Genomic DNA, 56,898 nt, shown 5'->3' on the forward strand with positions numbered 1-56,898 from the left:
GCGGTGGCGCGGGGGTGATGCTGTGAGGGCCGGCGTCCTCGCTCTCGCCGTCGTCGTGGTGCGGCTGGGCGGTGCGCAGGAGGTCGAGCACGTCGCGGGTCGCGGTCGCGGGCAGGGTGAAGGCGCGGGTGCCGCGCAGCGGTTCGCCGAGCCCCGGGTCGGTCGCGGAGATGACCCCGGAGGCGGTGACGTAGACGGTCACTCCGGGGCGCCATTGACCCAGCAGCAGCGCGGCGAGCCCGTGCTGGCCGTGATTGTCGAGCATCTGCTGCAGTCGAGCCTGCTGCCCCGTTTCGCGCGGCGGGGCCGTGATCAGGACGGCAGGCCGGTGCGCTGGGGTGTCGAGGTCGGCTAGGGCGCTGTCCAGATCGGCCACGACGGTGATCGCCTCCGGCGTGGCGGTGGCCGGGTAGGGCACGCCGAGTAGGCGCCCCAGGTCCGCGGCGGGAATGAGCACTCTCGGCGCCGGCGTGTCCGCCGCGGTGGTGAGGAGGGTGAGCAGCAGGGCGCGGGCTGCGGCGTAGCCACCGGGCCCGACCAGGCCGAGGCCGTGCACGCGGGCCAGGTCGAGGGCGATCTGGCTGCTCGGGCCTGCCACAGACGCGGCGGTCTCACCGCCGTCAGTGGCGGGAGTAGTCGCGTCGAGCGCGATGTCGACTACGGACGGGGGCGTCTCCGGCCCGGCGGGGCGGCCGGTGGACGTGGCGGCGCCGATCACGCGGCGGGTGCGGGGTGTGAGAACCCGCAGCCGGGTGTCGCTCGCGGTGTCCGCGCGCTCCGGCGTGCCGGTGCGTGATCGTGGTGGCGAGGCGGAACCGGCGGGCGCACGAGGATGCGCCTCGCAGGTGGCCGCATCGGCGGTCTCGGTGTCCAGTTCGAGGTCGTCGTCGTGGCGCTGAGTGCGCAGGTGGGCCAGGCGCAGCTGGTAGACCACCGGCGCGACGGGCAGGTCATCGCCGCGCCGGCCGCTGCCGGGCCGGTAGCGCGCGTAGCGGCGCCGTCGCGCGAGCACGAGCAGGGCACTGACCGCCGCTGCCAGACCGAGGCTGACGAACACCTCGCCGCTGCCCCAGGTCACCGCGCCCGCGGGCGGTTCGCCTGCCGCGTGGTGAGCGGGTCGCGCGGTCGGTGCGGTGGCCGGGGCAGGCGCTGAGGGCGGCGACATGGACGTGCTCGGCGGAGCTGGGGATGGTGGTTCGGTGGCGGGAGGCGATGGCAGCGGTGTTAATCCTTCGGGGCCTGGTGGCGCAGGCGGCGAGGAAAGAGCGTCGGTCGCGGGGAGGCGGAGGGTGTCGCCGGGGTGGATTCGATGTGGGTTGGTCAGCACCCGTCCGCCGGGCTGGGTGCTGCCCTCGTTGAGGGCCCAGATCTGTGGCCAGCGATCCCCGTCGCCGAGGCAGCGCTGCGCGATCCGCCACAGGGAGTCGTGCACCCCGTTCTCCGGTGGCCTGGCGCGTTCGGTCCCGGGTTCGGTCGTGCGTAGGGACGGCGTAGGGCGCTCGCTGGTGGCCGGTGTGGCCGCGGCGGGGGCGGTCGCGACCGCCGGGGCGTGGCCAGCCGGACGGGCCGCGTCAGCGGGGGTGATGGGTGCGGCGGTGGCGGTGCGGCCCAGCACCGTGATCAGCAGGGCGCCGACGAGCCCGGCCGCCACGCGCCGCACCGGGCCCGTGTGCCGTCGCAGTTCCGGCCACCGGGCGCCCCGGGCCACCTCGGCCGCGCAGGCGGCGACGTCGATCACGAAGACCAGCCACAACCCCCATGCCAGGCAGGCGAGCGTGTCGAGCAGGAACCGGCTCGACATCGGCGCCATCAGCACAGAGCCGACCTCATCCAGGCTCGGCAGCCGGTCCGGCAACGGCCAGCCCACACCAAGAATCAACGCCGCCGGAAGCCCTGCCACGAGCGCGGCGAGCAGGATGCCCGCGAGCAGTCCACGCCCCGCCCGGCCCAGCAACCGCGCGGTACGCGCGCTCGCCGTACGGCTGACCATCAGGGGCTCGCGGCGCCGACCGCGACCCCGCCCGCGCGAGTGGACTCAGGTTCGGGCGGCGCCGGGGCCACAGGGCGCCCCGCACGCGGCTCGGGGCCCGTCCGGGCGCCGAGGCTGGCGTTCTTCTTCGGGCTCGGGCGTGTGCGCTTGCCGCGGGAGGGTTTGGCGGCCTGGTCACGCCAGCGGGTGAGGTCTGCGGCAGGGACGTCGGTGACCTGGGCCAGCTCGGGCACGTCAATCACGTCGCCGGCCGCGGTCAGAACCTCGCCGAGCTCGCGTTCTAGGTCGGCGAGCTGGGCGGCGAGCTCGGTGTGCCGGCGGGCCAGCTCGCCGACGGTGGTGGCCGCCTGCGCACGGCGCGCGCTGCGGGCGGAGTCGCGTTCCTTCAGGCGGCGGGTGATCTCGTCTTGCGTGGTGACCATGCCCGTGTTTCTCCTTCCGCGAATCGGTGCAGCGCGCGTGGTCAGGGCTCGATGCCGGTGACCCCGCGCTGTGGGTGGGCGGCGCCCCGCCCGTGGGTCTGGATGTCCTCGATCCCGACTAGCGACAGCAGTTGGGTCCGGTAGATGGCGGTGACCTCGACCGTCACGGTGTCCCCGGCGACCTGCACTGTGCCGGTGGCGCCGACGCCGGCCAGGTACCACTGCGCCAGCTCGCGTGCCCGCCCTGGATCGAGCCGAACAGTGCCGTTGGCGCGATAGGTGGCGAGGTCGAGGGCCTGGGCGCCGGCGCGGGCGGCGGATTCGGCCTGCCCGCCGGCGCGGACCTTGCTCGCCAGCGCGAGGCCGCCGTCCAGGCTCAGCCCGGTCAGGGCGAGCAGCCCGATCAGCAGGGCGAGCACGAAGGCGGTCACCCGGCCTTCCTCAGCTCGCCACCACCCCCGCAGCTGGCGCCTCGCCGTCGCGCTGGCGACGCCAGTGCGTGAGGAGCTGCCGCGGTGAGCAGAATGGTCGCCGTGACCGCGCCGCAGACGCAGGAATCGCCGGTGGTGGGCGAGGAGTACCTGACCGCGTGGCACGAGGCCGGGCACGCGGTCGTCTACCTGCTGCAGGGCCGGTCGCTGCGCTACGTCACGCTGCGGCCCCGCACCGCCGGGCGGGTCGGGTTCACCGCGGTCCGGCCCCGCCGGGTCGAGCTGTCGACGCTGGCGGTCGTCGCGCACGCCGGCCCGCTCGCCCAGGCCCGCTATGTTCTCGACACGACCAGCGCGGCCGAACGACTCCGCGAGGGCATCACGGCCGGCGACGTCCGCGTCGGCGCCTACCTGCATGGCGGCCACGACGACCTGGCCGTGATCGCGCAGGCCCGCCGCGCCTACGGCCTCGCCGCGGGCCAGTCCGACCTGTGGGCGGGCATCGCGCAGGACTTGATCGACCGGTACTGGACCGAGATCGGCCGTGTCGCCGCGGAGTTGCTCGAGCATCGGACGTTGACCGGTGCGCAGCTCCGTGCCTGCGTCCCGGGGCACCGATTCGCGCGCTGAGCCGGCCATCAGGCACCCGTGCCCTGAGGCGAGGACCGGTAGGTGTCGACGACTTCGCTGGCGGTCGACTCCAGGGCTTTCCCGCCGGGGACACCGAGCAGCAGCGCCTGGCCGAAGTCGACGGTGCAGCGCACCCGCACGGTGACGGTCCCAGAGGGAACGAGCGAGCCGGACATCGTGGTGGCCACGCCCTGGCAGACCAGTCCGGCACGGGCGAGTGCGGCGCCGGCGGTGTCGCGGGCGGCGGCGGTGGCGGCCGGGGTGCTGCGGTGCAGGGTGGCGGCGCGGGCGGCCTGGTGCGCGGCGTCGTCGAGCCGCAGCCGGGCATCGACGCCCCGGTGCACCACGACCGCGAGGAACACCAGCAGCAGGACCAGGATCGGTGTCACGAGAACGACCTCGGCGGTCACCGAGCCGCGCTCGGCGACCCACCACCGCCACCACGCCGCACTCGCCCTCGGCCCGCGCCCGGTCACGACAGCCCCTCCCCTGACCAGGCGCGCCGCACCAGTGCCCTCCCGGATAAGGCGCCGCGGCTGAGCCCGCGGAGCAGGACGCGGCGAAGCCGTGACCACGACGAGGGCGGCTGTTCCCACGGGAATACCCCCGCGCCGGTGATGTCGCGGGCAGCGGTGATGTAGGCGAACACGCTCTGCGGCAACGCTTGCGCGGCCTCGGACAGCCACCGAACCTCGCTGGGGCTGGGCAGGTCGGCGAGGGTGCTCTCGGTGCGGGTGGCGAGTTCGCCGTGGCGCAGTTTCGCCTCCCAAGCCCGGGTCAGCACCAGGCAGCCGTGCACGTGCCGCACGACCTCGTCCACAGCGTCGTCGATCACCTTCACCGCCTCGCGTGCCGCGGCGGCCAGCTCACCGACCTCAGTGTCGGGGTCGGCGGCGAGGTCGCCGGCCAGGCTCCGGGCGGCACGGGTGCGGTCCAGGCAGCACAACACCTGCCACACCACCTGATGCACCTCACGCGGCACACCCGAATCGATCCACGCCCGGGCCGGGCTGCGATGCAACTCGTCCACGCCCGCGATCAGGGCCCGGACCGCATGGCCGGCGGTACCGAGGTCGGTGAAATCACGGCTACGGAAGAAGAACGCGCCCCGCGCGCGATCCAGACGGCAAGAACTGCCCGGGCCGTGGCGGTGGTCGGTAAGCACCCGAGCGGCGTGATAGCAGCCGGCGAACACACTCGCGCTCACCGCGAGGATCCCCACGCCGAGCGCGCCGACCGCGGCGCCGGCCACCACCGCGAGCACGACCAAGGCAACACCGGCGAGTCCGGTGAGGACAATCCGCGGACGCAGCCCCGCGCGGACTCGCTCACCACGCCACTGCGACTCGGTGATGCCTGGATTGAGCAGCATCGAATCCGGCCCGTCCGGAAACGTCGCCGCCCGCACCGGCATCATGACATCCGCCGAGCTGTGTTGTGTCATCAGGGTTTCCTTTCGACTGGTCGCCTTGATCGCCGCTGTGGCAAGGAATTACGACGCTGTGTCCGGCACGAAACGTTCAACCTCACCGGAGGCTTCGGCGTGCACGTGCAGGTGCACGCCGGGCAGCACCGCGGTGGCCTCGCCACGGATACTCACCGACACCGCGGTCGCGCCGCGGGACACGGTGAGGTGGGGATCGCACAGGGGCCCGGTGGCGAGGTCGGCGAGCAGGCGCTGCCCGGCGGTGTGCCCGGCGCTGGCGGTGCCGTCGTGGGTGCGGGCGGCGGCCAAGGCCTGGGACGCGGCGGCCTGGGCGACGTGGGTGGCGTGCGACCACACGGCGAACTGGATGATCGCCAGCAACGCCAGCAGCAACAACGGGGTCGCGATCACCAACTCCACGGTGACCTCGCCCCGGTCTCCGTGCAGCGCGCGCCGGACACGCTCGGCCAGCGCGCCGGCACGATCGCGGGCGGCTCGGGTGGGCATCCTCAGCCGCCCAGGCCGAGGTCGATCGAGTTCGCCTTGGCGGTCAGTTTCGCCACGATGATCGCGATGATGGCGATCGCGGCGATGGCCATCAGGGCGGTGACGATGACGGTGGTGGTGATCTCCCCGCGCTCCGGCTCGAGACGCAGCAAGGTGACGCGAGCGCGGCTGAGTTCCCAGAGCGTGTGGACGTACGGGACCGCAGCGGAACCTTCTGTTTCCTGGCCTGCGAACCATTCTTTATTGCGGGCGGAGCATGGTGCCGAACGGGCGTGCCGCTGGTACCGTGGCTGGGAAAACTGAACTTTGCGCATCGCAGCGATGCCTCCTCTTGGATCGACGAACACAGATGCCGAAATCGTGAACCCGTAAACCTCCTAGAGTCCATTGAGGACTTGGATTACCGCGGGGTAGGCGATGAATCCGAGGAAGCCGAGGAACAGCAACGTGACCGGCAGAGCCATGCGTTCGGTGGCGGCCTGGGCGTCGGCTTCGGCGTCGGTGACCTGGTGGGTCCGCAGGGCTTGCGCTTTCGCGGCCAGCGAGGCACGCACCCGGGCGCCTTCGGTGCCTGCCAGCGAGATCGAGGCGGCGAGTTCGGACAGTTCGGCGATGTCGAGTTCCTCGCCGAGTTGGCGCAGCGTGTTCCACGGGGTGGTGCGGGTCAGTTGCGCGGTGTGCAGGGCGCGGCGGATCTTGGCGACGGCCGGACCGCTTCCGACGGCCGCGGCGTCGACGAGGGCGGCCTCGACCCCGGCACCCCCGGCCAGGGTGATCCACACCAGATCGAGGAACGCGGAGAGAACGTCGCGGAACTCGCGCCGCAGTCGAGTGGCCTTGGCCCGGACGTCGAGATCCGGGGTCAGGAAGCCGACGGCGGCGAGCATAAGCCCGGCCAGCAGAGACACTTCGCCCCCGAGCGAGAACCCGCCCACGGCGAGCAGGGCGTGCAGCAGCCACGGCGCCAGCAACCCGGCCACGGCGAGCAGCGCTTTCGACGCCAGGTGGGTATCCACGCCGCGGCCGGTGACCCGCAGATCGGCCTCGATCGTCGCGCCGGGCAGACCGAGCATGCGGAGACCGGGGACGAATATCCGGCCCCAGCGGCGGACCCAGGCGGCGTCCGCCGCGAGGACGATCGGTGTGGCCGGTGGCCGCGAGCTGAGCTGGGCGAGCCGGTCGCTGAGTGCTGGTGCCGGTGGCAGGGCCCAGGTCAGCAGCAACCACAGACCAGCTCCGACCCCGGCGCCGAACAGCAGGGCGGGGATCATGACCGTTCACCTCCGCCAGCCGTCACGGCGTCGCCGTCAGGCGTCCTTGTCAGGTCCGGGGCGTCGAGCGCGAGCACCCGCGGCTGTCCGCCGCTGGTGGCAATCCGGGCGAGCCAAGCGAACCCGCCGGCGAACAGGCCGCCGATGCCCAGCAGGACGAGCTGGCCGGTGGCGGTGTTGTAGACGTCGAGGTAGGCGCGGTTGAACAGCACGACCCCGGCGGCGAAGGCGAGGGTGGTGGCGACGATGACCCGCACCGACGTGCGGGTCCGGGCGCGGCCGGTTTCCACCCGCATGCGCATCGCGGCCTGTCCGCGGGCGGTGGTGGCCAGGGAGCCGAGCAGGTCGCCGAGCTGGCGGGCCTGGTGCTCGGCGGCGAGGACGAGGGCGGCGAGGACGAGGTCCGCGGTTGGGTCGTCCAGCTCGCGCGCCAGCGTTCGCAGCGCCGGCGGCAGGCGCTGCCCGCTTTCCAGCCTCGCGGCCAGCGTGGCGACCTCGCCGCGGATCGCCGCCGGCGCGAGTGGAGCGGTGGCGAGAATGGCTTGCTCGAGCCCGGCCGCGGCGGACAGGACGTCGCGCAGCATCTCCGTCCACGACGCGATCGCCTCGATCCGCGCGACCCGCCGCCGGTGGGCGCGGTCCGGGCCGACCATCCGGGGCAGGAACCACACCGCCGCTGCGGCCAGCACCGCGCCGACGATCCACCCGGTCACGGCCCCGGTCAGCACGCCCGCGCCGACCGCCACGACCAGGCGCAGCAGAGCACGCCGGTCGCCGGCCTGGCCGCGCGCGGCGCGAGCCCACGTGCGAGGACGCGAGGGCGACGACACCGCCGCGGGCCGGCGCCAGGCGGCCACGACCAGCAGTACGCCGGCGGCGGCACCGAGACCGAGCGCGGCGGCAAAAATGGTGGTGGTGTCGAGGCTCATGGCGTCCACCACCCCTCCGGCCGACTGAGCAGATCCGGGTCGAATCCGGCGGCGACGAGGTCGTCGAGGGTGTCCGCACGCAACGCCCCGGCCACCGGGACGGCGCGGCGGTCCGGACCTTGGCGGTAGACCTCGTTGGAGATCACCGACCCGGCCTCGGCATCGACCACCTCGCGAATAGAGGCGATCACGCGCGTGGTGCGATCGGCGGCACGGTCGAGGTGCACCACGAAATGCACCGCGCTCCCGACCAGCAAGGCGGTGGCTTCCAGCGGCAACCGTTCCGGACCCTGCGCGGCGTAGGAGGCGAGCCGGGTGAACGCGATCTTCGAACTGCTCGCGTGCAAGGTGGCCATGGAGCCGTCGTTGCCCTGGGACATGGCGTTGCACATCGGGATGACTTCGGCGCCGCGGATCTCGCCGACGATCACGCGGTCCGGGGACATGCGCAGCCCCCAGCGCACGAGTTCGGCTTGGTCGATCGCGCCCTCGCCCTCGACGTTGGGTTCGCGGGCCTGCAGGGCGGTGACATCGGCGTGCAGCTGCGGGTCCAGCCCGAGGCCGAGTTCGAAGGCGTCCTCGACGGTGACGACGCGTTCGAGGGGATCCATCTCCGCGGCCAGGCCCCGCAGGAGCGTGGTTTTCCCGGCGCCGGTGCCGCCGGTGATGAGCACGTTCTTGCGGGCTCGTACCAGCGCGCGCAGGAAGCGCTCCAGGCCGACGTCGAGGGTTCCGCGGCGGCGCAGCTGGGCGAGGGTGGCGGTGAGGTAGCCGTGCCGGCGGATCGTGCACGCCGTCACCCCACCCGCAGTCAGGCCGAGCACCGCGAAGAGCCGTTCGCCGCCGGGCAGTTGCAGGTTCAGCGCCGGGGAGCCGCGGTCGAACCGGCGCTCCTCGGATGAGGCGCGCGCCGCGAGCGTGCGAATCAGGTCGGTGAGTTCCTCGTTCGAGGCCGCCACCGGCGCAGCCTGGGTGCGGCTTCCGTCGTTGTACTGGACGAACACCCGGTCGTAGCGATTGACCGCGATCGTCTCCACCGACTGATCGGCCAGCAACGGCTGCAGACCTCCGAGGCCGAACATCTCGTCCAGCAGCTGCTCGACCACTCTCCGCTCGGTCTCGGAATCGAGCAGCGCGTGCCCGGCGAACAATTCGTCCTCGGTGTGCGCGGCACTCGCCTCGTCGAGGAGTTCACGACCGATCTCCCTGCGCTGCGACAAGCTCAATGGGCCACCACCGACGCCGGTGACTGCAGCAACTCGAGCCGGCAGGTCGGTATGCAGCGCCATCTGGAGTCGCGCGCGTAGCCGCTGTTCCGCGCCGGACATCCCTGCCTCGGATTGAGGTGCATGGCGCAGTTGCTTTATCGAGTTCATGGGCGCCATTCCTTTCCAGCGGCGGCGGACGGCAGTGGCGGCGCTCGCAACGGCTGCGGACCGGGCGCGACCGTGCCGTCGGGTTGGCGCACCAGTTGGGGCGGCACGCCTGGCACAGCTACCTCTGTGTTGGGCACCAGCGGTCCGGCTGGAGTGGGTGCTGCGAGGGCACGGGCGAGGGCGGCCGTCTGCCGTGCGAGACCTCTCGCGCCGCGACGGCGTTCCCGCGGCGGGTGTCCGGTCAGAGCGGCGGCAGCGGCCGGATCATGCGGGATGCGGCCGATCGTCGGCACGCCGAGTTCACGCTCGACTTCGGCGGTCGCATAGCCGTCGCCAACGAGCAGCAGACCGGGACGCGGCGTCCAACGAGCCAGGTCACCCAGCCGGGCCGCGGTGTGGGCGAGGTCGTCGGCTCGGGAACCGGTCACCACGACCAGCGCGTCGGCACGGCGCGCAATCGGTTCCGCCGGTGAACCGGGATCGATGCGCCCGCAATCGGCCAGCACCACCACCCCCGGTTCCTGCGACACGGCCTGCACCAACGCCCCGCCCTGCGCGGCGACCAACGTGCACAACACGGCACGCGCATGTGTCCCGCCGGGCGGGGCCACCAACGCCCGCGCACCGCCAGGCAAGAACTGGGTGTGTTCCCAGACCACCGCCGGTTTCTGCGGGCGACGCGAGGCAGCAGCGAGGCTGACCAGGCCCGGTGTGATCGGCAACCCGAACCGCATCGCCAGATCACCCCCGGCCGGATCGACCTCGGCGACCAGCCGAGCGACGACGTCTGCCTTCGGCCACTGCCAGACGAGCGCCACGGCCAGGGCCGTCACGCCGGGCGAGCCGTGCAGCGAGCACAACGCGATCAGCATCAGCGCCCACCGCCCGCCGGCTGCATCACCAGCGCCACCTGCTCCGCTGGCACCAGGGCGAGTTGCGAGGCGCTTGTCGAGTCCAGTTCCAGGGAAACCACCCTGGTCTGGTCAGTACCGGGAGGTGTGACGCCGACGACGGTCGCACGCCAGGAGGTGCCAGGACCGTACTTCTGCTCCACGGTCGATGCGCCACCCGCGGCGACCACGGCACTCACCACCGTTCCGGCAGCTACCTCGGGCGGAGCTTGTCCGGGCCCGATAGCCACCGCCAGCACCGCACGTCCAGCCGCGGGAACCGCGGGTTTGCCCACCGCGTCCTGGCTCAGCAGTGCTCCGGGACCGAGGCTGGTCGCCATCGGGCGCCCCACCACACTCGCCGCCTGGTCGACGTGAACCAGTGCCGCGCCGGACCCCGCGGAGACCTCGATGGTGCGCAGATCGGATGAGGTCAGGATGTGCCCGACCGTGACCGGGCGCGCCAGCGCCAGCATCGGCACCCGTTCTTGCATGCTGGTCGTCCACCAAAGCGCGCCGCCGACGCACAACACGACCAACAGCGATCCAGTGACCAGATGCGGTACCTGCCGCCTTCGGCCTCGGTGCAGCCCCGAACCAGCCGGGTGCAGCCAGGATGAGGCGCGCGATTCGTGGTGAGGACCAGGGCGGTGTACAGGGGTTTCGGTGCTGGCCACGGCCAACCTCCAGGCGTGGATCGAAGGGGAAGAGCCGGTCCTATTCGGTTCCGAGCGCGTGCGATTCGGCGACTCTGAACGTCGTGGCCGCACTCGTGGTCAAGTCAGGCAAGGCGCCGGACTCGCCGGCACCGGACCAGGTGATCCGCCAGCGAACCGTCGCGCTTACGGGGAATCGCTCGTCCGGAACTCCAGCCGATGAGCGGTGGTAGGTGTGCCCGCAGTCCGGTGACGCGGCGTGCGGGTTCCCTCCCCCGAGATAGGGCGTTCCCGCGCCGGTGCAGGTCACCGTGGCGCCGTCGCCCATCGACCAGGCGACATCGACCGGGGCGGCGGTCACGGTGACCGATACCCCTGGTACTGAGGCGGTTGACGAGTACGGGCGCCAGGAGCTCCGGTCGAGCCACAGCCAGGTCGGCACCTCCACCAGCTGAGTCCCAGCCGGATTCGAGCCGACTCGCGGCCTCGGCAGCCGCAGCTGAGCGCGCGCGAGACGCGCTACCTCGCCCGGCGTGAGCTGAGGAATCTGCACCGGCAGGCGGGCGCGCCCGTCGACCTGACCTCCCATCGTGCACTCGTGCACGTACCAAGGGCCAGGTGCCGAACCGGCTGGTGCGGTATACCCGCTGGCGACGTAAGTGCAGTTCGACGGCGACCCGCCAGTTGCCGGCGTGCCCGCGTCCCCTGGCGCCTTCCCTTTGGCAGGCGGTCCGGAAACCCGGTTCCCGGTCGAACCGGGAGTTCCGACCGTCACGTCACAGCTCGGCTGTCCGCTCTGGGTGCAGTCGATGTCGCTCCACGGGCCATCGGCGGCAGCGATTCCCGCCCCGGCGATGGACACACCGAGTGCGCACACGGTGACGCGCATCGCCGCGGTCAACATGACCCTGGCTCGCGAATGCCGAACTCCGTGACGCGCCAGACGCCGTCGACTTGCTTCTCCACCACGGCGTTGATGTGCCGTCGGCCGTCTGGTTCCTCGTCCGCGAGTGCACCGGTGTCCGCGCGGTACAGCAGCCAGTTGGTGCTGTCGCCACAGTCTTCGATCATGATCTTTCCCAGCTTGGCCGTGCGCGCTCGGGGAGAATTCTTGGGTCGTCCCTTGCTGACGAGGCCGTTGGCGTGGTGCGAGTACATGCCGCGAGTGATGGTGGTGAGAGCGATTCCGGTCGCGTGACGCGCCAAGACTGGGTTCCGCCAGTCCGCTGTTTCTCCCGCGACGGCCATGTCGTTCCACATACCTACGTAGGCATCGATGGCCAACTGCTCGGCTGTGGCCGCACTCGGGTTCGCTGGCGAAGCCGGTGGGCTGGGCGACGGCGCGGCAGCTGGAACAGCTGTCGGCGCTGGCTCATCAGCAGCTGAACAGGCAGGTGCACTGATAACCGCGCTCGCCAACGTCAAGGCCAGAGCAACGATCCGAACAGGCCACCGACGAGAAACGGCCCAAAGGCCACGGACGAAACAGACGGGCTCCGGCAGATCGCCGCGCGGAGGCCAAGCAGGACCGCTGCGCTGGCGGTAGCGGCGAACATCGTCAGCGCGACCGACGGCCAACTGAACCACCCTGACAGCAGACCGATCACGCCGCCGAGCTTTACGTCGCCCGCGCCGACCCCGCCGGTAGCCACCGCCAGCAACAGCAACAGCAACGTCACCACCACCGCGGCCATCATCGCGCGCAGCGCGCTCGTACCATCCGCACGTTCCCAGGCGGCGATCGCCAAGAGCGCGGCCGTCAGGCAGGCCAGCGGCCGGATCAAGGCCGATGGTAACCGGTGCTCGAGCAAATCGAGCACTACCAACGGCACCGAGAACAGTGCTGCCACAAGGAAGACGACAAGTTCGTAATCCCATCCCAGGTTCAGCGCCGGCGCGGTGATGAGCCCAGCGGTCCCCGCGGCGCCCGTCCCGGGCGAACTCCACCATCCGGTGGACGGATCGGTCAGCAGCCTGCGTGTCACAGCGGACATACCCGCGCCCACTACCGCCGCAAGGCCGAGAAGCAAAACCATCGGACAGATTTGCATGTTCGTCGCCCTGCTCCGCACGAACGCTCATGACATTCTCCCATCGAATAGAGGGTCTTGTTCCTCTGGTTTGCCGGGGGTGCGGGTGGCGGGCGCCGGGGAGGGTTCGAGCGCCCGCCACCCTCGCGCGACACCAGGTGGGGGCCTGGCGTCGTGGTCACGGTGTTGATGAGCTTCGGGGTCAATGACGGCCGGGCGTACAGCCCACGCCGCCGTTCCACCAGGCTCCCGAGATCCGATAGGTGACGTAGGGCTGCAGGTCGGTGATGCCGGGGCGCACGCAGACGTGGGTGATGCCGCCCCACAGGTCTTCGACGTCGAGCATCACGGTGGATCTCGTGCCACCATCGCAGTGGTTGTAGCGGCCACCACCGAGATAACCGCATCTCTCGCTCACGGAGACTGGTGACGCTGAGGTCGGCGAAGCCGCTCCTACCGCCACGAGGATCCCTGCCATCAAGGCCATGACGAACGCCAGCCCGCGGCGCACGAAGAGACCTCGTGCAGCGCCGTCGCAACGGTCGATAAAAGGTCGCATGGTGCTCTCTCCAAAAGGTCCGCATCAATCCATGATTTGGTCAGAAATCTGTTTCGGCACATATGAGACGCATTTGCCGTTTCAGTGCATGACCTAATTTTGGACGATGTGACACCTTCTGCGTAGAGAGCGATGAGCACAAGCTTGTCCTCATCCTGTGCCCACTTTGTACTCATGGCACCGGACCAGAATCGACCCCACCAGGGGTCGCGCACGGTGCGTTGATATGTAGCTGGTACCAGCTACTGGACAGGCCGGAGGCGCGCAGCAAGCGTGGTCGCGTGGACCCGCGCTTCGGCTGCTCGAGGGTCACCCAGTCCAGCCAGAATACGAGCCGCTTGCTCGTAGGATTCAACCGCCGCGGTGTCCTCGCGAAGAGCGGCCAGGCTGTCGGCGCGGGCAGCCAGCGTTTCGGCTTGCGCGAGGCGTTCGTTTTCGTTCCCGCGTAGAGCGAGCGCCGCGTCGAACGCGCCGAGCGCGGCGCGGTGTCGTTGCTGGAACTGCAGCACGAGGCCGCGTCGATGTTGAACGAACGCGGTGACCGACGAGGAGCCGAACCGCTGCGCACGAGCGAGGGCGTCTTCGGCTGTCGCGCCAGCCACTTCGCTGACGCCAAGCTGTTGGAGCACAACGGAAAGCAGACTGCGAACCACGATCACGCCAAGCTCGAACTGGTGCTCGACGAACAACTCGTCTGCGCGCTGAAATGCACGTCGGGCATCCGCGAAGCGGCCGTCGGTCTCGTAACAGGCGGCCTGACGCAAGGTCGTCCAGGCCAGACCCCGGTAATCGCTGAGCGCGCTCTGGTGCTCAGCCGCTGTGGAGAGATGACGCAGGGCGTCCTCGGTGCGACCGAGTTCGTGCAGGACCCAGCCGAAGCTGTGAGAACAAGCGGCAATCCCGCGCCGGCTGCCTGCATCACGAGCGGCGGCCAGTCCCTCACTGGCGACGATCAGCCACGACTCCCGGGCCCCTGCCAGGTAGAAGTAGGGCGACAACGCGGCGATGAGGTCGAAGACCGCCTCGTCGGCGTTGCCGTACTGTCGAATGATGTGAACGACCGTAGGCACCTCTGCGCCACACCACGCGAGAGCCCGGTCGTAGTCGAAGTCGATCGCCACCCCGGCTGTTGGCGAACGTGGCGTGCTTGTCCAGCCAGGCGCCAGCGCGTTGCTCGCGGCCCGCGCCGTTTCGGCGTACCAGCGCAGCAGGCGGCCATGCGCCACCTCGACATCGCCCGGGGAATCCTCGACAGCGCTTCTATGCCGCCCGTAGGCTCGGATGACCGCGTTCAGCCGCAAACGATCCGCCTCGGCCTCTTCGATCAGGTGCGTTTGCCGAAGCGCGGTGAGGGCGCTCTGCGTCTCGACGAGGTCTAAGCCAGCCAGGGCGGCAGTCGCCCGGACATCGGCATGTAGAGCCGGACTGACAGCCAGGAGCCGAAACACTCGCTGGGCGACCGGGGTGAGGCCCTGGTAAGCGCCTCCCACGGCGCGCTGGACGTTCAGCGTGGGATCGGGCGAGACCAGCACGGACATGGCCTGGCCGCCCAGCTCGTCCGCCAGTGCGGCCATGGTCAGGTGTTGTTGTTCCAGGAACTCGGCCGCGAGCAGGAGCGCCGCGGGCAAGCCCGCGCAGCGATCGACGACAGTGTCGGCGGCACGTGGATCCACGGCCACTCGCGCATCACCGAGGCGACGTCGCAGCAACATCAGCGCGTCATCGCGGCCGAGCGGGTTCAGGTCGGCCAACAATCCCCCGGTATGCAGGAGCAGCGCGGCCTGGTGCACGCGACTGGTGACGACTGCGACGCTCCCCGGTCCTGGCAGCAGGTCGCGGACCTGGCCGTAGTCCGTGACACCGTCCAAAATGACCAACGTGGGCTGTTGCGCCAGCATCGACCGATACCACGCCGCTCGCTCCGCGAGCGAACCCGCGAGTACTTCCGGCGTCGCCCCCAAAGCCCGCAGAAACCCGTCCAGCACGGTCGACGACGAACTACCGTCGGAACAACCTTCCAGGTTCGCGAACAGGCAGCCGCCTGGAAACCGGGCTTGCACCCGGGCCGCCCAGCGTAGGGCCAGCGCGGTCTTGCCCACCCACGGTCCACCCTCGATCACGACGATCGTGGCCGAGTCGCCCGCCGGGTCGTGTTGCACCAGTGCGGTGTCGAGCGCGTGGAATTCAGCGGTGCGGCCGACCCACAACGTGGGCGCCGGGGGCAGCTGCATGGGGCGGGGACACGAGTCAGCCGTTCCCGGCCCGTCCACGAACTGGAGCAGTTCACCGTCGGCCTGCACCGCGGCATCGATCAACCGCACGAGGTCCGGCGACAACTTCCGATGACCGTGCAGCAGTTTGGACAGGTAGCTGCGGCTGAGATTGGTCCTCACCGCAACATCGCCCACGGTGAGACCGCGGTCCCGGCGATGCCGCTCCACGGCCGCGGCAAAGTCTCTGCCTTTCACGTTTACTCCCCCTCATCAGCCGCCTTCGCCACGACGGCCTACCGCAGCGCGGCCCGGACGAGCTCCTGGAAAGTCGCCGTCACTCGATGCGGTGAACACCGTCATCGAGGCCAGGGTCCCGTTTCGCCCGCATACCAGGAAAACCGCACTGCAAACCAGTCGGATATGAAGTCCTTTCAGTTTCATCTCAGTTGAAGTACGTAATTTCGGACTGTAAACTCATGCGAGAGACGAATTCAACTGAGGAAAAAGTAGTCACCCGAACGGGTGCTCCTCAGTACTCCACCGCCGGAGCACCGGAGGCGACCGTTGTGAATCACGGGAAGCGTGGTCTTGCTGGCAAGCTGAATCGCCTGTTCGCAGCAGTGCCCAGACCGGACGGGAAGGAGTACACCAACGAGCAGGTCGCCGAAGCGGTCCGTGCTTCCAAACTGGTGAAGACGATTTCTCAGAGCTACATCTGGCAGTTGCGCAACGGTGTCAAGGACAACCCCACGTTCGCACACCTTCGTGGCCTGGCCGCCTTTTTCGAGGTGCCGGTCAGCTACTTCGTCGACGACGAAGTAGCTGACCGCATCGATGAGAAGCTCGCCGCCCTGCGGGCGGAACGAGAACGGATAGCCGAGCTGGCCAGCGACAGCGAGGCACGTCTGATCGCCATGCGAGCAGGTGAGCTGTCGCCGCAGGGTCGCCGGCAAGTCATGGACCTGCTCAACGTGGTCCACGAGTTGGAACTGTCCAAGCGGGGTGGAGAGGTGCCAGAGCCATGATGGGGACAGAACGCCAGCTGCGGCGCCAATGCAGGCAACTCCTGCGCAGGCTTGACATACGCCCGCCGCTGGACGTAGCCGAGCTGTGCAACCGGGCCGGCACGCTCCGCGGGAAGCGGATTCGCCTGGTCGCCCATCCCATCCCGGTACCTGGGCCGTTCGGCGTGTGGATCGCCACCAACAACGTCGACTACATCCTGTACCAGGAAGAAACCAGCAAGCTACACCAGGACCACATCGTCCTCCATGAGCTCGGCCACATCCTCGCCGGACACCAGAGCGACGAGGAGGACGACAGCCTGCTGGCCGAGCTGTACCCGACCATGACGCCCGACCGCCTGCGTGAGCAGTACTCGGACATCGGGCCCGAGGCTGTTCGCCGAGCGCTCCGTCGTGCGTCCTTCGGTACCCGCCAGGAACGCGAGGCCGAAACTGTCGCCACCATCATCCTGGAGTGGGCATCGGTCCTCGATGTCGCCGCGCCACGCCCGTCACTGGGCGCGGTGCGCGGGATGGACACCGCACTCGGCGCCCGGGTGGGATGGCTATGAGCTGGCTGATCGGCGAGCTCCTCGCCGCGTGCCTGGCCGTCGCCCTAGTCTGGAAGGGTGCGCAGCTGGCCCGGCGGCCACAGGACGTGCCGTTGCAGGCGATCGTCGCCTTCCTGGCGTTCGCGCTTCTGGGCCAGCTCTCCCGCGAGTTGGCCGGCGAGGCCACGTTGTCCCAGGGTGGCCCCGTGTGGGCCGCCGTCCTGTGGCACGGCTCGGTGGCCGCCGCCTGCGTCGCACTGCTGTGCTTCTTCGACGCCGCCACGCTCACCCCGGCCGCGACCCGCCGGCGAACGCTGCGCAACATCCCAGCCCTGCTGGTCGCGCTCGTGGTGATGGCAGGAGCAGCGATGGCCGCCCCGCTCCCGGTGTCAAAGCCCCACATGTCGATCATCTACTTCACGGCGAACCTGTTCATGTGCGTGGTGTTCGTGGCGTGCACGCGTTCGGCGTTGCGTTATGCGCGGCAGGCCGAGCCCCGCCTCGCTTGGGGGTTGCGACTCGCCGCCGCCGGGTTCGCACTCGTGGCGGCCGCACTGGCCGCGTTTCTGGTGGTTGTCACCACTTACTGGTTCACCGGCACGGTCCCGCTGCCGTTCACCACGGTCAACGGCTCTGTCGCCATCCTCGGGCTGGTCGCGATCGTGATCGGCCTGCTGTACCCGGCAGCACGAATGCGATTGGCCGCACTCGCGGTGTGGTGGCGCCATCGCCGGGCGTTCCACGACCTCGACGCCCTGTGGACCGCGCTGCACAACGAGTTTCCCGACGACACACTGAGTCGTGTCACGCGCAAGCCGTGGGACGTTCTCGGCGTTGCCGGCGTCCATCGCCGCTACTACCGCCGGGTCATCGAATGCCGCGACGGCCTCGTCCGGATCAGCCCCTACATCAGTCAACTCCGTAACCAACACCGAAAGGACGCCTCTGTGGCCGAACTACTGCAACACGCCCTGCGCGCCCACTCCACGGGGCAGCTGGCACCAGGCCACGCCATACCGATCGCGATCCCCGCCACGACCGGCGTCGACGCGGACGTCGCTGAACTGCTCACTCTGTCGAAGAGCCTCGGACGTCCCAAGACCACCGCACAGGGAGGTGCGGCATGAGCGTGCGTGCCGTGATCATCGGAGGAGGAATCGCCGGGGCGGCGACCGCGTTGGCACTGCGCAAGGCAGGCCACACGGCGACGGTCTACGAGGCTCGGCCGGCGGGTGACAACCATGTCGGTGCGGCTCTGCGGCTGCCCCGCAACGGTCTCGCCGCACTCCGGGCGATCGACGCCCACCAGGCGGTCATCGACGCCTCCGCACCGCTCTCCAGGACGGACCTGTGGTCAGCGAGCAGTCGTCCGCTCGGCACGATCGGGCTCAGCGACGGTCCGGAACAAGAGAAGCCACGCGCCATCACCCGCGCCAAATTGGCGGAGGTACTGCGCGAACTAGCCGCACGCCAAGGTGCCACGACCGAGTTCGGCAAGAAGCTCGCAACTGCCGAAGTCACCGGTAGCGGCGGGGTGCAGGCGTCCTTCGAAGACGGCTCCACCGCCGAGGGCGACGTCCTGATCGGCGCGGACGGTGTGCATTCGACCGTACGTCGGCTAGTTGATCCTTCGGCGCCTGATCCACGCTTCATCGGCACGCACATCCTCTACGGCTACACCCCGAGCACGGTCGACGCGCCGCCGTCGCCGGACGCGTTCAACATGTACTGGGGCAAGAAGGCGACCTTCGGCTACACCAGCGCCGCCGGCGACTACTACTGGTTCGGCAGCATTCCAGCCGAGGCCCCGATGGGTTCCGAGACGACCGACGACACCGAGCAACTCCGCAACAGGCTACTCACGCTGTTCCGCGGCGATCGCACACCGGCCAAGACCATCATCCGTGAAGCGGACGTCATCCTGGCGACCAACCCGCGCATGCTTCAAGGGCTGTCAAGCTGGCACCGCGGCCCCATGGTCGTGATCGGCGACGCCGCACACGCCCTGCCACCAGCCAGCGAGCAAGGCGCGGCCCTGGCCCTCGAGGACGCCGTCACACTCGGCAAATGCTTCCGCGACATCGACGACACGAACCAGGCACTGGCCGCCTTCCAATCGGCCCAGCAGGAACGAGTTGAAAAGGTGGCCGCCCGCGGAGCCGGCCGCACGGCGCAGCGACAGACCGGCCCGCAGTGGCTCGTCCGCCGCAAGCGCGACCAGGCAATCGCTCGAGCGGCTCAGAGCGGCGCCATGAAACCACCCGCGTGGCTGCATGACCACGAGATCGGCTGGTGACAACACCTCACAACGGCAACTGAACCTCGGCCGCGGGATCACCGTCGAGGTGGTCCCGCGGCGTTCTGAGAAGCCCTCACGGCAGGAGCTTCGAGACGAAGCCCGCGTTGACCAGCCGGTTGTACGCGGCCATCACCGGAACCGGGACGTCCTGCTCGATGGTGAAGCCGGCTGCGGCGTGGCGCCAGATCCGCTGCAGGTCTCCCACCAGTTCGTCGATGGTCTTGCGGGGGTCGCCGATGCCGGCGATGTAGTCGGCGAGCGTGACCGGCTCCGACGCACAGACCACCTCAACCTCGGGCCATTGCTTCACGCAGGTGGCATAGGCCCGTCGCTGCATGTACGGCATGCTGATCAGCATCACGCTGTCCGCCTCGACGTCGTGCTGACGCAGCACCTGCCGGGAGAACTCGATGTTCTGCCCGGTGTTCGCGGCGCGTGGTTCGACGAGGATCGCCTCGTCGGGCACCCCGAGAGACAGAGCGTGGTCGCGGTACTCGACCGCCTCTCCGCGCGGAAAGCGATCGATGGTGGTGGTGCTGGTCGCACCGGTGAACACCAGAACCGGGAAGTAGCCGTCCTTGAATAAGCTCGCCGCACAGGTGGCCACTCCCAGGTCGAAGCTGCCCAGCGCGATCGCAGCGGAAACGGGTCGAAGCTCGTGTCCGAGCTGGTGGTAGTCCCAGATCACCTGAACGTCAGCCCAGTCCTGCTCGGTGATCTCCCTGTCGGCCACTCGCGCCCTCCCCATCGTCATCCGCGGGGAGGTTACCCGGCCAGCGCCGCCTCGATCTTGCGGATGCTGCTGAGCTGGTGACCGAGTTGATGGCGCGCGGCCAGTTCGGCGGCTTCTTCCAGCAAGGCCATGCCGTGGGCCAGGTTGCCCGGATCGCTGCCGGTGATGTGACCTCGCGCGGTGGTGAGACGAACACGATGCAGCGGCGACGGGGAACGGTTGCTGTTGGCGGCGGTGTCTATCGCGCGGGCTGCCTGGTCCAGCTTGCCGACCCCGCGGTGCGCAAGGGCCAGCTTCTCGTGGGTGACCGCCCAATCCTCCTGTTCGCCCAGCCGCTCGAACTGCCGGATACCGCTCTCGAAGATCGTTTCCGCCTGCTGGTGGTCGCCGGCCTTGCTGATCGCGGTGCCCACCCAGATTCCAGCTCGCGCGCGGTCTCGGGGGCTGAGCCTGGCGTCGGTGGCCAAGTGCCGGTACTGATTCGCGGCCTCGTCCAGTTCCCCGGCCATCTCCGCCACGACAGCCAATTCCAGGTCCACCTGGGCGGCCCGGCGCGGCATTCGCTGTGCCGCGAAGACCTCGCGCGCCTTCTGGTAGGGCTGCCGCGCCTGGTCCAGCGCTCCCTGCTGACCCCGCAGGTCGCCGAGCAGGAACAACGACCGTCCATACAGGGCCATGGCCCGGCTACCGGCGCCACCGGCCTCGAAACCGGCCAGCCACCTCAGCAACAGCGACTCCGCGAAGGTGAACTCCTGGCAGGCCAGATAGGCGGCCGTGCGCTCCAGGTCCTCCTCCCACCCGTCACAGTCCAAGTCACCCCGCACCGGCTCAACACGCCCACCGCCTGCCTTGCCCCACAGATCTAACAGGGCCCCTTCACCACCGAGTTCACGATCGAGCGCGGCGATGATGGTCTCCGGTGGTAGCTCGCGCGTCGACTCGGCCATGGAAACGTACTGGCGGGAGTACCCGATGCGCGTGCCCAGTGCCTGTTGTGTGAGCCTTCGCCGCGTCCGGTAGTCCCTGACCGCGGCTGCGAGCTGTCGAGCAGCCTCTTGCTCCTGCTCGACCTGAGACTCGAAGTTGCTCGCCATGGCGTCTCCACGTCGATCGATCGCCAGCTGCCCGTACGTAATGTAGCTAGGCAACCTCTTTGCGTAATAGTAGCGGATTCGCCGTTGCACCAGCCAGCCCGCGCACGCCAATGCCCGGTCTTGGCATTTGCCAGCAGGATTAGCACCCCGAGCCAGTCCGGTCATGGTCGTATTAGACCGGACCTGGACACGAAACGGGGGCGTCCATAGCGAAATGACCGATCATTCAACCGAGACAGAAGCCGTGACCGACACCCTGGCACGCGGACTTCAAGACATCGATCCCGCATTACGTGGAGTCATGCTGAGGTTAATCAGGGAAATCGACGAAGCCTCACTCGACCTCGCCCAACTGCAGCAGTTGCAAGACCTCCTTAAACACCTCGACTTCCAAATCTCTGACCGGCTCAACTCTGCCGGAGGACGGGACTGAACTCATGGTCTCTTCTGTCACTACGCACACATGCGACCGCGAACCGGAGCTGTCCGGTTCGGCTGGAGAACCACACCAGCCAGATCCACGCCGGTACAGCGAGCGGCTGGGCGACGAACTGCGGCAGTACCGCCAGCACAAGGGCTTCACCTCGGAGGCTGCAGCCGACCACATGTCCTGGAGCCACGGCATGCTGTCCGACGCCGAGTCGGGCACCCGACGGGTCAGGCGGGCCGAGCTCGACGCCCTGATCGACGTGTACGAGATCGGTTCCAGCGACGCCAAGCGATTGCGTGACCTTCGCGCCCGCGCCAGCAAGGAGGGCCCCGCCGTCGCGGTGCCCACCCGCTACCGTCAATTCCACCCCCTGCAGGCGACCGCGGTGGTGCAGCGAACCTACGCGTCGAGCTTGCTGCCCTCGATCTGCAGGATCGAGGAGTATGCCTCCGCGTTGGCGGAATCCGCTCCGCTAACCAACCGGGAGATCGCGGCAGACTCCGCGCACTACGAAGTGCGGCAGGCCCTCTGGTTGCTGAACCGCGACCAGCCGCCGGAAGTACACCTCGTCCTCGGCGAGGCCGCCCTCTACAACCTCGCGGGCAGCCGACGAACTCAGCTCGCGCAACTCGACCACTTGGCCAAGCTGGCCCGGCTCCCCCACTTCCACCTGCAGATCCTGCCGTTCGACGAAACCGGGCACGCCGCGGCCGACACCGGGTGGACCCTGCTCACCCAGCCCCACGCCGGCACCTGGCTCTGCGTCGACAACCTGCTCACCACCACCTGCACCGACGACCCCGACGTCACAAGAGCCCACCAGGACGCGTTCAACATGCTCTCCACCCGGGCACTCGGACAGCAGGACAGCATCGATCGGCTGCTCGGCGTGCGACGCGCCCACGCCACGTCAGTCCAGCGAAGGATCGGCATCGACACCGCGGCCTGCCGTCGTCTCCACAACCAATTCAACCTCACCCTTGCCCAGCTGAGCACCGTGTTCGACTGCTCCACCGAGACCATCTCCCAGCACCTGCGCCGGTACGATCCGCGCGACGCGCTAGCCGAACCCGTGCCGGGCAACCCGGCTGAACCGTGGCGGCCCCCGACGCCACGGACGCCCGTGCGGCCCGCCGAATGATCACGAGATCGCCTGGCAACCGCGCTTGTTACCGGAGCAGGTACGACTACGCGCGCTCCCGATAGTTCGCCTCCCTGACCCAGTCGAAGAACGCGGGGCGGAAAGCACGGGCCCCGGCGTCCGCTGACCAGGCATGGCGGCCGCCGGAAGCGCCCCGTCCAGTGTCGACGCAGTGGAAGCGCTCCTCCGGGCTTACCGACGCGAGTGCCTGCGCTCGATGTGGTGTCGCCAGCCCGCCTGGGTGCCTACGCGCAGAAAGGTCGGCCTCCTCGGCTGCCACGCTGTCATACAATTCCACCATTTCTCGCAACGCAGCGCGCAGCAGCCCCGCCGAAAGCGGCCGAAGCCTGAGGGTTTCTCCATCGCCGATTCTGAGCTGCAAACCGCCGTCCCCGACGGCCACGTGAATGGTCGTCCGACAGCCACGCTGATCGCGGCAAGGTACCGACCGCGCGTAGCGCTTTTGTGACAGCCCCCAGCGACCCAACACTGACACCACACCGAATCGTCGCCTACGTCGTCGCCGCATAGTGCCACTCCTATTCCTGCGGTTGACAGCACAAATGTAAGCAGTGGAATCACGGAGTGGAATCATTCGAACGGAGAGCCTCTATATTGACCCCGGCCGGGGTCAGTGCGCTGTCCAGGCGGGCACCGGGTTCTCCCGCAGCGTGGTGATTCGGTGATGAAGCTGGCGGAGCGCATCGTCATCACCATGCTGGGCTCGGCGGATAAACGATCCCAGCGTGTGCAGATCACGCATCCCGGTCAGGACCGTGAGACCTGGCCAAGTTCGGGGGTCGTGGCCGTAAGCATCGGCAAATGCGTCTACGTCGTGCACGCTGCGGCCGAACCGCATTCCCTGGACGGTGTTGGCAAGGTCGAGCTCACGAGGGCCGGTGGCCACCTCATCCCAATCCCCGAGGATAGGTCCCGTTGGGGTGTGGAGCAGGTTTCCGGGGTAGGCGTCGCCGTGGATGAGGCCGCCGCCGAGTACGGATTCCAGGTTGGTGTATTGGGCACGGAGTTCGGTGGTCCGGGTGGTGAGCCAGGACAGCGTGTCTGGTTCGAGGACAGTGGTGGTGGCGAGCGTGGCCATCAGGTCAGCGAGCGGCGCGTACTCCGGCAGAGCGACGTCCGGCTCGGGTAGCTGGTGAAGTGCCTTGAGCAGGGCGCCCAGGGCGGCTGGTTTTGGTGGCGTAGCAGCCGTTTGCCGGTAGTGCCGCCAGAAGGTGACGGTGGTACCGTCGGTGTCCACGGGCTGTTCGACGGGGAGCGGCTCGGTGGCGGGGAAGCCGGTGGCGACGAGCCAGCGGGTGATGGTGACGGCGCGCCGGGCGCGGGCCGCGGCGACGGGTCCGTGCGCGATCTTGGCGACGGCGTTCTCGGCGGCGAGCAGGTAGACGTCGTTGGCGTGCCGGCGCAGCGTAGTGGCGTCGTGGCAGCGCAGACCGGCGTGAGCGCAGGCGGTACGCAGGACGTCGTCAGCGGGAAGAGAGAGCACGTGCAGATGGTAGAGCGGGCCGCGTGGTGAGCGCGGCGGACAGCTGCGTGCCGAGTTCCGCGGCCGCGCTGTGGCCGCGGTTTCCCAGTTGCAGGGCGAAGCTCCGGGTGCGATCGAGCGCGCTGTAGAGCTGGCTGATGCGGCGCGGCGCCGACAACGTGAGGATCGGGGTCAGGGCTTCCCGCGCACCGTCGGGGTCACCGAGGGCGAGGCGGGCGTTGACCACGTCGAGCCAGGCGAGCGCCTCGTCACCGTAGGAGCGTTCTTCCTGGAGCCCGGTTTCGTAGGCGGTGATGGCGGCGCTCGCGTGCTGTTCGGACTGCTCGTGGTGGCCGAGCAGTCCGTGGGTGCTGCCGAGGTAGTAGACACGTTTGGCGTCGGGGAAGGTCAGCAAGCCACCGAGTGCGGTGACGTCGTCCTCGGTGTCAGCGGAATCCAGGCTGTCCATGCGGTCGAGCGCCCGGGCCGCGGTGTTGCGGTCACCGGCGCGTGCGGCCGCGCGGGCTTCGATGGCGAGCAACCTCGTCTGGGTCGTCGACGACGCGGCGCACCGCTGGCCCTGGCGGGCGAGGTCGACCGCGTCGTTGTGCCGGCGGGTCCATTCGTGGATCAGGGCCGAAGTGCCGAAAACCCAGGCGCGTAGTGGGTCGTGGTCGGCGACCTCGGCCAGCTCGTCAGCGGCCTGGAGCTGGTCGTGGGCAGCGCGGGAGTCACCGGCGTTCTGTGCTGCGTGGGCGAGCATGAGGCAGGCCGCGCCAGCCAAGAAATACGCCTCTCGCGCCGCGACGGGGCGCAGGGGCGATTCCAGCAGCGCGATCGCGTCGTCTCGCCCCTGCACGAGGTCACCGACGACGTCGCCGAGCGGACTGTGGACGTATTGGGAGGCGGCGAGGCTCAGATCGGCGCGGAGCTTGCGCAGCGCGGCTCCGCGGTCGGCCAGGTGCGCCAGCGTGCCGGTGAAGCGCAGGGACTCGCGAGCCGCGGCGGCCGTGTCCTTCTCGGGAGTCGCCGTGGCGGGCAGGAACCAGTGCAGTTCGGGCGGCAGGTGCAGTGTTCGGGCGATGGTCATCGCGTCTTCGAGGCCACAGGTGCACGCACCGCGTTCGAGGCGGCTCAGCTGGGCTTGGCTCATCGACAACCAGCTCGCCAGGCTGGCCTGGGGCAGCGGGGTGCCACCGTGGAAGGGATGTTTGCGGTAGGCGCGCAGGAGAGCGCCGAACTGTTGCTTGCCCACAGCGTCGCGAATGGCGGGATGGTCCCAGAAGTCTGCGGGCACCTGCGGCACCCCGGCTTGCGGATCTCGGCGGCGCCGCCGACACGGCGAGCACCACATCGAGGTGTGATCCTTGGCCAGCGCCGTACCGCACGGGCATACTCTGGTCACGGACCCGACACGTACGACCATGGCTTCCCCTTCCGTCCCGAGCGGGCTTCCCCTGTTTCGTAGCAAACCAGTTTCCGGTCAGCTAGTCAGATTTGGATAGCGTTTATTCAAATCAGAATAACCGACCGCCCACCCTGGCGCCAGAATGGTTGTCACAGCACCAACGAAGCGCCCATCCGGATTTCATTTCGCCATTGGATCGGCGCTTGCGCACGACGAGGGAGGTTTGCCATGCCCATCGTGGTTCTCAACCCGATCGCGATAACGACCGGCCGTCACAGTGTCTCCGGCACGAGAAATCCTGGTTCGCACCTGAGAATCATCGCTCCGTCGAAAGACGACCTTATCAGCTGGGACAGCACGTTCCCGTCAATCGGGACGGACCTCACTCACATACCGCCGTCTTCGCCAAGGAGTGGTTTCCGTGGACATACCCGGGTGGGTCGCCGCCGCGATACCCACGCTGCCTGTGCTCGTCCTCGTCGGCCCGGTGGCCATGGCGCACCGGCGCAGGCCGTGACCGACCTCTGCCCTGGCGGAAACGGCGCAACGGCGGCCCGTGCCGGAACCGTGGCACCCCGCCGCGCCAACGGCTCGAACCTACTGCTCTCCTGTCGACCCGGTGGGCACCAGTCCCCTGGTGGACGCGTGCGGTGCCCCGACCCGGCACGCGTCCACCAGGTTCCAGACCAAGCTGACGCCCCGCTCGCCCTCGCCACCATGACAGCTTCCGACCCCACGTTAGATACCGACGAGTGGGTCGCGTACCCAGGCGATGCCGCCGTCGAGGCCATCGACACGAGCGCGAGGGCCGACGAGTGACCGCTGCGCAATTCAGCCAGTGGCGGCCGAGCCCCATCCCGCGCCTCCGACCGAGCAGGCGCCTCGACCCCGACCACGTCGCTGGCGTCTTCCAGACCCGGTACCACCGGGTCGTCACCCAGTTCACCTCATACCGGCTAACCGGCCGCCACGCGACCGAGCTCGGCTGGTCCGGGCGTTACGTCCTGTTCGCCGCATGCGGGGCGGTGTGCTGGGTGGACATCACCGACAGCGCCGCCACGACGCTGAAGCGATGTCCGGCCTGCTGGAGCCACAGCACCGACGGCAGGTCGCGGCAACACCAGCCCACAGTGACCTCAGATCCCGACCGCCGAGCCGGTCCGGAGGTCGGGCTTCCGTTCGCCGCCGTCCGCGCTGAGGATTCCGAGGCTTTCGAACGGCTCTCCCCCGCGGTCTCCGCCTACGTCCACGCCCGCTCCCAGAACACCGAATACCTGGTCAGCAGCATATTTCTGCGCACCGACCGCGCCCCTGCGCAACGGTTCACGGCCGCACGAAGGCAACCGTAGTGGCTACCTACACCCCGGTCGCCCACGCCACTCGCGCCCACCCCGCCGACGATCTCGACGAAACGCTCACCGACACCCCGCACCACTGACGAACACGCCGAGCCAGGTCGAGCACCTGTATCTGACCATCGCCCACCGGCACCGGCCCGAACCACACGAACAACGAGGCGTCTCTGATGAAACAAACCGATCTGCGCCGCTCAGCGCACATGCCCAACTCACATGATTCGCTGCCCCTCGGTCCTGGCACCGACAACATCCTGGACTGGTTCAGCACACGCGGCTGGCAGTTGGTCGACTACGACAAACTCGGCGTCCGGGTCGTCTACACCGGTTCATTCGGCGGGCTATGGCCCCACGCCGCCTCTACCACCAGCATCCACACGGTGCGCCTACAACCACTCGATTGCTTCATCACCCCCGCAGCCGGTGGCCTGGCCGCCGACATCGGCACCTGCGGAGTCCTCAAGGGCTGCCAGAAGCATCGCGAGGGTGACCTGCTTAGCCTCGACCCCACCAGCCCACGCTTTGTCGACGTGTTGCGCGAACAGGAACTGCGCGCTCGGAACTGGGCCACGCCCGAGACGGCGTTCTGCCTTCTGTTCGGCATGTGCAACATCCTCGGCACCGACGGCCCACTACTGCACAACGCGGCGCTGCCTTCGAACGGTGCTGGAGATTTCGTATCCGTGCCCAGTTCCTGAGGTGCCCGCAGACTGGCTGGTCGGAGGCGCTTCTCGGTAACTATTCAGGGGCGCCGGTTCATCTTCCAGGGCGTGTTCTGGCTGCTCTGGCGGCGATGATCACCGACGGGGGACGCGCTGGCCCACCTGGGGACGCTGCAGGACCAGGACAAACTGTTCGGGCCGCAGGCCAGTGACGCCACCGCCTGGCGAGTGCTGGAACGGGTCAACGCGGAGGAGCACCTGGCTCGCCTGCGATCGGTCCGGTCGACTGCCGCAGAGTTGGTCCCGTGCATTCACCCCGGACGACCCTGATCGATGCCGCGATGGAACACTGCGAGGCCAGCAACTGAAAGCGCGCGCGAGCCCACCGGCCGCGCTCGTGACAAGGAGTCATAAGCGTGGACTGCGAGCAGATCGGACCTCCTGCCCCGCGACCGTGTGCTTCCTGTCCGTACCGGCGCGATGTCCCCTCGGGCGTCTGGCACACAGACGAGTACGAGAAGCTTCCTCGCTACGACGCCGAGACCGGGGAGCAGCCCCGCGTCCTGTTCCTGTGCCATCAGAACGACGGTGATGACAAGCATCGGCGCATGTGCGCAGGCTGGGCGGGATGCCACGACGGCGACGAACTCCTGGCCGTGCGACTGGCCGTCCTTGCCGGAAACATCAGCCCGGAAACCGCGCAGGCCGTGGTGGACTACCAGTCCCCGGTCCCACTGTTCGACAGCGGCGCAGAAGCCGCCGAACACGGCGTACGCGACATCAACACCCCAGATTCAGAGGCTCTCCGCACGATGGAAAAGATCCGGCGAGTCCGCAGCGACATCATCGAGACCGAGCCGGCCTAACCCACGCGTTCGCGAATCCGAACCAACCCTCCCACCAACGTTGCATCCGCAACCGGCGCCCTACCGGAGCAGCCAGGTGGCCCCCGCGCGAGCGGGCGTAGTCCGGCATGGACCGCCACAGTGCGGAAAATCGCCGCGTGGCCCCTGCACGAACGGGGTGCTCCCCCGGTGATGCTGGACTCCACCAGGATTTCCATGTCTTCCCCGCGCAAGCGGAGGTGGCTCCACGTCCGCCAGGTTTGCGAGATCGGTGAACGCGTGGTCCGGGCGCGAGCAGAGGTGGTCCGCTCTGGCCGAGCGCGCAGAAGAAGGTCGAGGGGTTTGTCTCAGCACGGACCTGCCTCTGGTCTTCCCCGCACAAACGGGGATGGCCCCAAGTGACTCCACCTGCTCGGAGCGAAGCTCCGATCCTTCCCGCGCGAGCGGGGTCGTCCCTGCACGGCACGCACACCCGCGGCCGTACGGTGGTGGTCCCCGCGCGAGCGGGGGTGGTCCGTCGCCGACAGCTCGACGCTGCGGTCGTCAACGTGATCCCCGCGCGAGCGAAGGTGGTCCCTGCACCGTGCCCGCCATCGGCCCGGACCGCGCGTGGTCCCCCGCGCGAGCGGGGGCGGTCCCCTGTCGTACGTATCGGACCTCAAAGCGAATCTGTCGTCCCCGCGCGAGCGGGGTGGTCCCACAGACGGGCGCCGGAGCCGGTCGTGAGCTAGTCGTAGCCGCGCGAGCGGGGGTGGCCCTTCGAGTGCCAGGGTCTGCTCGGCGTCGCGGCCGTGGTACCCGCGCGAGCGGGGGTGGCCCCGAGGAACCCGGAGTGTCCGACTGGAACCCCCGGTGGTCCCCGTGCGAGCGGGGGTGGCCCGTCCAGGTTCTCGGTCACGGAAACTATCTGCTTGTGGTCCCCGCGCTGTGGTCGCCGCGCGAGCGGGGTGTCCCAGCGCACGCGCTTGGCGTTCGCGATCCGGCATGTCGTCCCCGCGCGAGCGGGGGTGGTCCCAGCCCCGTGTGGTCCATCGGGACCGGCGCGAGCGGACTGACGACGTAGGTCTCGAACCGGGTCGTCCCGGCGCGAGCGAGGGTGGTCCGATCCCGTCCTGGTTGAGCGCGCTGCGGATTTGCCCAATCCGAACGGGATCACTCGGTCTACAGCGATAGTGAACGGGTTCCGCCCATCTCACCGCGCGGTGCGGCAGGTGCGATTCTAGCCCGAACGCGCAGCCGTTAGCACTGGCTCGGTCAGCGCCGCTGCACGCGACCAGCCGCAGGTCAACTCTCGCGGCTGCACCGGGGCGCAGCCTCGGCTACTCGCGCTCGGCTCCGTCTGGCCAGACGACGGTGACTGGCAGACCGCGTCCACGAGCAGCGTCGACCACGTCAGCGGTACCGCCGTGGCCACCGGATGGCCCGCCGTCCCACACCGCGACCATCGCGTCTACGTGGTCGAGAACGTGTTCGGAGGCGGCCATGTAGGCCTCGCGGTTCGATTCGGCGAACGGCATGGTGTGCACCGCTGCCGCCTTGCCGATCAGGTCGTCGAATTCGGCGGCGTTGCCCGGCTTGACCTTGCGCTCGCGGTAGTCGGCCGCGGGCAGCACCACTTCGACCGTGCCGGCGAGGTCGAGCACGACGCGGGTGAACACCTGGTCGGCGCCGCGGGCCAGGCAGCTCACCCCGACCAGGTCGCTGCCCGGGTGCCTGGCCAGGGCGGTGCGGATGCCGTCGGCGACCAGCGGCACGGTGGCGGCGGTCAGGTTCGAGTGGCCGGTGATTCCGATGCGGGGCAACAGGGTTCTTCTCCTACGCGGCGATCAGGTCAGCGATGGTCTCACGGGCCTCGCGCACGGCGCCGACGCTGGTGAACGGGGCGGCTTCGCGGTGGAAGTCGCGCAACTTCACCCCGACCCGGCCGGTCGTCCAGGCGCTGGCCAGCGGCACCGCCGCTTGGATCAGCTCGGCCGCCCGGCCTGGTTCTCGGGTGACCAGGTGCGCGCGGGCGAGCCCGATCAGGTCGAACGCGCGGTTACGCGCACGGCCCGGGTTGCGCAACTGCAGCGCCCGGCTGATGTAGTCCTGGGCGCGGCGGGCGTGCTGGGGGACGTAGCGGGCCAGGTCCCGGTAGCGGGCGCCGATCACCCCGGCCAGTTCGGCGGCGTCGAGGCTGCGCGCAGTCGGTGTGGTGGCGTCGCGGTCCTGGGTGCCGTCGGCGTGGTAGTCCTCGGCCAGGCCGACCGCCCGCTGGAAGGCCCGGACATCGCCTTGCTGGGCGTAGGCCCAGGCTTCGCGGGTGGCGAGCACCGCTCGCAGGCGGGGTGTGGCGGTGCGCCGGGTGCCGTACTGGGCGAGCTGGACGACCTCGAGGCCGTCCGCGGGGCGTCCCAGGTCGAAGCACTGGCGCGCGAGCGACGCGAGCGCCACCGCGGCGAGGGCGTCGTCTCCGGCGGTGTGGGCGAGCTGGGCGGCCAGCACGAAGTAGCGCTGGGCGGTGCAATGCTCGCCGGCGTCCCAGGCCATGGTGGCGGCGATGTCGGCCAGCTCGGCGCCGATGCGGAACCCGCGCAGGGTCTCCGCAGTGCCTTGCGGGGCGGCGCGCAGCCGGTTCACGTGGGCGCTGAGTTGCGCGGCGACGGTGGCGCGGGCGACGGTGCCGCGGGTGGTGTGCCAGGTCCGGAGCACGCTGACGAACTGCTCGGCGGCGTCCAGTTCCGGGGCGATGAAGGCGGTGCCGCGGCGGTCGGGCGTGACGAGCACGGGGTGGAGGAAGGGGTGCAGTTCGGCGGCGAGGGTGGCGCCGGTGAGCAGGGTCGCGCTCAGCACGCTCCGGCGGGACAGGGGCACCAGGTCATGATCGGTGATGCGGCCCGCGTGCTCCAGCACCAGCCCCGGCTCCCAGCCTGCAGAGCCCAGCGAGGTCGGTGGCGGTTTCACCGTGCTGTCCGGTCGTCGGGGCGGCACGAAGCCGAGCGCGGCGCCGACAGCCTGCGCGCCGCCAGGCGGGAACACCGGCTGGTGAACAACCTCATCCACACCTCCGACGATCCCGCCGCGGCCTGGCGCGAGGTGCATATCTGGTTCGGCGGCCACCGCGCCGCCCACCTACTCGGCACCGCCCCGCGTCCCGCGCAGGCGTCCGCCCCCTGACCACCACTCCCGGACGGGCGGGCCGCACCGACCCCCACCGCCACGCACCCGTCCATCAGGACCTGGTTTTACGTTGTCCGACAAAGAGAAATGAGCCCTACCTTGCCTCTTTCCTCGCCCCGCACGCGATCGTTACCGATGCTGAGCGCCGCAGACATCGCCGCGCTCGAGCCTTCGCTCGCGGACCCGATCGAGTACCGCAAGTCCGGCTTGTCGCTCAACCACGTCATCGGCTGCCCGCTGAACTGCGGCTACTGCGTGCGCCACGTCTTCGACAACTTCGCGATGAAGCTCCCGCGCCGGCTGATGACCGACGCCGACGCCGTCGCGCTGCTGACCAGCCACCGCTACTTCCGGCCCCACACCACACCGATCCAGCTGTTCAACCGCGCGACCGATCCGATGCTGCCGGTGGTCAAGCCCCACACCTTCGCCGTGCTGGGCATGCTCGACGCTCTCGGCCTGACCAACCACGTCCTGGTCATCACCCGCTGGCGGGTCACCGCCGAGGACTGCGCGGTCCTCAACAGCTTCGGCAACATCACCCTGACCGTCCTGGTCACCCACTCCGGCATCGACCACCCCGGCATCGAACCGGTGGACTCCTCCATCGCCGCCACCAGCCTCACGACGCTGTTCGCCCACGCCGAGCGCTACCGCACCGTGCTCTACTGGCGCCCGATCGTGCCCGGCCTCAACGACATCGACGCCCACCTCCAGCGCGCCCGCGAGCTGTCCCGCCACGCCCACGCCACGGTGTTCACCGGCCTGTTCTACCGCCAGCAGATCGCCGACTACTACCGCGAACTCGGCCTGCCCGAACCCTACGAGGACACCGCGCGGCGCAAGATCATGCCCGAAACCCTCGAACACCGCATCCTCACCGCCTTCGGCCAAGACACCGACCACCGCGCGGCCGGGGGCGCGTTGTTCCGCAAGACCAGCTGCGCGGTCGCCTACGCCCACCGGGTGGCCGACTACAACGGCCACTACGGCATCCGGGAACTGTGCGACATCTGCCCGGCCGCCCAACAGCAGCGCTGCGCGAATGCCTGGCGCGCACCCGACAGGGACCTGGTTGTCACCCAGGCGCGCGACTACGGCGCGGTGGGCGAGGTGGAACTGACCGACCGGGCAATCATGGTGGCGGGCCTGGACGAACCACCCCGCTACGCGATCCAGCACCGCTTCGGGTTCCAGGTCCACGACCGGGACAAGCCCCACCACTACAAACGGCACGGCCGCGCCGACCTCGGCTGGCCCACCGTCTAGGAGAACGCATGGATTTCGGTACCTGGCCGCGGCTGCTCGTCGTCGACGTCGAAGGCAACGGCGCCACCCCGCCCGAGGCCGTCGAAGTCGCGCTGCTCCCGTTCGCCGACGGCCAGCCCGACCCGCAGGCGGTGTTCAGCACGCTGATCCAGCCGGTCACGCCGATCTCCCGGTTCGTCACCCGGATCCACGGCATCACCAACGACGACGTCGCCCACGCGCCTCGCTGGGACGAGGCCGGCCCGAAGGTCGCGGCGCGGCTGGGCACCGCATGGATCGCCGCCCACAGCGCCGCCACCGAGTACTCCGTGCTGCGCCGTCACCTACCCCACTGGCAGCCCACCGGCGTGCTCGACACCCTCCGCCTCGCCCGCCGCGCCTTCCCCACTGCGGACGGGTACTCGCTCGACGCGCTGCTCCAGCACATCGGCATCGACACAAGCGGCATCGACGGGCAGCGCCACCGGGCCGCCTTCGACGCCCACCTCACCGCGCTGCTGCTGCGCGAGATCGCCGCCACCTACCCCAGCTGGGACGCCCTCATCGCCGACGGCGTCCCGCCCGGCAAACCGGGCACCCCCACCCACGAAGGAGACACCCTATGGTGATCCAGACCGGCCTCGCCGGCACCCACGCCACCGGCAAATCCCTCCTGGCCGACCGCATCGAAATGGAACTGCGCAGCACCGGAATCTCCGTGCAGCGCACTGGCGGACTCGCCAAACGCGCCGCCGCACTAGGCTTCCCCAAGATGAACCGGCACACCGCCACTTCCACCGAGTGGATCATCACCGCCGGCGCCGCGATCGTGCTCGAAGCAGAACTCGACGCCGACGTCGTCCTCATCGACCGCACCGCCCACGACGCCCTCGCCTACTACACCGCCGCCCTCGCCCTGCGTGGCGAACACCCCGAGCCCGACGACCTCACCCGGCTACAGACCCTGGCCAGCCTGCACACCCACCGCCTGCATGTCCTCCTGGCCACCGTGCTCGACCCCGACGCCCCGTTCACCGCCCCGCCGGGCAAGACCCCGCCTACACCAACCCCAAGTTCCGGGCACTGGTCGACCAGCACCTGCACCTCCACCTGGCCAACACCCACATCGAACACCGGGCGGTCCCCCGGGCCGGCCACAGCGAGGCCGTCGCCGCCACCGTGGCCGCCGTGACCCGTGAGCTGAGCGCCGCGTGAACGCCGCGGCGATGCCCGGCGGAAGCATCTCCTTCGGCAGCCGGACTGTCTCCCGGCTCGGACTGGGCACGATGCGCCTGACCGGCTCCGGCACCTGGGGCGACCCATCCGATCCCGACCGCGCCCGCGCGGTGCTGCGCACCGCGGTGAGCGACCTGGGCATCACCCACCTCGACACTGCCGACGCCTACGGCCCGCACACCGTCGAAGAACTCATCCGCGACACCCTGCAGCCCTACCCCGCCGATCTGCTGATCGCCACCAAAGTCGGCATGATCCGGCCCGGCCCAAACCGATGGTGTCCCCTCGGCCGCCCGGACTACCTGCGCGCCGCGGCGGAGGCCTCCCTGCGCCGCCTCGGCACCGACCATCTCGGCCTCTGCTACCTCCATCGAGTCGACGCCGCCATCCCGCTGGCCGACCAAGTCGGTGTCCTCGCCGACCTGCACACCGAGGGCAAGATCGGCGAGATCGGCCTCTCCAAGGTGACACCGGAACAGATCACCGAAGCCGCTGCGATCACCCCGATCGCCGCGGTGCAGAACCCCTTCAACCTTGACGAACCCGACGACCCCGCCGTCGATCACTGCGCCCGCAACGGAGTCACCTACGTCCCCTACAGGCCGCTCAACACCGGCAAACTCGCCGTGGATGGAGTTGAGCACGCCCTGCGCTGGCTCCTCAACCGCGGCGACCACCTCGCCCTCATCCCCGGCACCTCCAACCGCGCCCACCTCGCCGAACTCGCTACCGCCACCGCGTCCTTCACGAACACGAAACGCGAGTAAGGCCGTGGCCGTGTGGGCACCGAACAGCAGGCTAGCGCCCACTCTGGCGAAGCTCGCGGCCAGGTCGGTCAACCTGGTGGCAGCCCAGCACGCGGCCCGGCCCTGTGTCCCAGTAGTTGAACCAAACCCGGCATGGCGAACACACACCGACGTGCCGGTCTGTTCGTTCTGGCCCCAAGCTGGACAGCGCCGATGTAGCCACGAAGAGACCTCACAGCACGCACGCGTGTGACGACTACTTAGGCGTGGTCTGGGCTTGGCGACGGCGCTGACGGACATCGACAGGGTCTATCCCGTGATCGGCTCTGGCCCGAATGCGGTGGTAGCGCTGGGTGGCGTTAGCCGAGCAAGATGCGGTGGCGCAGGAGGGGGAAGCCCGCGCGGCCGTACATCTGCCGCTTGATCATCTTGGTTTTGGTGTTCACTCCTTCTGTTCGTCCATTGTGGAATGGCTGAGTGACGGCGGCATTGACGGCCTCGCGGTCGAAGTCGAGTCCGCGGGTGTAGGCGTGCAGGTGGGGTAAATCCTCGGCTCGGGCCCGGTCGATCCAGCCGCTGAGACGGTCGTCGTTGCCGGTGGCCGGGGTGAGCAGAGCCGCGAAGTCACCGACGAGGCCGGCCAGCGCCGTCATCTCGTGGCAGGCGCTCACGGCAGCTTGGAGTCGTTCCCGCTGGTGATCTTGGAGCTTGTCCGGGCGTGTAAGCAGGTAGCGCGCGAGTCGCTTTGGAGAGATTGCTGGCCGGTCGGATTCGACTCGTCCTTGGGTGATGTAGCGATACAGCAGATTGTGGCTTCCGGTGTAGCCGCGCTGTTTGATCTCTGCCAGCAGCTGATGGACGGGCACGGCCGGGTTCTCGCGGCGGCGGCTGCGAAGGTAGTCGCGGAATGGGTCGACGAGGGTGGGCCGATACTGCGGTGCGCGAACAAGCCGGTCGGGTTGATCGATGCGGGCGTATCGCTTCACTGTGTTCAATGCCAGGTTCAGCCGACGTGCGATTTCGAGCAGCCCCACGCCGTGCTTGAGCAAGTCATGGATCTGTTGCCAGCGTTGGCGGGTAGTCACCGCTCGCGCGCCCTCGCGCAGTGGCGGACCGGTCTTGCCCCAGCAGGCACTGTGCGCGGCGACCTCCTTCAACACGACCTCGGCGAGGTTGTGCCACAGATGCCAGCGATCGCCAACCTGCACCGCGTCGGGCAGGGCTCGACGGATCGCCTGAGCATAGGTGGCCGAACCATCCCGGCACACCACCTCCACACCGGGATGTTCCCACAGCCAGGCCTCCAGCACCTCTGCTTTGCGGCCCGGCAACACGTCAACCCGCTCGGCGGTTTCCGCGTTGATGATCACGGTGGCGTAGCGTTGCCGCTTACGCAGGGCAAAATCGTCCACCCCGATCACCCGGGACACCGATCCGGTCGGCAATGGCAACTGCAGCAGCGCCCGCAGCGCGGTCTGCCTCGACAGCACCACACCGACGGCGGCCAGAACCCGGGCGCTTGCACGACCGGCCAATTCCCGCGCAACGCTCACCACCTGCGCGGCCAGCCGAGCAGTTCGACGCTGATATCGCTGCACGATGCCGATGGGCTGCTCACGGAACGTCTGCCGCAAGCACCCGAGATGCCCGCAGCGCATCCGTCGAGTCCGCAGCCTTATCAGCACCCGCCGCCCGTCAACCGGCACATCGACCACCTGCCGGACGACATAGCCGTGCACCCGCCCCGTCGCCACCCCACAGTCCGGGCAGGCCACAGGACCGGGCCGCGTCGATGCCCGCACCACGAGCACCCCAGCCTCATCGTCGACGCCATCGAGGACCAGGGACGACAACCCCGAGAACACCAACGCAAGAAGTTGATCACCAGCGCACGGCGCTTACCCTGGCACAGCACCGAATCGGACACGCATCGTCACCACCGGATCCGTGCCAGAGCCCGCTGGCCGGCCTCGTCGGTGACTTCGCGGCTCTGCTCACCCCGGCCACCGGCAACGACGACCGTCTCAGCGGCTGGATCGACCGGGCCCGAGCCGAGGATTTACCCCACCTGCACGCCTACACCCGCGGACTCGACTTCGACCGCGAGGCCGTCAATGCCGCCGTCACTCAGCCATTCCACAATGGACGAACAGAAGGAGTGAACACCAAAACCAAGATGATCAAGCGGCAGATGTACGGCCGCGCGGGCTTCCCCCTCCTGCGCCACCGCATCTTGCTCGGCTAACGCCACCCAGCGCTACCACCGCATTCGGGCCAGAGCCGATCTTGGAACAGTCCCCATCGACAGCTCTGCTGACGGGTCTATCCCGTGATCGATCACGGGATAGACCCGACAAAGCCCAACCAGGGTGTTGTGGGGGCTCGGATGGCCTCTCTATGGCCTGGGTGGGTCCAGCGAGATTGCGGAACGTTACTCAGCTGTAGCGAGCGGCGATGATGCGGCCGTTGCCGGCTCGAGCGTAGCGTGATCTGGCGAGGTCGTTGGTGATGAAGGTCCGGATGACGAAGCGGTCCGAGCCATCGAATCGGGGGCGGAACGGTGACCGGCCGTGCACTGTCCTGTTGTTGTCGATGAGGAGTAGGTCTCCAGGTTTGAGGCTGTAGTAATGGCGGTGCGTCTGGTACAGGGCGAGGACGTCAGCGAAGGCGGCCTTCGCCGCCGGGGTCGTGCTGATCATGAGGTCTTGATCTAGGGTGATGTAGGGGTCATCTGCCGCTCCGTACAGGATTGGCATGGGTCCGCGGACGTCGCCGGCGTCGAACTCGTGGCCGCCGACGCGGAAGGACTCGTCGACTCCTGTCATCCAGCGGGTCCGTCGAAGTTCGTGGAGATCAGCGCCTGTCGCCAGCACACTAATCTGCCGGGCGGTGAAGGTGTAGGTCTGTGCCTGGGGGTCTCCTCGCAGGCAGGCGAGGCTGATGTAGTCGGGGCGGAGTTCACTGAAGGCCTGTTCGGTGTGCAACTCAAGTTCAGTCAAGGAACTGAGACTGGTCTGAGTGGCAGCCGCTTCCCGTGCAGGGACCATGTCCTGGAACAGGCGACCGAAGCCCTCGGCTTCGTACCCGATGAGGTGGCCAAGGGCCTCGCCGATCAGAGCCTGCGCACGGGCCAGCAGAGTCCGTTCCCCGAGGTGGTGGGTGTTGTCCGCCGGTGTTGAGGGGGTCGGACCGATCGGTAGACCGGTCAGTAGCAGGTAGCCGGTCGAGCTGCCCCACCGCGCGAACTCATGGAGAGCACGCCCTACTCGCGCAGGGAGTCGGGCGGCCGTCACGCGAGCGTCGGCACAGAACTTCTCGGGGTGCGTGGCCGGGTCGGTACGCACCGTCCGGGCGAGGTCGAGGAGGACCTGGCGTTCAGCCGGGCTCAGGTTGAGCACCGCTCGCGCTTGTGTCGCAGACGAATTTTTCAGCATCGTGCGCATGTCTTCACTCCCTGGATCGATCTTTGACGTTGACTCTCGCCGGGATAGCTCGCAAAGGATCGCCTGAAGCTGCCGAGGGAGGTGGCTACGTTGCATTACTAAACGAGCCGTGCAATCAACGGCGTGGCCGCATGATTCGCCAGTTATAGTCGAAAGTTTTCACCTGGGTGAACCTGTCGACCCTGGTCAGCAGGCCATACGCTGGGAGCGTGGCAATCCAGCAAGGTGACAGGAAAGCCTCCCGTGTCACCAGCGATACTGCGCGATTCACTGGCCGTAGCAGGCTGGCCTGGCTACTGCGTGCGAACAGATCGTACACCGACCGAGAAGAATTCCGACAACTTCGCAGTTTCGCCGCAGCTTTTCCGGGAGGGGTTCATGCTGGAGCTATAAGCACGAGCCAGGTCAGTCGGTGGGAGACGGGGCACACGCCACCGTCTGCGTCTGTTCTGGCCCGGTACGAGGACATGCTGGGGCTTCGGCCTGCAGCACTGACCACCGTGGCCGACGCAATCATGCGGTACGCCGGGTCTCGGCTAGGAGCTCCCGAGTTACGCCGGCACCTGCAGGGGTCAGACGAGGCACTCGATGATCGGCTCGACGAGTTACTCGATCCCGTGCTGTGCCGCGGAGAGATGAGCGGAGCTCAGTGGGACGAGTTGTCCTATCAGTTGATCACTCGGCCAACGACTTTCCTGCCATCGCGGATGTGGGCCTCGCTGGCCGAGCGACTGCTGTCGGAGGTGATCATCGCCGAAGGCATCGCGTGGTTCCAGCGGTTCGAAGCCCTGAGCAGGATTCTGGGACATCCGCGGGGCCAGCATGCCGTCATCTCGGCATGCGGCGAGCTGGTCAACGATCCGACCAACCAAGTGTTCATGGAGCCACTGTCGATCATGGACGGCAGCCGCCACCGGGCAGCGAATCTGCATGTGACGCGCCAGCTGGCGAGTCCCACGAACGACCAGGCCCTACGCGGAGCATTACTGGCCAGCGTACGCAAGGTGCGCGACAATCATTTCGACGGTGCCGAACTGATAGCGTTGCATGATTTGCTCGTTCAGCACATATCTGATCAAGATACGCATCTGAACGCCCGGCCTCTAGCCAGCGAAGTTCTCCGCCTGATCCCGCTAGCCTCGCTGCCTAAACGGGGCAAGGCACTCGATCGGGCGCTACGCGAAGACGAGGTGCTCGACCAGGTCGTGCGCACCGGGCGGATAGCCCGGGCACAGGTCACGGCAGCCACGGTGTCACGGATTTGCGCTCTCACCTTGGGTTCGCTGGGTGAAGATCCGCACCCCGAGTTGGAACGAGGCCTGCGCGTCGTCACCGAGGAGATGCTCTACAGCCCGGTCAGCGACGTTCGCCTGCTGGCGGCTCAGATGGTAGCGGTCACCCCTCTGCGCGGTCCGATGGCAGACGTTCTGACCCAAGAACTGACCACGCGATCGACCACGGCAGCACCGGTGTACTCGACGGCGGTTCTGGGCGTCCTGCCTTTCCTGGCCTTCTCCAAGCACCGGGCCCCAGTAGAACGCCTCGCCCTGCGCGGTCCACTCCCTTCAGCCGTGGCTGATGGGGCAGTGTGGGCACTTGCACACCTGCCAGCCGGGCATCGCAGTCCTTTTTGGAATGCGGCTTTACGGAGCCATCTGTCCGCATGGGAGAGAACCTCATCGTCACAGGCTGAACGAACGATCCGCGGTCTTGTCTACGGGCTCGGCGTCCACCAACACGATGCTGCACTACGCCTGGTCCAGAATGACACTCGATTCCCGGCAACTGCCCGTACAGCCGCCCGCTGGTGGCTGGGCATCGCCCGTGACATCCGCACCAGCGCACGACTGTAGAGGAATTAGCGTCCAAGATCGTTGACCCCTAGCACGGCTTGCCGGTGACGCGGCGCAGGAGGTCTGACAGCCCCGAAGCCTGCACGATCTCGTCATAGGCCGTACAGTTCTTCAGCACCGAGTCCGACTGGAAACTCGCGCGTGGCAGTAGATCAGCGTCAGGACCGCTCGGCTAGCCGCTCGCAGATCACTCCCAGCCGCTCCACCGCACTCAGACGATCGACTTCGGGCGCTGGAAGGCCATCACCGATTCGCCCGCACGGGCACGCCCCTCCGGACAAGGCCATTTGGCCGCCCATGATGCCCGCAACGTTGGTACCCATACTCAGCAGCCTCCCAGCGGATTCCGAATTTCAGTGGCCGAGCTGACTAGCCTGGGCCCCTCGTGCGTCTAGCGATCCCGCTGGGTGCATAGGTGACCGCAGAACCTTGGCCCCACGTCGTTCCTGCAGCACACGATTCCCGTACACGCCCAACGCGGCGGTGGCCTTGGACGACATCTCGTCCAAGGCCACCGCCGTGTGAGGCACGGTCAAGAAACAGGGGCGTAGCTCACCCCGGGCACGTCGACGACGGTGCGGTTGGTGTAGACACCCGGGCCGCCGGCCGGTCACACCTGGGGGGTCACAGGGAGAAGAACCCTTCGGCCTTCCAGTTCCACTCATTGATTCCCGGTTCGAACAGGTAGACGTAGCCGCTGATCTGGGCCGTCCCCGGGGCGTAGACCATCATCGAGTAGCTCGAGCCGTACCCGGGGTCCCATTCGCTGTTCCAGCCGCCCAACGATGACTCGATGTACTTGGTCGCGTTGCCGCCGTACGGATTCCCTGTCACCCGGATCCAATTGGCACCGCACGACCAGGAGTAGAAAATCTGAATCGATGCGACTTGCTGTCCGGTAGTGCGGTCGAGAATCGGACGGGTGGCGATTTGCGACGCGTTGACGTTGCATGCCGGCGGTGCTGTGGGGTCTCGTCCGTCATAGTAGTTGCTGCCGCCGCTCACCCCCTCGGCCTGCGCGGCCGTCGAGGTCAGTGTCACGGCCGCCACCACGGCAGCAAGAGCAGCGACGAGACGGTACCATCCCCGCCGTTTCCTGATCGGCTTCTTCAACAGACCGCTCACTTCCTCTGTCGTCGGCTGGCCGGGTGCCACGCCGGTCTTGAATCAGCGTCCGCCCTCTTCTCCTGTCTCGTCATGACGGCCGATCGGCGGTCACCGCAGGGTGCGGAACTGGTGACAGCCGTTCGGCCGTCATGACAGCGCGGTCGCGACCGCTAGGTTTTGGGTGGAGGTGAGCCGCCGATGGAAGGAGGGCGGAACACGGGCGATGCAGGCCGAGCCACGGACCTGACACTGTTCCGCTGCGCAGCGATCGCGCGCGCTGTGCTGGGGTTTGGCGGTGCGTTGGCCGGTGCGCTTGACGCGGGCAGTACATCCTCAACGGGAGTGACCCTCGCCGCCGTAGCGGGGAACCTGGCCTGGTCGCTGTACTTTGTATGGCGTGCCGTGCAGAGCGCGCTTACGCCTGGTGTGATGGCAGTCGACCTCGCCGGTGTCGTGGCTCTGTGCCTGTTTCAAGGCTGGCTGGTGTCCCCCGAGGCGCTGCCGACAGGGTCGTCATGGATTGCGGCGCTCGTCGGGGGGCGGGTCATCTATGGCCACATCGGGGTGCGGCCCGCCACCGGGATCGTGGGCGGGATCGTAGTCGCCGGGGCCTACCTCGCCGGTCAGGCGCTGGCGGTTGCGCCTGGCGCGGGGATGGCCAACGCTGCGGTCTACTTGCTGCAGAACCTGTGCGGTCTGGTGCTGATGGCGCTGCTGCGCAGGGTGGCGCGGGCGGCCGACGCGGAGCTGATCGAGTTCCATCGCAGCCGCGACCGCGCCTACGCCGATCAGGTCCGTCGGGCCGAGGAACGCGAGGCCGACCGGAGGCTGCACGATACCGTGCTCGCCACGTTGACGATGGTGGGATCCGGGGCCATCACGACGTCCTCGGCCCGACTGCGCACTCAGGCACGTGCCGACCTGGAGGTGGTATCCGCTCTTCGGGCTGGCGAGGACGTGGGCGGCGGACCGGTGCGACTAGATCACCTGCTGCGGGAGGTTCCTGTTCGTGCGGGCTGGCCGTCGGGGGTGCGCACGAGTCTCGTCAACTGTCTTGTCCCCGCCGATGTCGCCGACGCATTTGTCGGCGCCGCCCACGCCGCCCTGGTCAACACACGCAAGTACGCGGAAATCAGCCACGCGTCCCTGACCTTGACCCAGGACGCGGACGAGGTCGTAGTCGTCATCTCGGACTCCGGCCGGGGCTTCGACCACACTGCCGTGCCGGCGCACAAGTATGGGCTGCGAGAGGCGATGGTAGGACGGATGGCCGCAGTTGGCGGCAGCGCCGTCATCGAATCCGCTCCGGGCCGCGGGACCGTGGTCACGCTGAGGTGGCGAGCGCGTGATTGACGACTCGAGCGCGTCGCTGGCTGCGCACTACCAGCGCGGGACGATCATCGCGACGGTATGCATGGTGGGTCTATGGCACGGGGGGTTCGACACCGCCGCCGTGGTACTGACATGGCCGGAACTACGATGGACGTGGGTCTCGCCGCTGATGTGGGCGCTGTTCACGGCCACTGTCGTAACCAGCGCGATCCAGCTGCTACGCGAAGGCCAGGTCCGCAGGCCCTGGCCGGTTGTGGCGTTGACCCTGGCGATCAGCATGGTGGTCGCCCTGAATGCGGGTGGGCGGGCCGCGGGTTTCGAGAACTGGGCGTTCGGCGCGGCTGGCTGGCTCGGTGTTCTGGCGAGTTGGGGGCGCTCGGCCGCGCCGCTGGCGGTGGTTCTGGCGGGCAACGGCGCCGCATCCGCAGTAGCGATGGTCCTGCTGACCAATCCAGACCTGCAGGACGTGGCATTGTTGTCGATGAGCCTGGCAGGTTCAGCCGCGCTGCAGGTGGCGCTCGCCTATGGGGTGCGCACACAGAGCCGGGTCGTCAACAACTCAGTGGCAACGGCCCGTGCGCGCGCTGAGACTGAGCGGCACCGCGCCGCCGCCGCGCAAGCACACGCGGCACGAGTTCAGCGGCACGAGTTCCTGCAGCGCACCGCGGCCGTGGTGCTCGCCGGCCTCGCCGACGGGACCAGCGACCCGGCTGACCCGGCAGTGCAGCGCCGGTGCGCAATCGAGGCGGCCCGGCTCCGAAGACTGTTCCTGGAGGCAGACGAGGTGCCCGATCCGCTGCTGCACGAGGTGCGGGCATGCCTGGAAGTAGCGGAGGCACGAGGGGTGCCTGTGCGAATGAGCGTGTCCGGCGAGGTGCCGCCGGTTCCGGTCGAATGCCGGCGAGACCTAGTCGAACCCCTCGTCGAAGTGCTGGGATCAGCTCACACCCACGCCCGAGTCACCATCGTGGGCAGTGCTGGTCAGGTGCAGCTGAGCGTGGTCGCAGACGCCGACGAGCCTCCAGCCGCGCCGACGGGCGACCGGGTTCAGATCGAATACCACCGAGAGGGGAGTTTGCTATGGGTGCAGACCAGCTGGACAGACAGGTCACTGTCGCTGTCATCGAAGATCACGAGGTCGTGATCGACGGCGTCCGCGCGTGGGTTGACCGGGACCCCGAACGGCGGGTGCGGGTGGTAGCGAGCGGGGCGGATGTCGATCAAGTCCTCGCCGGCCCCGGCGGTACCGCCGACGTCCTGCTGGTCGACCTCAACTTACGCGGCACGCTCATCGTCGACCGGATCGCTGCCCTCACTGGCGCAGGACACCGCGTAGTGGTGTTCTCTGCGCACTCCGAGACCGAGAACGTACTCGCGGTGCTCGACGCGGGCGCGGAATTCCTCGAAAAGGACGAGAGCCGCGAGCACTGCGTGGAAACGATCGTCGCCGCCGCCGCTGGCCGCCCGTACGTCACTCCATCCACCGCGGGCGCGATGATCGCCGACACCCGACCACTCCGGCCAACCCTATCCAAACAGCAGCTCACCGCGCTGAGATACTGGTTCCAGGGCATGTCGAAGGCGTCGGTCGGGATGCGGATGGGCATCAGCGAAGCAACGGTCAAGCTGTACATCGACCGAGCCAGGGCGAAATACGACAACGTCGGCCGCCGCGCGTCCACAAAAGATACCTTGCTTGCCCGCACCATCCAGGATGGCCTCATCCGGCCAGATGAAATCGGCGAGTACCAATCGAGGGCCAATAGGGCCGAGAGCTAACCCGCGAGCAGCCGGAACTCCGGCTCAAAGCTGCATCAGATCCCAGTACTAGCAACGATAACGATCTACGGGCTGCCGTACCCCCAGGAACTCTGTCCAGGTGCCATGCGAGCCGGGTTTGCAACGGTATCGGAACGTTACTGTCGAGCGCAGCGCCGGAAAGGATGATGACGGTCATGGATACCGATCCGGACTCCGATCACTCCGATCTCGAGCGTCGAGCCCACAGGGCGGCGATCGGGAACCTTCCCGTCGCGAAGTGGGCGTTAGGGGTCGGCGTGTTGGGCGTAGCCGTCGCAGTCATTTTCGGCGTGGTTAGCGCCTGCGGGCCGGATGATACACCGCCTCCACCTCCGGCACCGGAGGTGAACCAGCCCGGCACCGGGAACGTCAACTGCGACGATGGCGCAACCTGCACGGTCACCCTTGGCCAGGCTCAGCAACTCGTCCAGAACGCGGCGACCCAAGCGGGCAGCGACGACACCACCCTGAAAAAGACGCTCCGCGCCGAATCAGGAGCGTCAGCACCACCGAGCGGCCCAGGACCCTACCCGTTCGTCGTGGTCGACACGGTCGACCTTGGCCTATTCGCGCGAACCGCTAACACCGTGTCGGCGGTACGGATTGGCTACACCGCCAATCGCTCACTGGTATGGGCCAACTGCACTGCTCGAAGCGACTTCACCCCCAGCGATGTCACCGGCGAGAATAACGTCGGGCCGATCTGGCTCCAGGTTCGATGGAAGCACTTACCAGCCGGAACGAACCAAGGTCTGTCCGAGCCCAACGAGACGCAGACGGCCTGGATGTACCGGGGAGCCCTCGAACCAGTGGGGCACAATGGAGCAATCCCCCCCTGCTGAGGCACCCGGCGGTCCGGTCGTAGCCCAATGGCTCGGATACGCGCCCGGAGGCGCCGAGCAGTTCCAGAGTACTGCCGCTGCGCCCCCAGCGGAGCTGGTGCCCTTCATCAAAGACCCGCTGTCATCCACGATCAACACCCACCCGGTTCACCGGGATGCTCGATCACGTAACCCCGAACGTCGTCGCGCCCTCCTACACCTACCCCAACCGGGTGCTCGCGGAAACCACACCCAGCCGGTCGGCGATACGCACGATTTCCAGCCGCACCGAGCCTTCCTCACCGGTGAGCTGGTGGACCCACTTGGCGCGCAGAATCCGACCCAGCAGTGCGGGCTCGATCTGCCCCCAAAGCGCGCCGAACCCCTCGACGTCGCCGGGCGTAGTTCGCAGGTTCCGCAAGTCCAGGACCAGCTCGGCAGAACGTCCATCCGGCCCAGCCGGGCCACCCGTCCCGCCGACACAATTCCGCCTTGATCCGATCGAGGTGTATTCGGACGCGGTCGAGGCGAGGAACGTGCGGCTAGACGAGCCCGCGACGAAGCCAGCCACTGGGGGCCCCATGCGATCACGCGGGCTGTTCGGCGTGGTGATGCCCCGTCCGGTCATCGCGATCAGGGTCAGCACCTCGGTACGGTTCAGATTGGTCAGCACCTCCTGCTCCACCGGCGAGAGCACCTCGACGACGTGCGTGTCCTCGCCCAGCACCGCGGGGTGGCCGTTGAGGGCGACCGCCGTCGGCACCGGTACCCCGCCGGCTGACCGCGCCGCACTCGCGAGCCCTGCAAGCGTCGCCGCCAGTTCCCCAACCTCCTGGTCGCGCGCTGCACGAGTACCGAGCCACCTCAACGGTAGACGTACCGCAAGAGCTCCGGCTCCCCGTCGACAGTTTGGATTCGCCGGACGTCTTCCGCGCTGCGCACCGTCTTCGCGAGCCGGTTGACCACTTCGGCCGGGTCGGCTCCCAAGACGGCCACAGCTTTCCAGAACCCTGAGGGGTGGCTCCGATCCGCATCAGGCCCAGCAACATGCCCACACAGTCGCGAGCCGTGCTGATCCGTTACGCGGAGCGCGATTCGATGGTGGGCCGGTCCTCCGAGCCGGTCTCGCCTTACAAGGCTTCTTGAACGCGCTTCAGCACGGGCTCCCAGACCTGGCGGACATCGTCGAGCTGCTGTTGCCCGGGAAGTGCTTTTCCGCTGTAGCGGTAGGGTTCCCAGTTGGCGCGGAGGAAGACCATGTCCCCCTCGATGCGGACCACTCCTTCGCTGACGAGTACCCCGAGGGCGCGGTTGAACTGCTCCGGCGGGAACGGCTGGCGGCCTTCGAGCTTCTTGATGAACACTCCTCGTTCGCCGTCGTGGCCGTGGTTTCGGGTCAAGCTCATGATCTTGTTGAGGAAGCGGATCACCTTCTGGTCCATTTCCTCCTCTTCGGGCAGCTCGGCTCGGTGCTCGAACCACGGGTACGCCAGCTTGAATCCGGCCGGCACCCTCAATTCCAGTTCGCCAGCTCGCGGGAGTTGCTCCGAACCCGCGTGCAGCTCGAGCCGGTCAGTGGCTTCCAGCACAACCGACGGTTCGTCGTCGGTGCTGCCTGCCGGGCGTCGCGCGAAGTCGAGGACTTCGGCTTCGACGACGATTTCGGCTGCATGGACGAACAGATCGGGACCGATTTCGCTGCCTTGAAGCACCACCGTGCCGCGACTGTGGACGGAGAGCTCGGACAACGGTCCGAGGAGCCGCAGCGTCGGCGCCTGCTCGGGGAGCAAGGCGAATTCGGTCACCCGGCTCGCGGCGCTGGTGGACAACGAGCCGGTGTAGTGGTCGTCACCGGCTGCTTGCGCCAACCCGGCGCTCGCTGCCGACTCGCTCCATTCGGCGGCGATGAGTGAAGCGTGCAGCGCTGCGAACTGCGATTCGGTCAGGACGAGCGAATCATGCCGGTTCATGAAGTCGAACAGGAAACCGGATTGGTGACCGATCTCCACGAGCCGGGACGGAGAAAGGCAATCCTTATCGAAGACTTTCGACGCGACGTACGCCTCGAAGATCGGGCTCGCCCAGCCGTGTTCGGTGCGGAACGGGTGATCACTCGAGAACTCGGTGACCTTGCGGATGTATTCCTGTCGGGCTTCCGCGCTCGTCAAGTACGGCAGGCTCGGTACGTCGCCCTCTTCGAGGAAATGGCAGAGCCAGAGTATCTGCTCTTCCGGCCGGTAAGCCTGACCCGGTTCTAGCTTCAGAGTACGTGCAAGGGGCTCGAGCTTCGTCTGGTCGCGCTCGAGCAACCGGGCGAGAATGGTTTCCAGCAGGTCGACAAGATCGCCGGTCTCCTGGAGTTGCTGTTCGAACCGCTGCCGGATCGCCAGCAGGTTCGGCTTGCCGATCAGCATTGCTGCGGCCGCGTCGAGGACGGGTGCGTAGCCGACGAACTCTTCACCATAGCGGCCCGCCGCGGATGCGCGGAGGGCGTGGATTAGCGCGTCACGGGCGCCGCGGTACTCGGCGCTCGTCCGGTCCGCATCGGAGTCACGCTTTGCCACAACCTGGTCGACGTAGTCGACACATTGCCGGGGGGCAAAGTGGGAGATCTCCCACCAGGCCACCTCGACGCCACCCTCTTCCAGCATCACCCAGATGTCCTCGATTGTCCGCTCGCGACCGAGGAGCACGAACCGAAGCCCCTTCTTCGCCCAGGTCGCGAGCGAAGACACGAACTCTTCCCAGGACTTGCCCGACACGCGGGAACGTGCTTCGTCGAGCGAGTCGACGACGACCAGAGCTGGGGGACTAGTTGGCAGTCGGCTGGTGACGTCGTGGCTCCCCAGGTACTTGACCAGCATGTACTCGAACGAGGTGCCGCCGACGGCCTGATCCTTCTCGAGCTTCCACAACGGTCCGCCCAGGCGTGTTGCGGTCTCGGTCGCCGTGGTGCTCTTGCCTGCTGCACCGCGGGCCGATATCAGGGTCACGGCAGCGGTCGAGTTCGAAAGTTTCTCCAGGAGAACTGGTGGCACGAAGAAGTCGGCCGTTCTCCGTTTTGGAACACCGAACGCCTCCTGGTCAATGCCTGGAAGCGGTGAAAACGCAAGTGTTTCACAAAACTCATCGAATCCTTGCCTGCTGACCGTCATCTGCACTCCGACCACGACATCGCTGAACTTTCGAGAGTTGATTCTTAGCAGAGTTCGAGAAGTGGCACAATAAAGCCTTTTGCCGTTGGTTATTTTCGTCGAAAGTGCTGGCTCGGGTCGGAGCTTACCGAAGGATTGCAGAAGGAAAGGCGGGATTCTCAAGTGCGAAGCCGATCGTTGAGATGGCCTGGGCAACGGCGACAGCCCATCTCGGTGGCGACCGCAGCAAGGATGGGCGCGACGGCCAGCACACTGGTGGCGAGGCCGGGCGAGATCCAGTGCTCGCGGCGGATGGCGCGTTCGGGGTTGATGACCCTGGTGTAGGCGCCATCGAGATCCGGCGCCCGGCGCGAGAAGTCTGATGGACGCCGAGGAAGAAGGAGCCCGCTAAGAAGGCCGCCGCGGCGGCGAAGAAGCCGCGGGCTCCGCGCAAAGGCCACCGCGAAGTAACACTGCGCTCGCTCGTGGCGATAGGAATGAGTACATGCCTTGAAGGGAGTCGCATGACCGCCGTTCCGCCCCCTCCTGGACGCGCTATCACCCGCGAACGGAAGAAGACCTCGCACGGGCTTCACCTGTTTCTCACCATCATCACCGCAGGCATGTGGGGCCTGTTCGTCTGGCTCCCGCTGACGATGTGGCACAAGGCTGGCCCGAGGCGAAAAATCGTCACGGCATACAAGTAGCAACACAGTCGAAAAGTTTCCTCTTCCGGCTCCGATGGCCAGAAGAGGACGCTTTGGCATTCAACGACCCTAAAGAGATAGCCGGTATTCAGGTACGTCTCGGCGGCGGGACGCAGCCGAGACGCTCCGGCGCAGGGCGAGGTGGCCGTGCGGTAGCCCCAGAGGCCGGCCACGTAGCAGACGAACGCAGTTTCGGCCTCCCGTGATCGGGGCCGCCCACGATGGGACCGTGACCGCCCACTCCTTGGCGTCGCGCGGGGCATGTCCGGCCGCGACGAGTCTTATGACGAGGAACGCGGTGTCTACCCAAGCCGCCCCGGGGCCGGACGACCCCAATCGATTACGCGGACCGAGTCGCCGCCCTATTCGATCATGAAGTGGTGTTCATGCAGGTCGTGTGGAGCAGGGCGTCGCCCTTGACCAGCTCCGGATCCCTTCGACACCACTCGGTCAGCTCGTCGAGATCCCAGTCAAACTGCTCGTTGTGGGCCCCGGCGGGCCGGACCGCGGCCTTGCCTGCGGGAACGCACTTGCATAGTCAACTTTCACAGCGCAGATGCCATCAGTGCACTACCGTGGTATCCGGGTGAGGCTGCAGGTGCTCGGCGTGGGGCCACATCGTCCAGCCTCACCCATCACCGGCTGGCCAACGAGCACGTCGGCGAGGCCCTCTGCCGCCCCTATGAGGCGTGCACCACGGACGGCAGTGGCGGGCCGGGTGCCCGCTGCCCGACTCTGGCACACTTCACCTACCCAACCGAACGTGTGTGCGATCGCGCGCTAGTATCGCAGTGGATGGGCCGAGGAGGGGAAGTCCTCGGCCCACCCGCGTCCGCGTGACGAACCGTTCACGGCAGTGTCTTCGAGTTGGCGAATTTTTTTCTTGCCGGAGGGCCTCGCGAGTGCTCGTATGACGTTCGGCTTCACCATCGTCAGTCGACGAGTTTGCTCACCCTGGCGGTGATCCGCCCGTCGTAGCCGTCGACGACGAGGTACCAGCGAGCGTCGTACGGTACGTCGAGGATTGTGGGGCTGCTGTCCCAGTAGCCGCCGTGGTATTCGTACTCGTCACCGTCGAGGTACGCCTGGTACTCCTCCTCATCCATCAGGCATACCCTGGCTTGAACTCCGCGTAGTTCGACCTCGATGGACGTGACCCCGACGCACGAGCCCAGATCCCAATACAGGTGCTCCATACCACCATCCTTACGCAGCCTGGTTGAGCGCGACCGTCACCTACCGAAAGAAGGTCCGTGAGTTTCGCGTGCGGCTCCGGTGCCACTGGTCGCTCAGGCAAGCCGTCTTGAACCAATTCGGCAGCATCCACAAGCGGGTCCGAGGGAAGGCCGTCTTGCGCTGCGTTGTCAGGTCGCTGCCGTCGCCGGTCAGTACCCCGCGTTCACGTTTCTTCAGCGCTACCTCGACGGCGCGGGCGCGTCCCAGCCGACCGCGACCACGTGTTGGGGCCATCGCTCGCATGCGTGACCCGTTCGTCCAGCTCTAACCACCACGATCGACCAGGCGTGCCCACTGTTCTCACCTCACAGCACAGCAACACGACCCGAGACCGCTCCCCTACGAGAGAGCTAACTGTCCCACACCAGCGGATGCGCCCTCTGTTCCCGGAGTGACTACGCTCTGAGCCCTGGAGGCACCGCGTCGGACTAGACTCTGGACCTCGAACTACCGACTGGGCAGAGGGGGATGACGTGTCTGACGGACCACGCCCAGACCATGAGGCCCGCCTGGCCGCCTTGGTACATCGGCTGATCGCCCTACCGCGCGAGACCGAATGGGTGGAGTTCAAGGAGAACTTCTTCAACGCCGAGGACATTGGCCAGTACATCTCGGCGTTAGCGAACTCAGCCGCACTCGGCAAGCAGGACAAAGGATACATGCTGTGGGGAGTGAGCGACGCAGACCACAGCCTTGTCGGAACTACGATGGACCCACATCGAAAAGTCGGCAACGAGGACTTTCAAAACTGGCTTACCCGGCTCCTGACTCCACAAGTTCACTTCGAATTCATTGAGACACAAGTGGATGGAAAACGAGTCGTGGTGCTGCAGGTCGCGCCAGCCACGGCCAGTCCGGTGAGATTTCAGAATGACGAGTGGATCCGTGTCGGATCATACAAGAAGAAGCTACGTGATCATACCGACCATGCTCGCCGCCTGTGGCAGTCCTTTGATGCCCGTCCTTTCGAGACCCTCTCTGCGATGTCCGGTCTCGATGCTGCCGAAGTATTAAGACTGCTGGATTACCCAGGCTACTTCGACCTCATGCACATGCCCCTACCAGACAATCGGAAGGGCATTCTCGACGCGCTCCGCATGGAGGAGTTGATACGGCAGAACCAGCATGGCGACTGGGACATCACCAACCTCGGCGCCGTCTTGTTCGCCAAGGATATCAACGAGTTCAACACGCTCAAGCGCAAGGCGGTCCGCGTGATCCGCTACCGCGGCGACAACCGCGTGGCGACCATCCGCGAGCAGGTCGGCATTCACGGGTACGCGCCCGCCTTCGCCGGCCTGGTTACCTTCGTCAACAATATGCTGCCTTCGGTCGAAGTGATTGGCGAGGCCATCCGCGATGACCAACGCGCTTACCCGGAACTCGCTGTGCGAGAACTCATCGCCAATGCGATCATTCATCAGGACTTCGCTCAGACGGGCAATGGGCCGATGATCGAGGTTTTCGACTCACGATTAGAAATCACAAGCCCCGGACGTCCGCTAGTGGACCCGTTGCGTTTTGTCGACGCGCCGCCCAAGTCGCGCAACGAGGCCGTCGGTGCCCTGATGAGACGGGCTGGCATGTGCGAGGAACGCGGCAGCGGATGGGATAAAGTCGTCTTCGAGACGGAACTTCATCAACTGCCCGCTCCACTGGTCGAACTACCTGAGGACAACACCAGGGTGGTGCTCTTCGCTCCCAAGGCTCTCAAAGATATGAGTAAGGACGAGAAGGTCCGCGCTGTCTACTTGCACGCTTGCCTTCGCCGTGTCAACCACGGGACCCTCACGAACTCGTCCCTCCGGGAACGCTTTGGCATCAGCCAGCAGAACGCCGCAGTCGCTAGCAGGCTCATCAGTGACGCCGTCGACGCCGGCCTCATCGTACCGTTCGACCCTGGGGCCGGACGCCGCTTCATGCAGTACCTGCCTTACTGGGCCACGGACATCGAGGCTCCCTTTTGACGGCCATTTGATAGACGCCCATGATCGTTGTCACCCACATGGACGTATCGAGGCTGTGACCTGCGAAAACGATGCGCTCCGTCTTTGCTCACCCAGCCTTCCGCTTCGACGGGCGCTTGACCGCTGACTGTGCGTCGTTAGCCGAGCTCGTACAGCCCGGTGTGATGCAGGCTGCATCACAGGATGTCCATAACAAGTCTATATCATATCGCAACTTGCGTAGCAAGGTGCTTGACAGACACCTCACCGCCTAGGCGATCTCAGTGATCGCCGTGGCGCAAACCGGGTCTGGCCCGCGGTAGCGCCCGACCCACGCAGAAACTGCCGCGATTGGCACTGCCGTCGACGAGGGCGGCCGACCTCGGCCGCGAATCTGGCGAACGACGGTCCCTCCATCTACCAGCTGGTCGCCGCGTGCGACTGCGCCCAGACAGTCCAGTCCGCAGCCTTCCCGCTCTTGCCATCAGGTCAAATTCTCCTGAGACAGCGACCTAGGGAGCAGAACGGTACAGACGTGCACCTAGACCGGCGTCTTGTTCGAGGGTATGGCGCATGGCCGGCACAGGACGGGCCGCCATGAAAGCGGGCTACGGGAACGCGCGCCGAGTCGAGGGGGTTGCTGGCCGGGGTCGGCCTAGAACGTCGTTGAGCAGCGCGGGTGCGCTGGGTGAGGAGACGAGGTCGATGGGGAACAACAACTGTCCGGGTCCGGGGCAGCCGTTCGCCGTGCGTACCGCGCTGGTGATGTTCATGGCGCTGGTGGTGGCAGGCGTGGCAGGTGGGCTGTTTTACACCGAGGTCCAGTCGGCCGGGCTGGCGGTGCTCACGGGCGGCGCGACGTTCGCGAGTGCCTGGCGGTTCTTCGACTGGCTGATCCGTTGACTGTTCGCCGGCCCAGCGAGGCTGGCCGTTCGCTGATCTGCTGCCGGATCGGCCTGGTGCGCAGGCCGATCCGGCAGCAGCGTTCAGGGCAGGCGATGGCCAAGCAACAGCAGGACGACGGAGAGCACGAGGCCTATGCCGCCGGTGACAGCGAACGAGAACGCACGCCCGGACCCGATCGCGATAAGCGTCTCCGGCGCGCGGGAGACGAATCGTGCCGGAGCGCCGACGGTACGAGTTGAGGCTTGCCGACGGGTTCGTCGCTGACGCACTGAACGGTGCGGACCCCGGTTCCTGCCGAGAGGTCTCCAGCGCGGTCGACGTTGCACGCCAGGAGGGTCCGCGGGAGACACCTGGGAGTCGGGTTGTGTCCGTTGCCCGCTGGCGAGAGCCGGTCGCGGAGTCCCGAGTGGACCCCGTTCGATCGCCTTCCAGCCACCGGCGCATGCGGGATGCAGGAACCAACTCTTCGCCAATAGGTCGGTGTAGAACAGTGTCCTGTCCCGCCAGCGTGCTACGTCGTCCCGGCCCGAGGCGCGCTGTCTTTCCGTCACCGGCAGGATGATGTTTTGACCTCGGACAAGGAGGCTGGTGCCAATCAGCTCGTCAGCGATCCCGCTGGAGGACACCGCGAGGCTGCACGCCAGCAGCAGCGCGACTGGCGTGTCGTCGTCGGTGCGGTCGAATCCGAGCTCGACGATCGAGCGCGCCACGTCCGGGCGCAGGTCGACGAACACGCCCTGGCACACCATCTCGTTGAGCAGCGTCACGGCCCAGTTTCGGTAGCGGGGAACGTGCGCGCTCAACCGCAGGTGGTGAGCGAAGGTGGCGATATCGCGGCAGGAAATACGGTCCTCGACTGGTGCGTGTTGCGGCCACACCCAGGACAACGGGCTGTAGAAGGTCACCGCCCCGCAGTCCCCGCCGTCGAATCGCATCCAGGTGTCCAGCTCGATGTCCGGCAGCTCGTCGCCGACCGCCGAGCGCACGACGTCCAGGACCACCTCGTCGGTGTCCGGGACGCCGCGGCCGACGGTGTCTTCCTCCGGGCCGGCGGCGAGGCGCTGCAGTTGGGTGCGGAGCCGCTTGTGCACGCGATCCGGCGTCAGCGCCTGGTAGGCCTGGGCCACGGGCGTGCCGAGACTCGACTGGTCCAGCAGCTGGTCGAACTCCGCGTCCAGCTCCGCCTCGACGCAGTCGTCCGGCTCCTTCGCGCACATGTACGACACCGTGGACCTCCATTCCTGCGTGTGGTCGCCGCGACGGTTCCCGGTCGGAAAGTCCTGGCTGAACATCACAACCTCCCAGGGGCATCGTCGTTGTCACGCATGTTCTTGCGGTGGGTGTGCAGGCGGCGCTCGACCGCCTTCGGGGTGAGCTCCACTGCGGCGGCGGCTTCGGCCTGGGTCTGTCCCAGGTAGGAGCGCCGCAGCAGCACCTCTTGGATCTTCGGGTCTTTCACCTGGGCCACGGCACGGGCCGCCGAGTCGCGCAGCACGGCCGCCTCAGCCGGGCCGAACGAGGTGTCCGCGATCCGCAGCAGCAGGTCCTCGCCGTCCTCGTCGGCGTCGACCGGGGAGGACAGCATCGCCTCGGCGAGCACCTTGTCCTTCCACCACTTGTTGCAGAAGGAGGCGAAGCAGCAGGCGCACGCACCAACGAAGTACGTCCCGGAGCTGGCACCCTTCTGCGGGTCCCAGTTGCCCTTGCGCAGCCCGTAGTTCAGGAAGAACTGGATCCCGCCCTGCATCGACTCGGTACCGATGATCGAGTCGATCGCGAAGGCCCCCTGCTCCTCCAGCGTCCACTCGCTCGCCGCGGCCCGGGCCTGTTTGATGATCGGCCGGCGGAACTTCAGGCATTCGTCGAAGATGTGCCCACTGCCGATCCAATGCCGCATGATCGGAAACGCGTACCCCACCAGCCGATGTGCCATCTTCGCGAACAACCGCTCAAACCGCGGACCGGTGAACTGCTCGGCCCGCAGGAGCTCCAAGATCCTGGCCTCCGCGGCCCGTTGGGCTGCGGGATCGCCGGCCGCGCTCCCGCCGTGGGCCGCCAGCTCGGTCTCGACCTGGGCGAGGACCTCCTCCGGCAGCTCGACAAGGGAGGGTGCTCTGTCCGGGGCCGGGTCCTCCGTGGGCGGCCGCTCCGAATTCATCGTCTAGCTCCCTCAGTAGGTGGATCCCCGACGCCCCAGTTCGCCGGGCCTGACACTTCTCGTTGTAGGCAGCAACGCAGAACCACCCCCCAGATCTCCTCAAGATCTTTAAGATCTTTTCTGCGCCGTCATGTCCGGAGGCTCGAACACGCCAGGGCAAGTCAGCGGGACATCTAACACCACTGACCGGCGCCGCAGTGCGGAGACGACGTCGCCGTAGTCCTGCCCGTGATCGCCACCCGAGCCGCCGCGACGGCCGGATCGGTGGTGTTCGCCGCTGCCGACGGGCCAGGCTCAGCTTCAACTTCCCCAGTGTCGCCGCCCTCGTGGCGTTCTCAGCCGAGCCGACCCCCTGCGTCGCGACGATGATCAGGCGTGGCATGGCCCACGTCCCGTCAACGACGTCCGTCCCCAACGCTAGAACGTCAAGGTAGTCGGCGAGACAGCCATGCGCCGGAGCCCGCGGTCACCTCGTCCACAGCCTGGGCGCTGGCCAGAAGAGCCTGCGGGCCAGTTGCCGTCAGCCGCTGAGGGGTCGTCGTCGCGATGTAGACGCCCATCTGGGTGGGCGTGAGGCTGGTGATCAAGATTGCGGTGTCGCGGCGCAGGACACCGATCACGTAGGCCCCTGGGTGCAGCACGTCATCGAGAGCAGTTTTTAACTCTGGGCCCACTAAGAGATCCGGGCAACCCCCAGGTGGCCACGCCACCTCCCCTCAGCGAACTGGAGTCCGCGTTGCTCGAAACGCACCAGGTGAAGTGAGCAAACCCGACTGATCAATGGTTCTTTGAGTGGATTGAGTTGCGGAGCAGCACTATCTCGACAACACGTCCACTGCAGGCGGCCTCATTGTCGGGACCAGATGGGCAATCGGCCAGACTGGCGATAAGTTAGGACGTGGTCCACTGAATGGAAGTCGGCAGATAGCAGACAAGGCTTTCCACTGAAAGGAAGTCATCCGTTCGGACCTGTCGTCGTCGTCAGCGCCATCACTAAGTTGATCAGAGTTCAGGCGTTTGGACGTTTGTGAAATCAGCAGACTGACCATCGTTTAAGGATACTCATGAAAAAGTTGTTCGTTGCCATGGCGGCGATTGCTGCCCTTCTGGGGTTCGTCACACCTGTGGTTGCCGCCCCTGACGCTACAGCTCAGCCGTTAATTGACCCACGACCGTGCGGAAATGAACCAGTAGCACAAATTCGGCTGGTTCTCGCCGCTGGCGCGGTCGTTTGCTACGGCGGGTCCGTAGGTTCATGGAAAGTCGACAACCTGTACACGACTGGAATGTCGGCTGGCGGCTACTGGGGGTTCGTCACCTGCATTGAAGACAACAGGCAGGTCTTCTTCAGCCCCGCGAACTTCTACAGACTCGACTGTCATGTCGCATGGATCGGCATCACGCCACCCGGCTGGGGACGCCTGGCCGCGTAACTAGGCATCTTCGCGGGCTGCGGCATCGGCGGCGCCGACCGCCGATGCCACAGCCCGGCCGATCGATCGGATGACTACGCACCGCACTCCTGCGATGAGAAACCTTGTGGTGGCCGCCCCACTGGAAGTGCTGGTACCTTGTCATAAGGGTACTGCCGCCGACTGCAGGAGCAAGTCAGATGTCCAACGAAAACACATCCGAGTCCGGCAAACACTCCCACAGCGGGCCGGACGCCAGGTTGACATCTCGACCGCGCGATGTTTTTGGCGGAAAAATTCTCCATCAGTTGATTCTGGC

The 56,898-nt window shown here is 67.5% G+C and carries 56 protein-coding genes and 1 pseudogene (2 of these 57 running past the window's edge); 26 read left to right on the forward strand and 31 right to left on the reverse strand.

Annotated elements, in window-relative coordinates; all coding sequences use genetic code 11:
* The 3 genes in view from JYK18_RS04520 to JYK18_RS04530 are tightly spaced (at most 41 nt apart) and all read right to left on the reverse strand, a layout consistent with a single transcriptional unit that may run on beyond the window.
* On the reverse strand, nt 1-1,990 hold the 5' portion of the coding sequence (locus tag JYK18_RS04520) for a BTAD domain-containing putative transcriptional regulator (protein ID WP_206800904.1). 959 nt of this gene lie to the left of the window's left edge; 1,990 of the gene's 2,949 nt are visible here — the first part of the coding sequence; the start codon lies at nt 1,988-1,990; its stop codon lies off the left edge, out of view.
* Nucleotides 1,990-2,412 carry a hypothetical protein gene (locus JYK18_RS04525; RefSeq protein ID WP_206800905.1) on the reverse strand — a complete coding sequence of 141 codons (423 nt, stop codon included), beginning with the start codon at nt 2,410-2,412 and terminating at the stop codon, nt 1,990-1,992. Before JYK18_RS04525 ends, JYK18_RS04520 begins: the two co-directional genes overlap by 1 nt.
* A gap of 41 nt (nt 2,413-2,453) precedes the next feature.
* Entirely contained in the window at nt 2,454-2,843 is a 390-nt protein-coding gene (locus JYK18_RS04530) for a hypothetical protein (RefSeq protein WP_206800906.1), read from the reverse strand.
* A gap of 84 nt (nt 2,844-2,927) precedes the next feature.
* Between JYK18_RS04530 and JYK18_RS04535 the strand changes: the two genes are divergently transcribed.
* Nucleotides 2,928-3,473, forward strand: a complete 546-nt coding sequence (locus tag JYK18_RS04535; RefSeq protein ID WP_206800907.1) for a hypothetical protein — start codon at nt 2,928-2,930, stop codon at nt 3,471-3,473.
* Between the two features lie 8 nt (nt 3,474-3,481).
* On the opposite strand, the gene JYK18_RS04540 is transcribed toward JYK18_RS04535, so the two are convergent.
* From JYK18_RS04540 to JYK18_RS04600, 13 genes are all read right to left on the reverse strand, one after another.
* The gene (locus tag JYK18_RS04540) at nt 3,482-3,949 is read right to left on the reverse strand and encodes a TadE/TadG family type IV pilus assembly protein (RefSeq protein WP_206800908.1); all 468 of its coding nucleotides are present in this window, start codon (nt 3,947-3,949) and stop codon (nt 3,482-3,484) included.
* The gene (locus tag JYK18_RS04545) at nt 3,946-4,917 is read right to left on the reverse strand and encodes a hypothetical protein (protein ID WP_206800909.1); all 972 of its coding nucleotides are present in this window, start codon (nt 4,915-4,917) and stop codon (nt 3,946-3,948) included. Before JYK18_RS04545 ends, JYK18_RS04540 begins: the two co-directional genes overlap by 4 nt.
* Nucleotides 4,918-4,965: 48 nt before the next feature.
* Complete coding sequence (locus JYK18_RS04550) at nt 4,966-5,406, reverse strand: TadE/TadG family type IV pilus assembly protein (protein ID WP_206800910.1); 441 nt, start codon at nt 5,404-5,406, stop codon at nt 4,966-4,968.
* 2 nt (nt 5,407-5,408) lie between these two features.
* On the reverse strand, nt 5,409-5,720 hold the full coding sequence (locus JYK18_RS04555; RefSeq protein WP_206804429.1) for a hypothetical protein: 312 nt from the start codon (nt 5,718-5,720) through the stop codon (nt 5,409-5,411).
* 63 nt (nt 5,721-5,783) lie between these two features.
* Nucleotides 5,784-6,677 carry a type II secretion system F family protein gene (locus tag JYK18_RS04560; RefSeq protein WP_206800911.1) on the reverse strand — a complete coding sequence of 298 codons (894 nt, stop codon included), beginning with the start codon at nt 6,675-6,677 and terminating at the stop codon, nt 5,784-5,786.
* Nucleotides 6,674-7,606: a type II secretion system F family protein gene (locus JYK18_RS04565; protein ID WP_206800912.1), complete on the reverse strand. Its 933-nt coding sequence runs from the start codon at nt 7,604-7,606 to the stop codon at nt 6,674-6,676. Before JYK18_RS04565 ends, JYK18_RS04560 begins: the two co-directional genes overlap by 4 nt.
* The gene (locus tag JYK18_RS04570; protein ID WP_206804016.1) at nt 7,603-8,982 is read right to left on the reverse strand and encodes a CpaF family protein; all 1,380 of its coding nucleotides are present in this window, start codon (nt 8,980-8,982) and stop codon (nt 7,603-7,605) included. Before JYK18_RS04570 ends, JYK18_RS04565 begins: the two co-directional genes overlap by 4 nt.
* Complete coding sequence (locus tag JYK18_RS04575) at nt 8,979-9,854, reverse strand: carbon monoxide dehydrogenase maturation protein (RefSeq protein WP_206800913.1); 876 nt, start codon at nt 9,852-9,854, stop codon at nt 8,979-8,981. The genes JYK18_RS04570 and JYK18_RS04575 overlap by 4 nt, the downstream gene beginning before the upstream one ends.
* Nucleotides 9,854-10,366, reverse strand: coding sequence for a flagella basal body P-ring formation protein FlgA (locus JYK18_RS04580; protein ID WP_242578948.1), 513 nt, complete (start codon nt 10,364-10,366; stop codon nt 9,854-9,856). The genes JYK18_RS04575 and JYK18_RS04580 overlap by 1 nt, the downstream gene beginning before the upstream one ends.
* Before the next feature lie 1,059 nt (nt 10,367-11,425).
* The gene (locus tag JYK18_RS04585; RefSeq protein WP_242578950.1) at nt 11,426-11,812 is read right to left on the reverse strand and encodes a hypothetical protein; all 387 of its coding nucleotides are present in this window, start codon (nt 11,810-11,812) and stop codon (nt 11,426-11,428) included.
* Nucleotides 11,813-11,949: 137 nt separating this feature from the next.
* Entirely contained in the window at nt 11,950-12,564 is a 615-nt protein-coding gene (locus tag JYK18_RS04590; protein WP_206800915.1) for a prepilin peptidase, read from the reverse strand.
* A 196-nt stretch (nt 12,565-12,760) separates the two neighbouring features.
* A complete protein-coding gene (locus JYK18_RS04595) occupies nt 12,761-12,976 on the reverse strand; it encodes a DUF6355 family natural product biosynthesis protein (RefSeq protein WP_206804430.1) in 216 nt (71 codons plus the stop codon).
* A gap of 383 nt (nt 12,977-13,359) precedes the next feature.
* Nucleotides 13,360-15,585, reverse strand: a complete 2,226-nt coding sequence (locus JYK18_RS04600; protein ID WP_206800916.1) for a helix-turn-helix domain-containing protein — start codon at nt 15,583-15,585, stop codon at nt 13,360-13,362.
* 221 nt (nt 15,586-15,806) lie between these two features.
* On the opposite strand from JYK18_RS04600, the gene JYK18_RS04605 reads away from it, so the two are divergent.
* The 4 genes from JYK18_RS04605 to JYK18_RS04620 are packed head-to-tail and all read left to right on the forward strand — an operon-like array spanning nt 15,807 to nt 19,181.
* Nucleotides 15,807-16,355 carry a helix-turn-helix domain-containing protein gene (locus tag JYK18_RS04605; protein WP_242578952.1) on the forward strand — a complete coding sequence of 183 codons (549 nt, stop codon included), beginning with the start codon at nt 15,807-15,809 and terminating at the stop codon, nt 16,353-16,355.
* Entirely contained in the window at nt 16,352-16,906 is a 555-nt protein-coding gene (locus JYK18_RS04610; RefSeq protein ID WP_242578954.1) for a hypothetical protein, read from the forward strand. Before JYK18_RS04605 ends, JYK18_RS04610 begins: the two co-directional genes overlap by 4 nt.
* Nucleotides 16,903-18,012: an MAB_1171c family putative transporter gene (locus JYK18_RS04615; RefSeq protein WP_206800917.1), complete on the forward strand. Its 1,110-nt coding sequence runs from the start codon at nt 16,903-16,905 to the stop codon at nt 18,010-18,012. Before JYK18_RS04610 ends, JYK18_RS04615 begins: the two co-directional genes overlap by 4 nt.
* Nucleotides 18,009-19,181, forward strand: coding sequence for an FAD-dependent oxidoreductase (locus tag JYK18_RS04620; RefSeq protein ID WP_206800918.1), 1,173 nt, complete (start codon nt 18,009-18,011; stop codon nt 19,179-19,181). The genes JYK18_RS04615 and JYK18_RS04620 overlap by 4 nt, the downstream gene beginning before the upstream one ends.
* 76 nt (nt 19,182-19,257) lie before the next feature.
* On the opposite strand, the gene JYK18_RS04625 is transcribed toward JYK18_RS04620, so the two are convergent.
* Both JYK18_RS04625 and JYK18_RS04630 read right to left on the reverse strand, forming a co-directional pair.
* Nucleotides 19,258-19,917, reverse strand: a complete 660-nt coding sequence (locus tag JYK18_RS04625) for a YdcF family protein (protein WP_307795777.1) — start codon at nt 19,915-19,917, stop codon at nt 19,258-19,260.
* Nucleotides 19,918-19,949: 32 nt separating this feature from the next.
* Nucleotides 19,950-21,011, reverse strand: coding sequence for a helix-turn-helix transcriptional regulator (locus tag JYK18_RS04630; protein ID WP_206800919.1), 1,062 nt, complete (start codon nt 21,009-21,011; stop codon nt 19,950-19,952).
* Nucleotides 21,012-21,255: 244 nt separating this feature from the next.
* Between JYK18_RS04630 and JYK18_RS04635 the strand changes: the two genes are divergently transcribed.
* Together JYK18_RS04635 and JYK18_RS04640 are read left to right on the forward strand one after the other, a co-directional pair.
* Nucleotides 21,256-21,444: a hypothetical protein gene (locus tag JYK18_RS04635; protein WP_206800920.1), complete on the forward strand. Its 189-nt coding sequence runs from the start codon at nt 21,256-21,258 to the stop codon at nt 21,442-21,444.
* Between the two features lie 4 nt (nt 21,445-21,448).
* Nucleotides 21,449-22,582 (forward strand): helix-turn-helix transcriptional regulator, encoded by a 1,134-nt coding sequence (locus JYK18_RS04640; protein WP_206800921.1) that lies wholly within the window; start codon nt 21,449-21,451, stop codon nt 22,580-22,582.
* 631 nt (nt 22,583-23,213) lie between these two features.
* On the opposite strand, the gene JYK18_RS04645 is transcribed toward JYK18_RS04640, so the two are convergent.
* Together JYK18_RS04645 and JYK18_RS47455 are read right to left on the reverse strand one after the other, a co-directional pair.
* Nucleotides 23,214-24,086: a phosphotransferase family protein gene (locus JYK18_RS04645; RefSeq protein ID WP_206800922.1), complete on the reverse strand. Its 873-nt coding sequence runs from the start codon at nt 24,084-24,086 to the stop codon at nt 23,214-23,216.
* Nucleotides 24,067-25,362 carry a helix-turn-helix domain-containing protein gene (locus JYK18_RS47455; protein WP_206800923.1) on the reverse strand — a complete coding sequence of 432 codons (1,296 nt, stop codon included), beginning with the start codon at nt 25,360-25,362 and terminating at the stop codon, nt 24,067-24,069. The genes JYK18_RS04645 and JYK18_RS47455 overlap by 20 nt, the downstream gene beginning before the upstream one ends.
* Before the next feature lie 1,145 nt (nt 25,363-26,507).
* On the opposite strand from JYK18_RS47455, the gene JYK18_RS04655 reads away from it, so the two are divergent.
* The 3 genes from JYK18_RS04655 to JYK18_RS04665 all read left to right on the forward strand — a co-directional run bounded on the left by JYK18_RS04655 (nt 26,508) and on the right by JYK18_RS04665 (nt 28,356).
* Entirely contained in the window at nt 26,508-26,822 is a 315-nt protein-coding gene (locus JYK18_RS04655; RefSeq protein WP_206800924.1) for a hypothetical protein, read from the forward strand.
* Between the two features lie 176 nt (nt 26,823-26,998).
* Nucleotides 26,999-27,526 carry a hypothetical protein gene (locus JYK18_RS04660; protein WP_206800925.1) on the forward strand — a complete coding sequence of 176 codons (528 nt, stop codon included), beginning with the start codon at nt 26,999-27,001 and terminating at the stop codon, nt 27,524-27,526.
* Nucleotides 27,527-27,906: 380 nt separating this feature from the next.
* The gene (locus JYK18_RS04665; RefSeq protein ID WP_206800926.1) at nt 27,907-28,356 is read left to right on the forward strand and encodes a DUF6283 family protein; all 450 of its coding nucleotides are present in this window, start codon (nt 27,907-27,909) and stop codon (nt 28,354-28,356) included.
* Nucleotides 28,357-29,654: 1,298 nt separating this feature from the next.
* Here JYK18_RS04665 and JYK18_RS04670 read toward each other — a convergent pair.
* Both JYK18_RS04670 and JYK18_RS04675 read right to left on the reverse strand, forming a co-directional pair.
* Nucleotides 29,655-30,137, reverse strand: coding sequence for a hypothetical protein (locus JYK18_RS04670; RefSeq protein ID WP_206800927.1), 483 nt, complete (start codon nt 30,135-30,137; stop codon nt 29,655-29,657).
* Nucleotides 30,138-30,150: 13 nt separating this feature from the next.
* Nucleotides 30,151-31,377, reverse strand: coding sequence for a hypothetical protein (locus tag JYK18_RS04675; RefSeq protein ID WP_206800928.1), 1,227 nt, complete (start codon nt 31,375-31,377; stop codon nt 30,151-30,153).
* Here JYK18_RS04675 and JYK18_RS46480 point away from each other — a divergent pair.
* The 5 genes from JYK18_RS46480 (at nt 31,360) to JYK18_RS04695 (ending at nt 34,745) form a co-directional block, all read left to right on the forward strand.
* Nucleotides 31,360-31,491, forward strand: a complete 132-nt coding sequence (locus JYK18_RS46480; protein WP_242578956.1) for a nucleoside-diphosphate kinase — start codon at nt 31,360-31,362, stop codon at nt 31,489-31,491. The genes JYK18_RS04675 and JYK18_RS46480 overlap by 18 nt on opposite strands.
* Nucleotides 31,492-31,629: 138 nt before the next feature.
* On the forward strand, nt 31,630-32,763 hold the full coding sequence (locus tag JYK18_RS04680; protein ID WP_206800929.1) for a radical SAM protein: 1,134 nt from the start codon (nt 31,630-31,632) through the stop codon (nt 32,761-32,763).
* A gap of 8 nt (nt 32,764-32,771) precedes the next feature.
* Nucleotides 32,772-33,371 carry a 3'-5' exonuclease gene (locus JYK18_RS04685; RefSeq protein WP_206800930.1) on the forward strand — a complete coding sequence of 200 codons (600 nt, stop codon included), beginning with the start codon at nt 32,772-32,774 and terminating at the stop codon, nt 33,369-33,371.
* On the forward strand, nt 33,365-33,934 hold the full coding sequence (locus JYK18_RS04690) for a hypothetical protein (protein ID WP_206800931.1): 570 nt from the start codon (nt 33,365-33,367) through the stop codon (nt 33,932-33,934). The genes JYK18_RS04685 and JYK18_RS04690 overlap by 7 nt, the downstream gene beginning before the upstream one ends.
* Nucleotides 33,935-33,953: 19 nt before the next feature.
* On the forward strand, nt 33,954-34,745 hold the full coding sequence (locus JYK18_RS04695) for an aldo/keto reductase (protein WP_307795778.1): 792 nt from the start codon (nt 33,954-33,956) through the stop codon (nt 34,743-34,745).
* A 338-nt stretch (nt 34,746-35,083) separates the two neighbouring features.
* Here the strand turns inward: JYK18_RS04695 and JYK18_RS04700 are convergent, their stop codons facing one another.
* Complete coding sequence (locus tag JYK18_RS04700; RefSeq protein ID WP_206804022.1) at nt 35,084-36,589, reverse strand: ISL3 family transposase; 1,506 nt, start codon at nt 36,587-36,589, stop codon at nt 35,084-35,086.
* A gap of 80 nt (nt 36,590-36,669) precedes the next feature.
* Between JYK18_RS04700 and JYK18_RS04705 the strand changes: the two are divergent.
* Nucleotides 36,670-36,969: pseudogene (locus JYK18_RS04705) on the forward strand (transposase); the annotation flags it as partial.
* A gap of 190 nt (nt 36,970-37,159) precedes the next feature.
* Here the strand turns inward: JYK18_RS04705 and JYK18_RS04710 are convergent.
* Nucleotides 37,160-38,167, reverse strand: a complete 1,008-nt coding sequence (locus JYK18_RS04710; RefSeq protein WP_206800932.1) for a TauD/TfdA family dioxygenase — start codon at nt 38,165-38,167, stop codon at nt 37,160-37,162.
* Between the two features lie 500 nt (nt 38,168-38,667).
* On the opposite strand from JYK18_RS04710, the gene JYK18_RS04715 reads away from it, so the two are divergent.
* Nucleotides 38,668-40,020, forward strand: a complete 1,353-nt coding sequence (locus tag JYK18_RS04715) for a hypothetical protein (protein WP_206800933.1) — start codon at nt 38,668-38,670, stop codon at nt 40,018-40,020.
* 624 nt (nt 40,021-40,644) lie between these two features.
* Here JYK18_RS04715 and JYK18_RS04720 read toward each other — a convergent pair.
* A complete protein-coding gene (locus tag JYK18_RS04720) occupies nt 40,645-41,133 on the reverse strand; it encodes a DUF2690 domain-containing protein (RefSeq protein ID WP_206800934.1) in 489 nt (162 codons plus the stop codon).
* 336 nt (nt 41,134-41,469) lie between these two features.
* Here JYK18_RS04720 and JYK18_RS04725 point away from each other — a divergent pair, with 336 nt between their 5' ends.
* From JYK18_RS04725 to JYK18_RS04740, 4 genes are all read left to right on the forward strand, one after another.
* Complete coding sequence (locus JYK18_RS04725) at nt 41,470-42,480, forward strand: sensor histidine kinase (protein WP_206800935.1); 1,011 nt, start codon at nt 41,470-41,472, stop codon at nt 42,478-42,480.
* On the forward strand, nt 42,473-43,603 hold the full coding sequence (locus JYK18_RS04730; RefSeq protein ID WP_206800936.1) for a hypothetical protein: 1,131 nt from the start codon (nt 42,473-42,475) through the stop codon (nt 43,601-43,603). Before JYK18_RS04725 ends, JYK18_RS04730 begins: the two co-directional genes overlap by 8 nt.
* Nucleotides 43,540-44,238, forward strand: coding sequence for a response regulator transcription factor (locus tag JYK18_RS04735; RefSeq protein WP_206800937.1), 699 nt, complete (start codon nt 43,540-43,542; stop codon nt 44,236-44,238). Before JYK18_RS04730 ends, JYK18_RS04735 begins: the two co-directional genes overlap by 64 nt.
* A gap of 176 nt (nt 44,239-44,414) precedes the next feature.
* A complete protein-coding gene (locus JYK18_RS04740) occupies nt 44,415-45,101 on the forward strand; it encodes a hypothetical protein (protein WP_206800938.1) in 687 nt (228 codons plus the stop codon).
* 199 nt (nt 45,102-45,300) lie between these two features.
* On the opposite strand, the gene JYK18_RS04745 is transcribed toward JYK18_RS04740, so the two are convergent.
* Nucleotides 45,301-45,843, reverse strand: a complete 543-nt coding sequence (locus tag JYK18_RS04745) for a hypothetical protein (RefSeq protein ID WP_206800939.1) — start codon at nt 45,841-45,843, stop codon at nt 45,301-45,303.
* A 367-nt stretch (nt 45,844-46,210) separates the two neighbouring features.
* Nucleotides 46,211-48,235, reverse strand: coding sequence for a hypothetical protein (locus JYK18_RS04750; RefSeq protein ID WP_206800940.1), 2,025 nt, complete (start codon nt 48,233-48,235; stop codon nt 46,211-46,213).
* Between the two features lie 503 nt (nt 48,236-48,738).
* Here JYK18_RS04750 and JYK18_RS04755 point away from each other — a divergent pair.
* Nucleotides 48,739-48,921 (forward strand): hypothetical protein, encoded by a 183-nt coding sequence (locus JYK18_RS04755; protein WP_206800941.1) that lies wholly within the window; start codon nt 48,739-48,741, stop codon nt 48,919-48,921.
* A 932-nt stretch (nt 48,922-49,853) separates the two neighbouring features.
* On the opposite strand, the gene JYK18_RS04760 is transcribed toward JYK18_RS04755, so the two are convergent.
* The gene (locus JYK18_RS04760; RefSeq protein ID WP_206800942.1) at nt 49,854-50,117 is read right to left on the reverse strand and encodes a DUF1883 domain-containing protein; all 264 of its coding nucleotides are present in this window, start codon (nt 50,115-50,117) and stop codon (nt 49,854-49,856) included.
* A gap of 513 nt (nt 50,118-50,630) precedes the next feature.
* Here JYK18_RS04760 and JYK18_RS04765 point away from each other — a divergent pair.
* Nucleotides 50,631-52,124, forward strand: a complete 1,494-nt coding sequence (locus tag JYK18_RS04765; RefSeq protein WP_307795779.1) for an RNA-binding domain-containing protein — start codon at nt 50,631-50,633, stop codon at nt 52,122-52,124.
* A 684-nt stretch (nt 52,125-52,808) separates the two neighbouring features.
* On the forward strand, nt 52,809-53,006 hold the full coding sequence (locus tag JYK18_RS04770; RefSeq protein WP_206800943.1) for a hypothetical protein: 198 nt from the start codon (nt 52,809-52,811) through the stop codon (nt 53,004-53,006).
* Nucleotides 53,007-53,089: 83 nt separating this feature from the next.
* On the opposite strand, the gene JYK18_RS04775 is transcribed toward JYK18_RS04770, so the two are convergent.
* The 3 genes from JYK18_RS04775 to JYK18_RS04785 form a co-directional block, all read right to left on the reverse strand.
* On the reverse strand, nt 53,090-54,301 hold the full coding sequence (locus JYK18_RS04775) for a hypothetical protein (protein WP_206800944.1): 1,212 nt from the start codon (nt 54,299-54,301) through the stop codon (nt 53,090-53,092).
* Nucleotides 54,301-55,167: a sigma-70 family RNA polymerase sigma factor gene (locus JYK18_RS04780; protein WP_206800945.1), complete on the reverse strand. Its 867-nt coding sequence runs from the start codon at nt 55,165-55,167 to the stop codon at nt 54,301-54,303. The genes JYK18_RS04775 and JYK18_RS04780 overlap by 1 nt, the downstream gene beginning before the upstream one ends.
* A 425-nt stretch (nt 55,168-55,592) precedes the next feature.
* Complete coding sequence (locus JYK18_RS04785) at nt 55,593-55,787, reverse strand: hypothetical protein (RefSeq protein WP_206800946.1); 195 nt, start codon at nt 55,785-55,787, stop codon at nt 55,593-55,595.
* Nucleotides 55,788-56,231: 444 nt separating this feature from the next.
* Here JYK18_RS04785 and JYK18_RS04790 point away from each other — a divergent pair, with 444 nt between their 5' ends.
* Together JYK18_RS04790 and JYK18_RS04795 are read left to right on the forward strand one after the other, a co-directional pair.
* Nucleotides 56,232-56,600 carry a hypothetical protein gene (locus JYK18_RS04790; protein ID WP_206800947.1) on the forward strand — a complete coding sequence of 123 codons (369 nt, stop codon included), beginning with the start codon at nt 56,232-56,234 and terminating at the stop codon, nt 56,598-56,600.
* A 179-nt stretch (nt 56,601-56,779) separates the two neighbouring features.
* Nucleotides 56,780-56,898 carry the 5' end (the start) of a hypothetical protein gene (locus JYK18_RS04795; RefSeq protein WP_206800948.1) on the forward strand. Its footprint extends 466 nt past the window's final position, so only the first 119 of its 585 coding nucleotides appear in the window; its start codon is at nt 56,780-56,782; its stop codon lies off the right edge, out of view.

The sequence above is a fragment of the Amycolatopsis sp. 195334CR genome, from assembly GCF_017309385.1.
Taxonomy (GTDB): domain Bacteria; phylum Actinomycetota; class Actinomycetes; order Mycobacteriales; family Pseudonocardiaceae; genus Amycolatopsis.

Bases quoted from the DNA above. Each gene is read 5' to 3' on its own strand.
- JYK18_RS04525 (WP_206800905.1), bottom strand. From the start codon at position 2,412: ATGGTCACCACGCAAGACGAGATCACCCGCCGCCTGAAGGAACGCGAC.
- JYK18_RS04545 (WP_206800909.1), bottom strand. From the start codon at position 4,917: ATGACACAACACAGCTCGGCGGATGTCATGATGCCGGTGCGGGCGGCG.
- JYK18_RS04550 (WP_206800910.1), bottom strand. From the start codon at position 5,406: ATGCCCACCCGAGCCGCCCGCGATCGTGCCGGCGCGCTGGCCGAGCGT.
- JYK18_RS04555 (WP_206804429.1), bottom strand. From the start codon at position 5,720: ATGCGCAAAGTTCAGTTTTCCCAGCCACGGTACCAGCGGCACGCCCGT.
- JYK18_RS04560 (WP_206800911.1), bottom strand. From the start codon at position 6,677: ATGATCCCCGCCCTGCTGTTCGGCGCCGGGGTCGGAGCTGGTCTGTGG.
- JYK18_RS04565 (WP_206800912.1), bottom strand. From the start codon at position 7,606: ATGAGCCTCGACACCACCACCATTTTTGCCGCCGCGCTCGGTCTCGGT.
- JYK18_RS04570 (WP_206804016.1), bottom strand. From the start codon at position 8,982: ATGAACTCGATAAAGCAACTGCGCCATGCACCTCAATCCGAGGCAGGG.
- JYK18_RS04575 (WP_206800913.1), bottom strand. From the start codon at position 9,854: ATGCTGATCGCGTTGTGCTCGCTGCACGGCTCGCCCGGCGTGACGGCC.
- JYK18_RS04580 (WP_242578948.1), bottom strand. From the start codon at position 10,366: ATGCAAGAACGGGTGCCGATGCTGGCGCTGGCGCGCCCGGTCACGGTC.
- JYK18_RS04590 (WP_206800915.1), bottom strand. From the start codon at position 12,564: ATGGTTTTGCTTCTCGGCCTTGCGGCGGTAGTGGGCGCGGGTATGTCC.
- JYK18_RS04605 (WP_242578952.1), top strand. From the start codon at position 15,807: ATGCGAGAGACGAATTCAACTGAGGAAAAAGTAGTCACCCGAACGGGT.
- JYK18_RS04610 (WP_242578954.1), top strand. From the start codon at position 16,352: ATGATGGGGACAGAACGCCAGCTGCGGCGCCAATGCAGGCAACTCCTG.
- JYK18_RS04615 (WP_206800917.1), top strand. From the start codon at position 16,903: ATGAGCTGGCTGATCGGCGAGCTCCTCGCCGCGTGCCTGGCCGTCGCC.
- JYK18_RS04620 (WP_206800918.1), top strand. From the start codon at position 18,009: ATGAGCGTGCGTGCCGTGATCATCGGAGGAGGAATCGCCGGGGCGGCG.
- JYK18_RS04630 (WP_206800919.1), bottom strand. From the start codon at position 21,011: ATGGCGAGCAACTTCGAGTCTCAGGTCGAGCAGGAGCAAGAGGCTGCT.
- JYK18_RS04640 (WP_206800921.1), top strand. From the start codon at position 21,449: ATGGTCTCTTCTGTCACTACGCACACATGCGACCGCGAACCGGAGCTG.
- JYK18_RS04660 (WP_206800925.1), top strand. From the start codon at position 26,999: ATGAAACAAACCGATCTGCGCCGCTCAGCGCACATGCCCAACTCACAT.
- JYK18_RS04680 (WP_206800929.1), top strand. From the start codon at position 31,630: ATGCTGAGCGCCGCAGACATCGCCGCGCTCGAGCCTTCGCTCGCGGAC.
- JYK18_RS04685 (WP_206800930.1), top strand. From the start codon at position 32,772: ATGGATTTCGGTACCTGGCCGCGGCTGCTCGTCGTCGACGTCGAAGGC.
- JYK18_RS04690 (WP_206800931.1), top strand. From the start codon at position 33,365: ATGGTGATCCAGACCGGCCTCGCCGGCACCCACGCCACCGGCAAATCC.
- JYK18_RS04710 (WP_206800932.1), bottom strand. From the start codon at position 38,167: ATGCGCACGATGCTGAAAAATTCGTCTGCGACACAAGCGCGAGCGGTG.
- JYK18_RS04735 (WP_206800937.1), top strand. From the start codon at position 43,540: ATGGGTGCAGACCAGCTGGACAGACAGGTCACTGTCGCTGTCATCGAA.
- JYK18_RS04740 (WP_206800938.1), top strand. From the start codon at position 44,415: ATGGATACCGATCCGGACTCCGATCACTCCGATCTCGAGCGTCGAGCC.
- JYK18_RS04750 (WP_206800940.1), bottom strand. From the start codon at position 48,235: ATGACGGTCAGCAGGCAAGGATTCGATGAGTTTTGTGAAACACTTGCG.
- JYK18_RS04755 (WP_206800941.1), top strand. From the start codon at position 48,739: ATGACCGCCGTTCCGCCCCCTCCTGGACGCGCTATCACCCGCGAACGG.
- JYK18_RS04760 (WP_206800942.1), bottom strand. From the start codon at position 50,117: ATGGAGCACCTGTATTGGGATCTGGGCTCGTGCGTCGGGGTCACGTCC.
- JYK18_RS04770 (WP_206800943.1), top strand. From the start codon at position 52,809: ATGGGGAACAACAACTGTCCGGGTCCGGGGCAGCCGTTCGCCGTGCGT.
- JYK18_RS04775 (WP_206800944.1), bottom strand. From the start codon at position 54,301: ATGTTCAGCCAGGACTTTCCGACCGGGAACCGTCGCGGCGACCACACG.
- JYK18_RS04780 (WP_206800945.1), bottom strand. From the start codon at position 55,167: ATGAATTCGGAGCGGCCGCCCACGGAGGACCCGGCCCCGGACAGAGCA.
- JYK18_RS04790 (WP_206800947.1), top strand. From the start codon at position 56,232: ATGAAAAAGTTGTTCGTTGCCATGGCGGCGATTGCTGCCCTTCTGGGG.